General features: G+C 42.1%; 54 protein-coding genes, 1 tRNA gene, 1 other RNA gene and 2 riboswitches (1 of these 58 cut by a window edge). Of the genes, 17 read left to right on the top strand and 39 right to left on the bottom strand.

Annotated elements, in window-relative coordinates; all coding sequences use genetic code 11:
• The 6 genes in view from B2248_RS13710 to B2248_RS13685 are tightly spaced (at most 17 nt apart) and all read right to left on the bottom strand, a layout consistent with a single transcriptional unit that may run on beyond the window.
• Positions 1–179, bottom strand: the 5' portion of a protein-coding gene (locus B2248_RS13710; protein ID WP_273179949.1) for a hypothetical protein. Its footprint begins 1,207 nt before the window's first position; 179 of the gene's 1,386 nt are visible here — the first part of the coding sequence; it begins with the start codon at positions 177–179; its stop codon lies off the left edge, out of view.
• A gap of 16 nt (positions 180–195) precedes the next feature.
• Positions 196–1,104 (bottom strand): NAD-dependent epimerase/dehydratase family protein, encoded by a 909-nt coding sequence (locus B2248_RS13705; RefSeq protein ID WP_273179947.1) that lies wholly within the window; start codon positions 1,102–1,104, stop codon positions 196–198.
• Positions 1,101–2,282, bottom strand: a complete 1,182-nt coding sequence (locus B2248_RS13700) for a glycosyltransferase family 4 protein (protein WP_273179945.1) — start codon at positions 2,280–2,282, stop codon at positions 1,101–1,103. Before B2248_RS13700 ends, B2248_RS13705 begins: the two co-directional genes overlap by 4 nt.
• Before the next feature lie 17 nt (positions 2,283–2,299).
• On the bottom strand, positions 2,300–3,235 hold the full coding sequence (locus B2248_RS13695) for a glycosyltransferase (protein ID WP_273179942.1): 936 nt from the start codon (positions 3,233–3,235) through the stop codon (positions 2,300–2,302).
• Positions 3,236–3,241: 6 nt separating this feature from the next.
• Positions 3,242–4,177 carry a glycosyltransferase gene (locus B2248_RS13690; protein WP_273179939.1) on the bottom strand — a complete coding sequence of 312 codons (936 nt, stop codon included), beginning with the start codon at positions 4,175–4,177 and terminating at the stop codon, positions 3,242–3,244.
• 8 nt (positions 4,178–4,185) lie between these two features.
• Positions 4,186–4,974: a sulfotransferase family 2 domain-containing protein gene (locus tag B2248_RS13685; protein ID WP_273179936.1), complete on the bottom strand. Its 789-nt coding sequence runs from the start codon at positions 4,972–4,974 to the stop codon at positions 4,186–4,188.
• A gap of 111 nt (positions 4,975–5,085) precedes the next feature.
• Between B2248_RS13685 and B2248_RS13680 the strand changes: the two genes are divergently transcribed.
• Positions 5,086–6,417, top strand: coding sequence for an oligosaccharide flippase family protein (locus tag B2248_RS13680; RefSeq protein WP_273179933.1), 1,332 nt, complete (start codon positions 5,086–5,088; stop codon positions 6,415–6,417).
• A 73-nt stretch (positions 6,418–6,490) separates the two neighbouring features.
• Here B2248_RS13680 and B2248_RS13675 read toward each other — a convergent pair whose 3' ends face one another.
• The 24 genes from B2248_RS13675 to B2248_RS13560 all read right to left on the bottom strand — a co-directional run bounded on the left by B2248_RS13675 (position 6,491) and on the right by B2248_RS13560 (position 32,993).
• Positions 6,491–7,738 carry a glycosyltransferase family 4 protein gene (locus B2248_RS13675; protein WP_273179931.1) on the bottom strand — a complete coding sequence of 416 codons (1,248 nt, stop codon included), beginning with the start codon at positions 7,736–7,738 and terminating at the stop codon, positions 6,491–6,493.
• Positions 7,739–7,746: 8 nt separating this feature from the next.
• Positions 7,747–10,122, bottom strand: coding sequence for a hypothetical protein (locus B2248_RS13670; protein ID WP_286723261.1), 2,376 nt, complete (start codon positions 10,120–10,122; stop codon positions 7,747–7,749).
• Positions 10,123–10,285: 163 nt separating this feature from the next.
• Positions 10,286–11,176, bottom strand: a complete 891-nt coding sequence (locus B2248_RS13665) for an ExeA family protein (protein WP_007146586.1) — start codon at positions 11,174–11,176, stop codon at positions 10,286–10,288.
• A gap of 3 nt (positions 11,177–11,179) precedes the next feature.
• Positions 11,180–12,022: a CpsD/CapB family tyrosine-protein kinase gene (locus tag B2248_RS13660; RefSeq protein WP_273179927.1), complete on the bottom strand. Its 843-nt coding sequence runs from the start codon at positions 12,020–12,022 to the stop codon at positions 11,180–11,182.
• Between the two features lie 33 nt (positions 12,023–12,055).
• The gene (locus B2248_RS13655) at positions 12,056–13,816 is read right to left on the bottom strand and encodes a Wzz/FepE/Etk N-terminal domain-containing protein (protein ID WP_273179925.1); all 1,761 of its coding nucleotides are present in this window, start codon (positions 13,814–13,816) and stop codon (positions 12,056–12,058) included.
• 24 nt (positions 13,817–13,840) lie between these two features.
• Positions 13,841–15,028 (bottom strand): hypothetical protein, encoded by a 1,188-nt coding sequence (locus B2248_RS13650; protein WP_273179924.1) that lies wholly within the window; start codon positions 15,026–15,028, stop codon positions 13,841–13,843.
• Positions 15,029–15,052: 24 nt separating this feature from the next.
• Entirely contained in the window at positions 15,053–15,604 is a 552-nt protein-coding gene (locus B2248_RS13645) for a polysaccharide biosynthesis/export family protein (RefSeq protein WP_273179922.1), read from the bottom strand.
• Between the two features lie 129 nt (positions 15,605–15,733).
• On the bottom strand, positions 15,734–16,252 hold the full coding sequence (locus B2248_RS13640; protein WP_273179919.1) for a hypothetical protein: 519 nt from the start codon (positions 16,250–16,252) through the stop codon (positions 15,734–15,736).
• 35 nt (positions 16,253–16,287) lie between these two features.
• A riboswitch (cyclic di-GMP riboswitch) is annotated at positions 16,288–16,364 on the bottom strand.
• Positions 16,365–16,552: 188 nt separating this feature from the next.
• On the bottom strand, positions 16,553–17,041 hold the full coding sequence (locus B2248_RS13635) for a hypothetical protein (protein ID WP_273179916.1): 489 nt from the start codon (positions 17,039–17,041) through the stop codon (positions 16,553–16,555).
• 37 nt (positions 17,042–17,078) lie between these two features.
• Positions 17,079–17,164, bottom strand: a riboswitch (cyclic di-GMP riboswitch).
• A gap of 227 nt (positions 17,165–17,391) precedes the next feature.
• Positions 17,392–18,801, bottom strand: a complete 1,410-nt coding sequence (locus tag B2248_RS13630; RefSeq protein ID WP_007146593.1) for an undecaprenyl-phosphate glucose phosphotransferase — start codon at positions 18,799–18,801, stop codon at positions 17,392–17,394.
• Between the two features lie 73 nt (positions 18,802–18,874).
• Entirely contained in the window at positions 18,875–19,849 is a 975-nt protein-coding gene (locus tag B2248_RS13625) for a DHH family phosphoesterase (RefSeq protein ID WP_273179912.1), read from the bottom strand.
• A gap of 5 nt (positions 19,850–19,854) precedes the next feature.
• Complete coding sequence (cysC, locus tag B2248_RS13620) at positions 19,855–20,445, bottom strand: adenylyl-sulfate kinase (protein ID WP_273179909.1); 591 nt, start codon at positions 20,443–20,445, stop codon at positions 19,855–19,857.
• A gap of 161 nt (positions 20,446–20,606) precedes the next feature.
• A tRNA-Leu gene (locus tag B2248_RS13615) sits at positions 20,607–20,691 on the bottom strand.
• A 23-nt stretch (positions 20,692–20,714) separates the two neighbouring features.
• Entirely contained in the window at positions 20,715–21,044 is a 330-nt protein-coding gene (gene secG, locus B2248_RS13610) for a preprotein translocase subunit SecG (protein WP_273179907.1), read from the bottom strand.
• Positions 21,045–21,050: 6 nt separating this feature from the next.
• Complete coding sequence (gene tpiA / locus B2248_RS13605; RefSeq protein ID WP_273179903.1) at positions 21,051–21,836, bottom strand: triose-phosphate isomerase; 786 nt, start codon at positions 21,834–21,836, stop codon at positions 21,051–21,053.
• Positions 21,837–21,963: 127 nt separating this feature from the next.
• Positions 21,964–23,310 carry a phosphoglucosamine mutase gene (gene glmM, locus B2248_RS13600; protein ID WP_273179900.1) on the bottom strand — a complete coding sequence of 449 codons (1,347 nt, stop codon included), beginning with the start codon at positions 23,308–23,310 and terminating at the stop codon, positions 21,964–21,966.
• Positions 23,303–24,091 carry a dihydropteroate synthase gene (gene folP / locus B2248_RS13595; protein WP_273180220.1) on the bottom strand — a complete coding sequence of 263 codons (789 nt, stop codon included), beginning with the start codon at positions 24,089–24,091 and terminating at the stop codon, positions 23,303–23,305. The genes glmM and folP overlap by 8 nt, the downstream gene beginning before the upstream one ends.
• A 69-nt stretch (positions 24,092–24,160) precedes the next feature.
• Positions 24,161–26,062 (bottom strand): ATP-dependent zinc metalloprotease FtsH, encoded by a 1,902-nt coding sequence (gene ftsH, locus B2248_RS13590; protein ID WP_040576611.1) that lies wholly within the window; start codon positions 26,060–26,062, stop codon positions 24,161–24,163.
• A 38-nt stretch (positions 26,063–26,100) separates the two neighbouring features.
• Positions 26,101–26,718, bottom strand: a complete 618-nt coding sequence (rlmE, locus tag B2248_RS13585) for a 23S rRNA (uridine(2552)-2'-O)-methyltransferase RlmE (RefSeq protein ID WP_007146601.1) — start codon at positions 26,716–26,718, stop codon at positions 26,101–26,103.
• A 1-nt stretch (position 26,719) separates the two neighbouring features.
• Positions 26,720–27,184, bottom strand: coding sequence for a DUF4149 domain-containing protein (locus tag B2248_RS13580; RefSeq protein WP_007146602.1), 465 nt, complete (start codon positions 27,182–27,184; stop codon positions 26,720–26,722).
• 1 nt (position 27,185) lies between these two features.
• Positions 27,186–27,662 (bottom strand): transcription elongation factor GreA, encoded by a 477-nt coding sequence (gene greA, locus B2248_RS13575; protein ID WP_273179898.1) that lies wholly within the window; start codon positions 27,660–27,662, stop codon positions 27,186–27,188.
• Positions 27,662–30,880 (bottom strand): carbamoyl-phosphate synthase large subunit, encoded by a 3,219-nt coding sequence (gene carB, locus B2248_RS13570; protein WP_273179897.1) that lies wholly within the window; start codon positions 30,878–30,880, stop codon positions 27,662–27,664. The genes greA and carB overlap by 1 nt, the downstream gene beginning before the upstream one ends.
• A gap of 6 nt (positions 30,881–30,886) precedes the next feature.
• Positions 30,887–32,017: a glutamine-hydrolyzing carbamoyl-phosphate synthase small subunit gene (carA, locus tag B2248_RS13565; protein ID WP_273179896.1), complete on the bottom strand. Its 1,131-nt coding sequence runs from the start codon at positions 32,015–32,017 to the stop codon at positions 30,887–30,889.
• A gap of 163 nt (positions 32,018–32,180) precedes the next feature.
• A complete protein-coding gene (locus B2248_RS13560) occupies positions 32,181–32,993 on the bottom strand; it encodes a carbon-nitrogen hydrolase family protein (protein WP_273179893.1) in 813 nt (270 codons plus the stop codon).
• A 159-nt stretch (positions 32,994–33,152) separates the two neighbouring features.
• Here B2248_RS13560 and hemB point away from each other — a divergent pair, with 159 nt between their 5' ends.
• Entirely contained in the window at positions 33,153–34,166 is a 1,014-nt protein-coding gene (gene hemB / locus B2248_RS13555) for a porphobilinogen synthase (protein ID WP_273179891.1), read from the top strand.
• 27 nt (positions 34,167–34,193) lie between these two features.
• Entirely contained in the window at positions 34,194–35,021 is an 828-nt protein-coding gene (aroE, locus tag B2248_RS13550; protein ID WP_273179889.1) for a shikimate dehydrogenase, read from the top strand.
• A 66-nt stretch (positions 35,022–35,087) separates the two neighbouring features.
• Here the strand turns inward: aroE and B2248_RS13545 are convergent, their stop codons facing one another.
• From B2248_RS13545 to B2248_RS13530, 4 genes are all read right to left on the bottom strand, one after another.
• Positions 35,088–36,827, bottom strand: coding sequence for an OFA family MFS transporter (locus B2248_RS13545; protein ID WP_273179886.1), 1,740 nt, complete (start codon positions 36,825–36,827; stop codon positions 35,088–35,090).
• A 209-nt stretch (positions 36,828–37,036) separates the two neighbouring features.
• A non-coding RNA gene (ssrS, locus tag B2248_RS13540) (6S RNA) lies at positions 37,037–37,219 on the bottom strand.
• Between the two features lie 41 nt (positions 37,220–37,260).
• Positions 37,261–37,566, bottom strand: coding sequence for a cell division protein ZapA (locus B2248_RS13535; RefSeq protein WP_273179884.1), 306 nt, complete (start codon positions 37,564–37,566; stop codon positions 37,261–37,263).
• Positions 37,563–37,772, bottom strand: coding sequence for a TIGR02449 family protein (locus B2248_RS13530; RefSeq protein ID WP_007146613.1), 210 nt, complete (start codon positions 37,770–37,772; stop codon positions 37,563–37,565). Before B2248_RS13530 ends, B2248_RS13535 begins: the two co-directional genes overlap by 4 nt.
• A 152-nt stretch (positions 37,773–37,924) precedes the next feature.
• Here B2248_RS13530 and B2248_RS13525 point away from each other — a divergent pair, with 152 nt between their 5' ends.
• The 5 genes from B2248_RS13525 (at position 37,925) to B2248_RS13505 (ending at position 42,863) form a co-directional block, all read left to right on the top strand.
• Entirely contained in the window at positions 37,925–38,473 is a 549-nt protein-coding gene (locus tag B2248_RS13525) for a UPF0149 family protein (RefSeq protein ID WP_273179880.1), read from the top strand.
• Positions 38,473–39,783: a Xaa-Pro aminopeptidase gene (pepP, locus tag B2248_RS13520; RefSeq protein WP_273179877.1), complete on the top strand. Its 1,311-nt coding sequence runs from the start codon at positions 38,473–38,475 to the stop codon at positions 39,781–39,783. The genes B2248_RS13525 and pepP overlap by 1 nt, the downstream gene beginning before the upstream one ends.
• 4 nt (positions 39,784–39,787) lie before the next feature.
• Positions 39,788–40,993: a 2-octaprenyl-6-methoxyphenyl hydroxylase gene (gene ubiH / locus B2248_RS13515; RefSeq protein WP_273179875.1), complete on the top strand. Its 1,206-nt coding sequence runs from the start codon at positions 39,788–39,790 to the stop codon at positions 40,991–40,993.
• Positions 40,990–42,204, top strand: a complete 1,215-nt coding sequence (locus B2248_RS13510; protein ID WP_273179873.1) for a UbiH/UbiF/VisC/COQ6 family ubiquinone biosynthesis hydroxylase — start codon at positions 40,990–40,992, stop codon at positions 42,202–42,204. Before ubiH ends, B2248_RS13510 begins: the two co-directional genes overlap by 4 nt.
• A gap of 65 nt (positions 42,205–42,269) precedes the next feature.
• On the top strand, positions 42,270–42,863 hold the full coding sequence (locus B2248_RS13505; RefSeq protein WP_007146618.1) for a DUF502 domain-containing protein: 594 nt from the start codon (positions 42,270–42,272) through the stop codon (positions 42,861–42,863).
• Here B2248_RS13505 and B2248_RS13500 read toward each other — a convergent pair.
• Genes B2248_RS13500 through rhlB form a run of 3 tightly spaced genes read right to left on the bottom strand, consistent with a single transcriptional unit; the run spans position 42,856 to position 45,167 of the window.
• Positions 42,856–43,548 (bottom strand): hypothetical protein, encoded by a 693-nt coding sequence (locus B2248_RS13500; RefSeq protein WP_273179869.1) that lies wholly within the window; start codon positions 43,546–43,548, stop codon positions 42,856–42,858. The genes B2248_RS13505 and B2248_RS13500 overlap by 8 nt on opposite strands.
• The gene (locus tag B2248_RS13495) at positions 43,535–43,879 is read right to left on the bottom strand and encodes a hypothetical protein (protein ID WP_273179867.1); all 345 of its coding nucleotides are present in this window, start codon (positions 43,877–43,879) and stop codon (positions 43,535–43,537) included. Before B2248_RS13495 ends, B2248_RS13500 begins: the two co-directional genes overlap by 14 nt.
• Positions 43,863–45,167 (bottom strand): ATP-dependent RNA helicase RhlB, encoded by a 1,305-nt coding sequence (rhlB, locus tag B2248_RS13490; protein ID WP_273179865.1) that lies wholly within the window; start codon positions 45,165–45,167, stop codon positions 43,863–43,865. The genes B2248_RS13495 and rhlB overlap by 17 nt, the downstream gene beginning before the upstream one ends.
• A gap of 98 nt (positions 45,168–45,265) precedes the next feature.
• Here rhlB and trxA point away from each other — a divergent pair, with 98 nt between their 5' ends.
• The 9 genes from trxA to B2248_RS13445 all read left to right on the top strand — a co-directional run bounded on the left by trxA (position 45,266) and on the right by B2248_RS13445 (position 53,308).
• On the top strand, positions 45,266–45,592 hold the full coding sequence (trxA, locus tag B2248_RS13485) for a thioredoxin TrxA (protein WP_007146622.1): 327 nt from the start codon (positions 45,266–45,268) through the stop codon (positions 45,590–45,592).
• Positions 45,593–45,770: 178 nt separating this feature from the next.
• The gene (gene uvrD / locus B2248_RS13480; protein WP_273180218.1) at positions 45,771–47,939 is read left to right on the top strand and encodes a DNA helicase II; all 2,169 of its coding nucleotides are present in this window, start codon (positions 45,771–45,773) and stop codon (positions 47,937–47,939) included.
• Between the two features lie 15 nt (positions 47,940–47,954).
• Complete coding sequence (locus B2248_RS13475; protein WP_273179862.1) at positions 47,955–49,064, top strand: TRAP transporter substrate-binding protein; 1,110 nt, start codon at positions 47,955–47,957, stop codon at positions 49,062–49,064.
• Positions 49,061–49,312 carry a hypothetical protein gene (locus B2248_RS13470; RefSeq protein WP_007146625.1) on the top strand — a complete coding sequence of 84 codons (252 nt, stop codon included), beginning with the start codon at positions 49,061–49,063 and terminating at the stop codon, positions 49,310–49,312. The genes B2248_RS13475 and B2248_RS13470 overlap by 4 nt, the downstream gene beginning before the upstream one ends.
• Positions 49,313–49,822, top strand: a complete 510-nt coding sequence (locus B2248_RS13465; protein ID WP_273179856.1) for a DUF411 domain-containing protein — start codon at positions 49,313–49,315, stop codon at positions 49,820–49,822.
• A gap of 2 nt (positions 49,823–49,824) precedes the next feature.
• Complete coding sequence (locus B2248_RS13460) at positions 49,825–50,694, top strand: DMT family transporter (protein WP_273179852.1); 870 nt, start codon at positions 49,825–49,827, stop codon at positions 50,692–50,694.
• 54 nt (positions 50,695–50,748) lie between these two features.
• Positions 50,749–51,618 carry an SMP-30/gluconolactonase/LRE family protein gene (locus B2248_RS13455; RefSeq protein WP_273179850.1) on the top strand — a complete coding sequence of 290 codons (870 nt, stop codon included), beginning with the start codon at positions 50,749–50,751 and terminating at the stop codon, positions 51,616–51,618.
• On the top strand, positions 51,619–52,830 hold the full coding sequence (locus tag B2248_RS13450; protein WP_273179847.1) for a DEAD/DEAH box helicase: 1,212 nt from the start codon (positions 51,619–51,621) through the stop codon (positions 52,828–52,830).
• Entirely contained in the window at positions 52,817–53,308 is a 492-nt protein-coding gene (locus tag B2248_RS13445) for a paraquat-inducible protein A (RefSeq protein ID WP_273179845.1), read from the top strand. Before B2248_RS13450 ends, B2248_RS13445 begins: the two co-directional genes overlap by 14 nt.
• Here the strand turns inward: B2248_RS13445 and ppc are convergent.
• Positions 53,305–56,148, bottom strand: a complete 2,844-nt coding sequence (gene ppc / locus B2248_RS13440; protein WP_273179843.1) for a phosphoenolpyruvate carboxylase — start codon at positions 56,146–56,148, stop codon at positions 53,305–53,307. The genes B2248_RS13445 and ppc overlap by 4 nt on opposite strands.
• 4 nt (positions 56,149–56,152) lie before the next feature.
• Positions 56,153–57,616 carry a glycogen synthase GlgA gene (gene glgA, locus B2248_RS13435; RefSeq protein ID WP_273179840.1) on the bottom strand — a complete coding sequence of 488 codons (1,464 nt, stop codon included), beginning with the start codon at positions 57,614–57,616 and terminating at the stop codon, positions 56,153–56,155.
• Positions 57,617–57,671: the final 55 nt, after the last annotated feature.

Here is a 57,671-nt window from a genome sequence, read left to right as displayed (position 1 = left end):
ATTGTGAATTTGTCAAATGCAGGAATGCCAGGAAGATTTATTGAAAAGCCAACAGGTAAGAACATATATCCACCCATCAACCCGAGCAGAGAACCGTTAGCAATACCATATCGCCTGATTGATAGATATATAAGGAAAGGCCATACAAAGATAGCCATATAGGCAATGATATTCGGCATTATAGAGTTTCTAACCTTAGCTCATTGATTCTATTGAACGAACGGTATTTTGAATGCCAGTTGTGATATCTATTATAGGTTTCCATCCACAGGATCGATAAATTTTATCTGTATCTAGTATCATTTCTGGAATATCAAAACTTCTTTTTGCTTTAAATTCAATGTCAATATTTTGTCCAGTAATATCTTGCACAGCTTCGATTATTTGAAGCAATGAGTGGCCTTTACCGGAGCCAACGTTGTATATGCCAGACAAATTTTTATTAAGAATCATCAATGTAGCGGCAACAACATCTGAAATGTAAATGTAATCTCTAACAACTGAGCCATCTCCCCAAAGAGTTAACGTTGTCTTTTTAAGGGCACTATGAATACATGTACCAATAAATCCCTGAATTCCATTATGCATTTGACCAATACCATATGGATTCGAAGGCCTCAAAATAGTACATTGAAAACCATATAGTTCCTGATACATAAGTAAATACTTCTCAATTGCCAGTTTTACAATTCCATAACTGCAAACTGGGTTACTGGTGTGACTTTCTGGGATAGGAATTACTTCTGGATGACCATATACCGTTCCCCCGGAAGAAAAGTAAATGATACGCTTAACATCAGATTGTCTCATGGCGTCAAGCAATCTTAGAGTATTGATAAGGTTTCCATTAACATCGCTTATTGGGTCTTTATTAGAAGTACTTGGCACGGAAGTACTGATCATATGAATAACTATATCAACCCCGATTAATGCTTCATTGAGAGCCATAGAGTCTGAAAAGTCAGAAGAATAAAACTCAACCGAACCATGGAAATTATTTTTGTGTGATCTATCGAAGATCCGAACATCATGGCCACCTTGAGTGAGGGCATGAACGATGTGACTACCGATAAACCCCGAACCGCCTAGTACTAAAATAATCAAGTTAGACTCACAGATATATCCAGAATTTGCTCTGCACGGCGAGCAGCCACATTTTCCCACAAAAAGTAATCAGCTTTCTCCCGTGCGCCTATAGCAAGCCTATACCTTAATTTATTATCATCGTAAAGCGCTCGGAGATATTCAACCCACGAGTCTTTGTGATGAGGATCGACAATAAACCCTTCTACGTTATTAGTTACAACTCCATCTCCAGCCATGGGAGACACTAGACAAGGTAAGCCGGCTCCGATTGCAAGATAGGTGACGAGAGGACTACCCTCCTCTAAACTTGGCATCACAAATAAATCAGCAGTAACATAGTGCTCATAAAGATCGCTTGTATAAGGGATGAACTCAATCTTTGGATCATTTAGGTATGGCTCAATGATTTTTTCCATATGCGGAGCAATACGACCTATAATTTTTAGCTTTCCATTTATGTTCGCGGAACGCCAATAATCAAGTAGTAAATGAACACCTTTTCTTGCAATAATACTCCCAACAAATAATGCTGTGAAATCAGAGTGCGCTTTATTTTTTATTCGCTCAAGTGGTACTAATGCATTTGAGCCTAGTCCATATGAAGATTCAAGTATCCTCTCTTCAGGAACTTCAGCTTCAATCAGTGAAGCAGTGACCTGTGGACTAGGGCTAAAAACAAAATCAGCTAAATTCAATACTTTGGATTCATATGCAATATCATCATCCGTGAAATTATAGACTTTGGTACCAAGCCTTTTAGATTCAGCCTCCAGTATGCGTTTGGAAATAAGTTGATGACAATTGATATTCTCGATGATAATAAGTTTATTCTGTGCTTTTAACTCTTTAACTGTAGCTAGGTTACTGCCAGGCCAGAGGTGAATCATTTCATACTTTTTTGATAGTTTTATAAATTTACTTTCAGTTGAGTTTATGATATATGAATAAGGTTGTAGCTTGGTTCTTAAAGAATAAATTAGTTTTGAGGGTATTCCTTGATATGCATGAGTACTCGAAGATGACATGTCATTCCTAATACTAATGATGTCCGACCTAAGTCCATCTTGGTTCATTCCTAGGGCTAACGAATGTGCTGCATAGCCAATTCCTCTATTCCTAATATGTAATGGAAGATAACTTAAAATATGTTGGTTTTTTGTTTTCATTATTTCATATTTATTGACATCATGAATCATGAATCATGAATCATGAATCATGAATAAGGTTTTAGAACGATCAGAACAAGATTTTTCCATGTTTGAAGGCGCATGGGAGCTATAGAAAACAGTCTTAATGCTGATTTGATAGCCATTCTTTTGTTACGTTTATCATGCCAATACCAAGATTCTCCTGTAAGGAGGTTGTATATGTGATTACTTGAGTTTTCGAACTTTTTATCGTCATAACTGAGGTGAATTGCTTCACCAGATTCGACAATATCCTTTTGTCCTGCAAGGCGCTGAAGGTGACACTCCTTTGCAAGCTCTTCAAAAAATTTCTTATGTGATACAGATTGAGTGTGTGTGATAGATAGTTTATGCAAACGATAGTGATAAAAATTCTGTGACATGAAATATATACTACCTTTTTCAGATAATCGCAATTGAAGATCGATATCTTCAGCAGTAATAAAAAAAAGCCGACAACCGTTAATTTCTTTGAGTACTGAGGTTCTACAAAGAAAGGTTCCAAAATGTGTTATCACATTTGCACACGAAAACTCATCGTTAATAGTTCTCGAAGGCGTTTCTTTATGATATTGAATTATATGACGCCCCTTCAAATCTATTGATGTAAAAGAACCGCAAACAGCAATACACTCTGTTTTTTTATTCAAGCAAGCGACTTGTATTTCTAATCTATCTGAAGGAAAAATATCGTCAGAATCACAACGACATAAGTATTCACCATTCGCGTTATTCAAACCAAGGTTAAATGCGGCCGAAATGCCTTTTGATTCACCATCAATGACTTTAATTCTCTTGTCATCATACCTATTGATGATGTTCCGAGTGTCGTCATCAGACCCATCATCAATAATAATTAATTCAAAATGCTGGTATGTTTGATTAAGAACTGAGTCAATACTAAATCGAATAAACTCAGCAGTATTCTTAGCAGGCATGATAACAGATACAAGTGCATTCATTAATTATTACATCTTTAGATTGTAAAGGCTCCGGAATAATAACTTCCAAGCTTCAATTTTCCATGGTAACAATTTCAAAGCTCTTCTAGAATATTTCAAAGCCGCTGTCCTATTATTATTCTTGAATGCCCACCAACCATATCTTGTGGCAAAGATATATTGAGACTTTTTCGTATTATCAGGACGCCAATGAGTTTTAAGGGAAAAAGAGTTACTGACGCCTCGTCGGTTAGAAGCTTCAGCAATGACCTGTGATGCTCTGTGAAGCTGTTTTTGACTATTCTGAGCACTCACAGATTCACAGTTCGTTCTATATTTAACTAAGGGAAGAGGAATATTTGCTAACTGACCAAATTCACCCAACCTGATCCACAAATCCAAATCTTCTACTAGGTAAAATTTTTGTTGATATCCTCCAGTATTCAAAAAAACGCTTTTACGAAACATCGCTGTTGGATGACATATTACAGTGTGCCCTTGCATCAGAAGTTTTTGAATTTCAGAATCTTCAGTAGGTGCATCCAAAATCGTCAAAGAATCTCCGTCCTCATCAATAACTTCATAAAAAGAACCACAACAGACAACTTGGGGATTGGCATCCATAAACGCTACTTGATTTCCAAGCCTTTCTAAGAAGGATATATCGTCAGCATCCATCCTAGCAATGAGCTCCCCTCTCGCTAGATGAACACCTTCATTTAGACTTGCAACAAGACCTTTATTTTCACGTGAAATTGTAACAATTCTTGAGTCACTTGCATGATATTTATTTATTATCTCTTGTGTATTATCATTCGAACCGTCATTTATGATAATGAACTCAAAGTTTTTATATTCTTGATTAAGTATGCTTTGTATTGCTTTATCAATATATTCTTCGCCGTCATATACAGCCATTACAACAGAAACCAACGGAGCCGCAACATAATCTGATTGTGTCATGAAAACCTTTACCCTGTCGTTAACTGGCCTAAATTTCGCTTACAAACCTGTTTTTTCAACGAAGAATTATCAAAATTATATCCTAGCAACTGTATATCTCTCTCGTAGACCTCAGCAACAATATTAATTGTCTCTGCATCATAATAGCTTTTATAGTCATCATGATTTGATTGATTTTTCTTATCAATTTCTACAGCGATGTTTAAATTATGAGAGATTTCTGTAAAGTCATCATCTAGGGTCTCTAAAAAAGCAATAAAATCAGGCTTGACAGCATTGTGCACGTCAAAAATGAACTCTGTCTGTGGAATGAAATGATAATATTTCATCACATTTTCTGGGGTAACCCACTCTTTAACAAACGTCTTAAAGTCCGTGTATTGGCTAATATTCTCTTTTGACCATAGCTTGTCGGTATCATTCATTCCCCCTTTTGATAAGAAATGATATGAAGAAACCAATCTATCCCATGGATTACGTACCACAGTAAATTTATAATAATTTAGGAATTCTCTCGGCGAAAAAATGCGGGTGTAATCTTCTATTTTGAGATGTCCGCCAGCAAGATTGCCGTATAACTTTGTGGTGATGGAAACTCCAGCACACTTAGGTATGTGGATAAAAATACTTTTTGTGTCATCAAATGGTTTATAAGAGTATGTGTCCGTTGTTTCTATTTGTCTCTGCGCTTGAAAGAATTCGTATCTGGAGCGTTTTTTAGATCTGTATTTGAACCACCTTAGCCATAAAAAAAAGCTAACGGGCAGTGAATTAACTAAGCGATTTTTTATATTCATCATCCACAATTTTTTATTTTTAGAAAATCCACTCTACAACGAGAGTAATTAACGAACAACAAATTTCTTTGAACTGCTAGTATAAACGAAAAGACAACAACTACTAAAATTATGAACTCAACGTCAAAACCATCACTCAAATCGTCAGTTGTAAACAGCTCGCTGTGGACGCTCGGTGGCTACGCTACAGCTCAAGTATTGAGGCTTGTAAGTAACGTCATTATGGCTAAACTTTTGTTTCCTGAGGCATTCGGACTAATGACTCTTGTGATGGTATTTATGCAAGGAATCAGCATGTTCTCTGACATAGGTATCACACCTAGCATTATTCAGAACAAGCGTGGAGATGACCCAAACTTCCTTAATACTGCATGGACAATGCAGGTGATTAGAGGGTTAGTATTATGGTTAATAACTCTTCTTGGTGCGTATCCGTACTCTATCGTTTACGATGAGCCTCTACTCCTTTGGATGTTACCGGTTGCAGGACTTGCAGCTATTATTTCAGGCTTCAACTCAACCTCCTTGGCCACAGCAAATAGGGATTTAAAATTAAAAAAAGTAACTCTTACAGAGCTAATTTCACAGATTACGTCATTGACCGTCATGATATGTTGGGTTTACATATATCCTACGGTCTGGGCCCTTGTTTTCGGAAACTTAGTTAACTCTCTTGTTAAATTGACATTGAGTCAATATTGGATTGCTGATACTAAAAACAAGTTTCATTGGGAGAGAAAAGCGGCTTCGAGCCTAATCAGATTCGGTAGATGGATATTTCTAACTACTGCTTTGACTTTTTTTGCGGCTCAAATAGATAGAATCATACTTGGATATCTAATAGGCACTGCAAGTTTAGGAATATATTCTATTGCTGCGATGTTTAAAGAGACAGCCTTCAAAGCAACACAAATGCTAGGAAGCAAAGTGTTATTTCCTTCATATTCAAAGCTTGTCCGAGCAAATGACCCGCAAAGATTTCTTAAAGCATTAAAAAAATCGAGACTTTTAATGATATCTGCAACTTGGGTAGCCACCGTGCTATTACTAATATTTGGTAGCAGAATTATAGAAACTCTATATGATGATAGATATAAGGATGCAGTATGGATGATACAATTACTCCCATTAGGCACTCTCGTTGGGATATTATCTTCTACTTACCATAATGCGTACCTTGCCAAGGGAAAATCATCTTACATTTCCATTTTATTGTTTTACCAAATAGTTGTACAAACCACCTTAATCACCATTGGTTACTATATATATGGGATACAAGGTGTAATTATTGCCTTATCAAGTATTGGTTGGTTTTTATACCCAGCTAATCTGATTGCGTCAATTAAGCTTAAGTTGTGGCAGCCAGTTATTGACATACCTGTAATAATCCTAGCAACAATTTTTACCGTATTGTATGTACAAAATACAAGCATTCTAAGTTGAGTCGCTAATCAATCTTGGCGAATTAATTTGATAGACATCAACCCCAATATTGATGGCATTAGGTGAGCTAAATTTATTTTAATGACTCGTAAATCTTCAGTGCGGCCTGGGCCCTAGCACTCCAAGAGTGTTTTGATAATGCCCTTTCTCTTGCAGATTTAGAGAGCACTCTAATTCTTGTCTTGTCTTCGGATAAAGATTCCATACTTTTTATATAGTTATTTAAAAAAGTATCTTTATCAGATAGTGGTATTTTAATACCTATCGTTTCATCTACTAACTCGCTCGGCCCACCATAATCAGGCACAATACAAGGCAGCCCCGAAGCGAGCGCTTCTATAATTACATTACCTCCAACTTCTCTTATTGTTGGAAACGCGAAGATGTCAGCATTATTCATATACTCTGCCACCTCTGACTGACTTTTCCAACCAACCATATGTATCGTATTCTGAAGATGATTATTTGCAATGAGTCCCGCTAGATATTCTCTCTCAGGGCCATCTCCAACTATTATCAGTTCACTATTGCTTCGCAATAATTGACTGCGAATGAAGGCGTTGATCAGCACATGAGCCCCTTTGTATGGAACTAGTCTGCCAACAAATAAGAATGTCGTTTTTTCATGATTATTAGATACATCATGCTTATTAGGTACATACAAGGATGTATCTACACCTAATTCATTGTACCTTTTGATTTTATAACGCTCTTCCTTCGGGATATCAGTATCCGCATGCCTGAATGCTGAGAGTATAACCCGGGATGACTGAAAGCTCTTTTTGTAATAAGGAAAATATTTATAGATGTTTCTAACATGAGAGATAATTTCACGCTCTTTTTTTATTTCTTCAGTGTACTGCTTTGGCCATGGAAGAGCACCATTGAGTGGCCCCAAAATAAATGGTGTATTTATTCTTGTAGGAATATAGCTTGGTAATGTCGGAGAGACAGGTGATATCCTGTGTATTACATCAAATTCTCCACTTTCTATCCTAGGTTTTAATTTTTCGTAAGTTTTTTTTTCGAATAGAATATATGGGGGGTATTTCAATGCCATATTCGTCATCAATCCACCAACCCCAATTTTTATCAGTAGTTTGCTCAGTTTATGTAGTGGTTTTGCTAGAACTTCAGTATCAATATAAACAATCTCTTCAAATGCTTTGTTAGTTAGTGATTCAATATTTTCTTTATTCCTAATATGAGTAACTAAGACGACAGATGTTAGTTTTGCAATGTCATTAGCAAGAGCAAAAGAAAAGCCCGGTAATGATGGCCAATCTGGATTACATTGCTCTGCCAAGATCAAGACTTTCATTTTTTTAGTTATTCCTTTGAAACAAGAGGTTCTTTAACACTTAATGCACTATTCTTGTAGTAGTTGATAATTTCATCAACATCAAAATAGCTTTCCGGATTATTCTGAAGTTTTTCTAAAACTGATTGAATATATTGCTGATAGCTTCCAAAGCCCTTAGTTGCAACATAGATGTCAAGGAAGTTTGTATTATCAAGTTTTGCTATGTAAGTGTTGTTGTCTCCTGAAATATTTTCTGCAGAATCGAGCACCGATTTGTCTTGAGCAATTCCAAGGTTTATAAAACTGTTATTTCTGACATCTATATCGCGTATGTGTCCTTTCACTTGCAAGCCATATACATTGCTGAGACTTGCAGCAGTATCAGATACAACATTTCCACACACTGTACCTGATTGCCAATCATTAACTTCTATGTTGAATGCAAGTCCTCTGTTTGTTGGCTCGGTCCTGCCTATGTTAGTCAGAACATTATTAATTAACTGAATGTTATCCCAGCGGTAACCGTTATTAAAATCTCTATTTCCACCGATAGAAAAACCAACTTCTCCCTCTGTAATTACATTTTTGTCCAGTAATATGTTGTACGAGTTTACTGTATCAATACTTTTAGCAGCATCAGAATTTGAAGCAAACTTCATACCAATACTGGATGATCGTGAAGATAAGTTTTTCTGTATTATTAAATTAGTGCTGTTATGAATATATACATTGTGATTAAAGAAAGTCGCATAACCATAGTCTTTTGTGTTTAGAGCGACACTAGAGGGCCTCTGCTGATACCAACCATTGTGATCAAAGATATTCTCTTCAATTAAACCAAAGTTCACTTGACTCAAAAACAGACCTTGAGCATGCTTTGTAGTGCTAAATGAATTAATAATTTCGTTTCTTCTAATCACAACATTCTGAAATACTCCCGTGGACATTGCACCAAATCCGATATTAGAACCGAAGTAATTAAAGCGATTATTTTCAATGTGAATTCCTTGCACCAGAGCACCAGCTGTTGTAGAGATTGCAACAGATGAATCCAGAGCCCCCCCCCAACCGACAAACCGATTAGATTTAGGATCACGTCCGCTAGCATAGAAATCAAGTCCGAAGATGGTAATGAAACTTCTATTCTTGATACCTCGCATTGCATCAAAAGTGAACGAGTCAATTACAGGTCTTTTTAAGTGAGTATCCCCATAAGCACCGAAAACTAGATGTGCTGATTGTGACTTACCAGATCTTAACCAGATAGTGTTTTGAAGCTTAAAGACATCTCCTTTTTTCAATAAAATCCAATCAGGTTTATCATTACGTATTTGTTTGTAGGCTTCTTCAAATGTTTTGTATGGCTGAATATTTTTGGGATTAAACGGATCATCTAATTCTGCGCTGAGATAGGTTTTTGCAGTACTATCATTACCTTCTGTGGAACTGACATAAACAATCCTAGTCTCTGTATCAGGCGTTATAACTGACCAACCATTGCTATCCTGTGGATATGTTTGTATGGCTGATCTCCATGGAGCATTTGCTTCACAGTCAACTAAACCAAGATTCTGCCCAATATCATTTACGGTATCGACAATGTTACCTGTAGCTGAATCATCAGACGTCGATTGCTGACCCTCAGAATTATTAGTGAGGTTGTCAGCGACCACTAACCTTGTATTACTGGTTTTACTTCTGGAACTGGTGTTAGTAGTTACATCAGTTAACAGGCTTTGATTTGATGTTTGTGCAGTCTCGTTCGAAGTACTAGAACTTCTTCCACCACTTGTGCTCCCTCTAGAACTAGTTGAACCACTACTTGAAGATCTGGCTGAAGATGCGGAAGAGTCTCTTGATGTTGTATTTGTTGATGAAATACCAGGTAATCTTATCGGAGCCGTTTCTTCAGTTCTGGCTAGAGTCACATCATCATTATTATTAGTGACAAAATCAGTTGTTCCAGGTGTTTGGACAAGCTGGTTATCGTTTACAGATGAAGGAACCCAAGTTAAAGAATCACCTCGACATTGTCTTTCTGACATCCCACTCGCTTTCATGACTTCTTTGTTAAAGTCAGATAGCTTATTCTCTTCCCACGCCTCGTAATTTGTCCATTGTCGACCTGCTTTGATTAATATAAGGTCACCCTTACTTGAGTTAGCTAAAGACTTCGCTTTTTCTATACTTTGGAAGGCCGCTACGCCGTCAGCTTCATAAGGATTTCGAACATTATCGAGCGAATAAGTCTTAGCAAGCTGGTCACTTCCGTTATTGGGATTAACAAAAATGATCTTTGATGATTTACTGAAATTATTATTTGTAACAATACAATCAGCAAAGACATGAGTCATTGTTAGGAACATGCCGATTACTAAGAATAGTTTATATTTCATTGACATAACATGTACCTCTTTATAGTGTGAATCATTTGCCACTTTAACTCTATATATAACTTAATACTAGCTTCATATATGACGGGCTTCTCATTTATAAAACATTAATTATGCCGATGAATGTCTTATTTACTTAGGCAGATGAATGTCTTATTTACTTAGTTAGAAATTAAACTAAATGAATGTTGTATAACTCCAGAAGCCAGCTTCTAACGCGCTTAACATCAGGGTTTTGGCTTTCTTTCATTTTAATAATCGTAGATGATCGTTTGTCTTTGATCATGTCAATCACCGTATTGACGTTCACCTCTTTAGAGTCGTCAGCAAATGCATAGACCAAAGCGAAATCACATAAGTTATTAATACGTCTTGGAACACCTTCGCTATAACAAAAAATAGCAGCACAGGCTTCATTGGTAAAAATCTTGTGGTCAGCGCCTGCAACTTCCATCCGATGTTCAATATATTTTTGTGTTTCAGGATAACTTAAAGCTCTCAAATGATACTCAACACCTATTCTCTGTGCGAACTGTTCAAGTTCAGGTAAGTTTAATTTATCACTGAGCTCAGGCTGGCCCGTTAATACCAGTTGCATAAAAATATCAGCATCGATATTAACATTTGAAAGTAGTCTTAGTTCTTCTAACGCTTTAACCGATAAGTTTTGTGCTTCATCAACGATCAGAACGATCTTTTTACCTTTAGCGTGTTGTTCAATAACAAAGTCGACATAGTCACGATAACGCCCGGCATTATCAGTAGCAGATGAAGGGATCTCCAAAGCATCAAGCACCCATTCCATTAATTGTCCGAAAGACTCACTGGTATTATTGATCAGCCCAATGAGATATTCGTCATCCAATTTGTTTAACAAGGAGCGAACTAAGGTTGTTTTCCCTGCACCAATTTCACCGGTGACCACAGTAAAGCCAGCCTGACTCATCAAGCCATATTCCAACATGGTCAGGGCTTTTTTATGTACAGGGCTAAGATATAAAAACTTAGGATCGGGTACCAGGTTAAATGGCTTGAAGTTCAGACCAAAATGTTCTGTATACATGAATCAATAATTCTGATGGGTTGGATGTGTTTCTGCCTTATTAAGAACAGTACCGACAAGGTGCGTGCCCTCTAAAAGCTGCAGTGACTTTTTAATGTTCTCTTCATTGTTTTTACCGTCTTCCAGTACTAACAATGTACAGTCAAAATAGTTTGAGGACATTAATACATCATCCGTTTGTAATAGAGGGGGTACATCAAAAATAATCAAACGTGAATTGTATTGCGACTTAATATCTTTCACTAACGAGGCCATTTTCGGACTGGATAATAGCTCAGCAGAGTCTTCAGCTCTTCCTTTTCCCGGTAAGATAACAAGCCTTTCCACGCCCGGGTTTACTAAAACATGGTGAAGATACAAATCTTCTTCTAGATATTCTTTTAAACCCGCTTCCACATTTAAGCCAAAATAGCTGGCAATGGATGGATTTCTTAAATCCATATCTACCAGCAAGACTGTCTGGTTTAACTCCATGGCAATCGCAACAGCAAGGTTGGCTGAAACTAGCGATTTCCCCTCTCCAGCAGTGGGTGAAGTTATCGCAATCGTCTGCCAATCATTCTGACGCATTTTCTGAAGAACCTGAGTACGCAGCATCCTGAAGACTGCGGATTGTGGGTTATTGTAATGTCCCGCTATGACTCTATTATTTTCTAAAACACTTTGAGGCGTTTTAACGACTTTTGTTTGCGTATATTCAATATTCTGTAGAGGTGGCGCTAGCGGGTCTTCGGGAAAAGATGTCTCTTCCTGTGTCTCGGTTTGAATAACTGTGTTGTCTGGTTCGACCTCGATCCCCGCATGCTTCTGCTTGGCTTTATCTAAGGCTTTTTGAATTCTATCCATTCTTATTTCCTACTCAGAAGTATAACGTCACGATTACAGCAAGCTGACTTTACGCATCAACCGATACCAGAGCACTTCGAGATTAATGACATAAAAATGTATTGCAATAATTGAAATTATCCCAAGGATAATAGCCACTATAATCCAGCGGTTTCTTAATGTTTTTCTACGAGCGAGCTCTCTAGTTGTTGTAATCATAGGAATTACAACAAGTGGCGATTTACCTACTATGCGGGCCACCTGTGTATAGCCTCTGACACCACCAAAAAACATCTCAATCAAAAAGGCTAGACCCAGCCCTGCCCCCACTGATGCGCCTAATCCTAGTATTAGTAATTTGGGTCTGTTGGGCTTTTCTGCCTTTGATGGAACCGCAGGAGGCTCGATCAAGGTAAAGCTTTCACCTTTATTTTCAGACTCAAGGTTTTGAGCCAGCTCAGCCTGTAATTGCTTAGAGCGTAACTCACGATATTTTGCGACCGTGTTCTCATGATCACGTGTCAGCTCATCATAAGCACGTTGTACCTGATATGTTTCTGAAACACGACGCTCAAATTCAGCCAGTTTAGTTTTAATTTCTTCTTGCCTGGTACGTAGTCTCGACACCTCATTCTCAGTGGAATCAATTTTTGATTTAAGCTGGACATAGGATGGGTTCAAACGATCATTAGATGGTTTCGTTTCAGTCGGCTGACTATCTGCTTTTTTAAGGCGATCCTCAAGACTGGCAATTTTATTTTTTTGTGCTTTTATATCAGGATGACTATCAGCATATTTTTCACTAAGGGTATTCAACTCCGTTTTAGCCTGTTCTAATTCAGCCTGAATCACTTGAGCATCATTGCCCGTCACACCTAATTCTTTTTCTAACGCATCAATTTGTCGCTTTACTCTTACTACATCAGGATGAGTAGGCTCATACTTTGATAATAAGGTGCTATATTCAATTCTTAATTGTTCTAATCTTACTTCAGAACTACTTGGTTCATTCGAAGTGCTTGCTGTGACACCTAAAGGCAAATACATTGGGACACTTGAAAGTTGCAAACTCAGTGTCGTTATTTGATCTTTTAATAGTAATATTTCGTTTTGATTGGAAGTTTGTTCATCTCCTAATCTTTGGATCATTGAAAGATTGTACTGTAATAACTCTGGTAAACTGCCACTATAGCGGTCTTTAAATTCTGCAATTTGTTTTTCCAGTTCACGCACCTTTGCCTGAAACTTATCTCCTTCTTCTTTCAGGAAGTCTTTCGTTTCTGCGGCACGATCAGTTCGAGCTTTGACGTTTTCATTCAAAAACTCAGTAACCAGTTCATTTGCGACCTGTTGTGCTTTTTGAGGCGATTTATCCATGAACGACACGGTAAAAGCGATACTGGCTCTTTTAGCACGACCACTTACAGGGTCGGTAACATTCGCCTGGACTAAATCCACACTGACATTGGACTTAAACAACTCAACGATAGAAGAAGTAGCTGCCGTTTTTTGACGTTCAGCCACGTAAAGATTATATTTTTTGACCATATCCATTACTCTGGAAGTCGTCATCAATCGTTGTTTGATGACTTCGATACGCTGGTCAGCATAACTTGTGACGGTTGAACGAACTAAATCATTTGGAATTTCTTGTGATTCAATCAGGATAGTTCCCTGAGATTTATAGGTGGCCGGGAGTGAAAATACCACTATAAATGTCGCTATGGCTAACAACATAGCAGGAATAATAACCCAAACCTTCCTGCGCCAGAGAAGATTAAGATAATCCCCTAAGCCTTTTACTTCTTCTTCCATTTATTATTGCTCTTTGCTGTAGATTTAGCGAGAAAAACGAATTCCGTCCCAATTGTAGTCAAAATTTATAAAAAACGCGTTACTGTCGACATTTTTTCCATCTTTTTCATCAACATTCCGATATTTATATGAAAAGTTTATTCCCCAATCTTCTGCTAATTTCCAATTTAAACTGGGAGAGAAAAATATATACTTAACTTCTCTGTCATTAAGATCATCTGCGCTGGTATAAAGTTTATAACTGGTAGATAAACTACCTGTTAATTTCTCAGTGAACTTCCTTCGATAACTAAAAGTATATGAATCTTGTTGATTTACATCACCTGAACTCGAAGGTAGTAAAGAGCGACTTGCTGAGACAGTATAACTATTCAGCTCGTCCTCTCGTGTTGTACTTATAGAATAGTTCAAGCCAGTACTCTGGTCAGAAGTTTTTAAACCACTTATAGGATTATTTTCGCTATCCAAATATCGAGCACCAACTAGACCATTGACAGACCAAAGTTCAGACAATTGGTATTCACTTGTCAGTCCTAGCGAGTAGGAATCGTATTCATTATCGAGCCTGTCAGATTCTGCTTGATAATTAACATAACTTAATGACACCCCAGCATTAAGTCGTTCTGTATACTGATGTTGCAATGCTAAGTTTAAACTAAGAGTTTCATTATCAGTGAGATTCGAACTGGTACCTAAAATTGAATCTGCTCTAGTAGATGAACCTGATTGGTTTCGTTTTTGATAAGAAGCACTGGTGCTAATCGTATCTAACTCTGTCAATCTGTAGCTATATGATGGCGATATACTTTTGGTAACTGTGGTTGATGTATTACTAAAATCAGCCGTATCTTCTTCAGCAATATCACGTGACTCACGTTCGGCATAATCTAACGTCAGACCATAAGTACTTCTTTCAGTTGCGTAAGACGTATTAAAACCAAAAAAAGGATTCTCTTTATCTAATTCTTTTAGCTCTTTGTATCTGCTAATTCTATATCCTAAACGCACTTCTGATGTTGAGTTTTCTAATGATCGCGTTAAAGTTAAAGTAGGATCAATATTTAAACTGAAATCGTCTAACTTATCTTCACGAAGTAGCTCGTTATCATCATATTTAAACTTTGGGTCAGCCTTTGCATTAAATACCCATTCTGCTGCTGATGCTGTATTTATCAGCAGGCAAGGCAATAATAGCGGAATATATTTTCTCATGGACATGTGTCTCGGCTATTTTGCTTAAGGTACGATAATAACGTCGCCACTTTCCAATGTAATGTTGGTATTTAATGCTTTGCCTTTTTTTATCTCTGCATACTTGACGGGTAAGACTTGTTGCTTAGCCCCATCTCTGCGAAGCACGATAATGTTGTTTTCTTCTGCATAAGGCGATAAGCCACCGGCTAAACTTAGCGCTTGCATGGCATCTAACGGTTGATTCATTACAAATGAGCCAGGGTTGAGTACTTTCCCTAAAATATGAACTCTATTACCTTCAACATTTGTGACAGAGACCGTAACAACCGGATCTGCCAGGTATTCGCTGAGTTTTTTAGTTAATTCTTCTTCAACCTCCGCCACCGTTTTGTCTTTAGCTACAACTTCTCCAGCTAAAGGAAAGGTAATAACGCCATCAGGCAGGACCGTTACTTGTTTTTGCAAAGACTCTTCATTCCATACTGAAATGTCTAAAACGTCACCTGAGTTTAATAAATAGCGTTCTGCAGCAAATACAGATGAAGAAAATAGAGAAACAATTGTAACCAAAAGTACAAGGAAGCGCTTAAGCATGAGGGAAAATCCTTATCTATAAATAACATTCAAAATTGATATTAACACTCTATTTTTCAAAAAAAAAGGGAGCTTTTGCTCCCTTTCAATTTGTGACAGTTAAGTTACTGTTAACTTAAATCTTAATTCTTATGCAGCAACTGCTGATTTTCTTCTAAGCCCCAAGAAACCTAATAAGGCAGGAGCAAACAAGAATAATGCTGCTGGTACTGGTACAGCAGATACTGATACGTCATATTTCAAAATGTTAGATGCAGCATCAATGATATCAATACCGTAGTAAACACCAGCTGTTAAAAATGCTGTAAAGCTGAAATCACCTGTAATAGCGAAAGTTTGTGCACCAGGTAAATAATAACCACTAGGGCCAGAAATTTGACCAAACTTTATGGTCGCACCGGATAATGCAGTGAATGGGTTAAATGACCATTCCACTTTAATTCCAGTGTCGGTATCAGAGATAAGATCAAACTCTGAATACCAGTTACCAACTTCACCCACAGTACCACCAGCAAGAACAGTACTGTTGTTATTGACATCAACTGACTGTGTTGCGCCACTTGATCCGATACCAGTAAGAGTCAATGTTGCAGCATTAACACCAACAGAGAACATGAGAGCTACTAAAAATAGCATCGCTTTTTTCATAATAAACTTCCTTATGCATAAGTTGAAAAAACAAGCAATGCAACCCAGCCATCTTTAAAAAAGATCTGTGGCTTTCCGACCCCGCCTCACGACGAGTTTGGCTTTTGTTAAATTACCATATCCATAAGATATGATAATCACCTATCTGACTTTTTCAGATGAGTGAATCATATGGAGCATTGTCCACCCATGTCTATTGTACCTTGGTACAATTTTGCTATTGGAGTTTAAGATCAATGCTCTAAAGGATATAAAAAAGGGAGCCAAAGCTCCCTTTTTTATTTTCTGTGTAGCTTTAAATTAGGCTGCAACAGCTGTTTTTCTACGCATACCCAAAAAGCCTAATAAAGCAGGGGCAAACAAGAATAGAGCAGCAGGTACAGGTACTGCAGATACAGATACGTCATATTTAACTACACCTGATGTAGCATCGATAATGCTCAGGATATAGCTAGTACCTGCAGTCAACATAGCTGTGAAGCTGAAGTCTTCAGTAATTGCATATGACACAGTGTCACCCAATGTACCAAAAACTAATGTTGCACCAGTAATTGCAGGATTAAATGACCATGCGATTACAACAGGTGTATCAGTATCAGTTGTGAGTGAAAATGCTGAACTCCAGGTACTTTTCTTAGAGACAGTACCACCAGCTAAAACAACTGAACTACCAGATAAATCAACACTTTGACTTGCGTTAGTTGAACCAGCTTCAGTCAGAGATAACGTCGCGGCGTTAACGCTTACTGAAAACAATAAAGCTACGATAAATAGCATCGCTTTTTTCATAATAATTTCCTTATGCATAAGAATTCGAAAAAACAAGCAATGCAACCCAGCCATCTTTAAATGTAGATTTAAAGATCTGTGGCTTTCCGACCCCGCCTCACAGCGAGTTTGGCTTTAATTACACAACATCAAACACGCCGACATTGTGTAAGACCAGTATGATCTTGCTACAAAGCCATCACCGTTGATGTCTATTGTTCTGATTGCTATTAAGATATTTACGATAACTAGTATTATCTGGTGTATATGCTTTACACCGATACCTTAACAGTAAGGATATGATACTGTGTCTCAGGGTAAGTAACAAGTATATTTAGTAAGTAACATTACTAATTAGAACTAAAAAACAATTAATAGGCATTTTTACCGACAAACCCTTTAAACAGGGTTAAAAAAATAATCTCAAGATCAAGTAATAACGACCAGTTCTGGATATATTTCAAATCATAATGCACCCGTCCCTGCATTTTATCCAGCGTATCTGTCTCTCCTCTAAAACCATTTATCTGTGCTAGCCCGGTAATGCCTGGTTTAACTTTATGTCTCAGCATATATCCCTGAATCTGCGCACGATATTGCTCATTATGTGCTACAGCATGTGGCCTTGGACCAACGATAGACATCGACCCACCGAGAGAATTAAAAAATTGTGGAAGTTCGTCAAGAGACGTTCGACGCAGGAAACCACCAAAAGGCGTAATTCGGCTATCATTTTTTTGAGCTTGTGTGACTTTTTCACCATCTTCCGTGACTGTCATTGTACGGAATTTCCATACTTTAATTTTTTCACCATCCACACCATAACGGGTCTGTTTGAAAAATACAGGACCTTTAGATGTAAACTTCACCCCAGCGGCAATAATCAACATGGGTATAGCAATAATCATCAGAATAATTGAACTGAGGATAATATCCTCTAATCGTTTCAATATGCTATCGATACCAGCAAAGGGCGTTTCATACACTGAAATAGCCGTAATGCCCTGATAATCAACCCAACGTGAATTAAGAAGATTGAACGTGAACAAGTCTGGTACTAAGTATACTGAGGCGGTGCTGTCTGCCAATAGCTCGGTTATATGCCGTATTCTATGCTCTGCTGACATAGCAAGAGTGATATACACCGTATCCACTTTGCCTGCTTTGCAGTCCTCAATCAGCTGATTGAAATCGCCCACGTTTTTGTTAGTGACGACTAAGTTAGGTTCCGTTTCGACACGTTTTTGTGATCGGTCATCGTAATAACCTACCAGCCTGAATCCTGACCAGTCCATTTCATTAAATGCACGTTCCAGACGTTTTCCTAAAGTTGTTTCACCAACGATAGCAACGTTTCTGGTGTTGACTCCACGAGCCCGGAGGATTGCCAATGATGTTCTCACAATGGCATGCCAGGAAATTAATTCAATTGGCGTCAATAAAAACCATAAAAAAACAAAGCTATCGAGATAACTACCAGAGTGAATGAAAAAGATATCAATCATCACCAGAATGAAAACACTGGTAAACCATGAAAACATAACTGCCGAAACTTCTTCTCGCAATGCTGTGCCTCGCCATGAACGATAGGCATCTTGAGATTCGGCAAAAAAATTAAACAATAAAATAGCGAATAAGAGACTCCATATATAAAGGACATCCCATCCCGCCTTAAAAATATCAAATAAGGCTAAAAAGGTAAGCAGGATAATGCCACTATCAATCAGGCGTGATATCGCATTAATTTTTGCATCGTATTGTCTAATCCTGCCTTGAGCCATTTGTTCCTTTTTGCCTTATTAGTATTTATTGGTATTGAGTGACATCTATAGTTTAAGTATAAATGATGCAGGATTAATTCGCTTCGCTCTTGTAATAGCTTTCAAGAACAGAGATTAATCTAGGCAACTCATCTTCTTTCATGAAGTTAATACCTGCAGCTGCTTTTCTACCTCCACCAGTATCAAATTGGCCTGCAATATAATCAGCTCCTTCTTGACGTATTTTGGGTGCTCTTATGCTCACCACGTAAGCAGATGATTCAGGTATTTCAGTGAGAATTAAATGTGCCCGTGAAGGATACTGATTGCTTAAATAATTACTATATGTACCACTAATGCGCCTTGCCCATTTATCATCAGGTAATGCGATGACTCCCACTGTCTCATTTTCATAGCTGAGCTTTTGTTGTTTGGCCCGTGCCAAATCAGAGTTGTAGCCTAAGTCCAGAGTCTCAATTATTTCAGTATTATCATCAATAAAGTCTAGCGGGGAGCGGTAGTTAACACAACATCTATACAACTCATCAGGCGCGAAAAATAAATCATCAATACTGGCACCATAACCATTGTAATTAATATGCTGCCCCAGGGTTTTGAGCTTGATTATGTTACTTTCATCAAGGTGGATTTTTTTAGCATAATCTTCAGCAACACTGGCAAGATTGTCACCAAAAGCCGCTGTTATTGCCCATAATTCATAGGCATTATTTAGATACTCATTGATTATCAACGCAGTGCATTTATTGGGATGCATATCAATCAGTGCTTGTAATCGAGGATGACTGATTTGATCTCCTGGGTTGTGATGATCGGCATAAAACACATCGACATCATTCAATAGCAGATTTAGCAGTGCGTCATGATTTTTCTGCATTGAGATATCTAATACTGTGACTTGAGAGGCTTTTTCTGCATCGACCCTACTCAGTAATTTTATATCTCGTTTAACACCAGTAATTAGTTCAGAGCGAATGGGATTAGCTAATCGCAATTGAACTAACGCACAAATACCATCAGCATCACCGTTAAAAACATCAAAGTTTGTCATTAGCTTTAAATAATCTCATTTTGTTTTAAGTACGAAATGACCCTATCAACACATTCATTTACATTGAGTTCAGCAGTATTCAGTGTTACTTCCGGATGATGTGGCACTTCATAATCGGAATCAATGCCGGTAAAATTTTTTATTTGTCCACTTCTGGCTTTTTTATAGAGACCTTTGGGATCACGCTCTTCGCAAGTACTGAGAGGTGTAGAGATATAAACTTCAACAAATTCTTTTTCTTTAACAAGATCACGAACCATTTGTCTATCACTGCGAAACGGTGAGATAAAAGCACTCATGACAATCAGACCGGCATCAGCAAATAGCTTTGCCATTTCCCCGATTCGTCTAATATTCTCAATGCGATCGGCATCAGAAAAGCCCAGATCTTTATTTAGCCCATGCCTGACATTATCGCCATCAAGTAAATAAGTGTGATGTCCCAGCTCAAATAGCTTTTGTTCTACAGCATCTGCAACCGTGGACTTACCTGCTCCACTTAGACCTGTAAACCACAAAATACAGGGCTTTTGTTTTTTTTGTTTTGATCGATCTAACTTTTCTACCTTGTGTTTATGCCAGACGATATTTTCCATAATGAAAAAATTTCCTTATCTAAGTAAGTAATATATTGAGGTAGATATTACCGACTTCACCAATTATTCCTAGTCCTCATGTTGTAAAGTTTACTATTTCGTCGTTTTTACTAAATTCTATAGGCAAAAAAAAAGCCTGACATTAGTCAGGCTTTTTAATTTGGTACCGACGGCCGGAGTCGAACCGGCACACCCGAAGGCACTACCCCCTCAAGATAGCGTGTCTACCAATTCCACCACGTCGGCAAGGGTAATCAAGGTTGCGTATTCTACGGTAATTCAGGTAAATCTGCAGGTGTTTTATCGACTTCTTGCTCTGTTGTCGGCACAGACTCAGTCACACTTTTTGCTTTTCCTGGTGTCTCCACAGAAAAATAGGCTAGAGTAAGACTTGTGATAAAGAAGATAGTCGCTAAGATCGCACTGGCGCGGCTTAAAAATGAAGCTGAGCCCTGACTGCCGAACAGACTACCTGAGGCACCGCCGCCACCGCCACCAAATGCAGCGCCTGCATCAGCGCCTTTGCCGTGCTGAATCAGAACAAATCCAATCAGCAAAAGACAGGCAATAATATGAACTGTGAGAATAATCGCGTGCATGTGTTGTTAACCTAATTTTAAAACTGCGGCCTGACATATTTTAACAAATTCATCGGCGTCGAGAGAGCCCCCGCCGACAAGTCCACCATCAATATCAGGTTGTAGAAACAATGGCGCAGCATTATTACCTTTTATGCTGCCTCCGTAAAGTATTCTTATATTTTTTGCTATCTCTTTATCGTGTTTTGCTACACGTTGGCGCATAAAACTATGTACGTCTTGCGCCCATTCTGGCGTGGCTGAGCGGCCTGTGCCGATAGCCCATACCGGTTCATATGCTAAAACCGTATGAGCGAGTCCTTCAACGCCCTGATGCGCAATAACAGTATCGAGTAATCGCAACACCACTTCTTCGGTACGACCAACAGCATGTTCATCAGGGCTTTCCCCAATGCAGATAATTGGTGTAATACCCGCCCTTACTGCCATTTCATATTTTTCAGCGATAATACGATCAAGCAGACACTGATCCAAGTCTAACTCAGCATATAAACAGCGTCTTTCAGAGTGGCCTATTAATACATATTTGCAGCCAAAATCTACCAGCATGCTCGCCGAAATTTCACCCGTGTAAGCCCCTTTCTCAAACTGAGACAGGTTCTGCGTCCCCCAAGCTAAACCTGTACCTGTAAGGGCGGATTGTACTTGTTGCAGGTAAACAGACGGCGGAAATAACGCGACTTCGATATCCGAGAAGGTATCGGCTTTAGAGAGTATGCCTTCAAGTAATGCTTTATTACTCTCACTAGAGCCGTTCATTTTCCAGTTACCAGCGACTAGTGGTTTACGCACTTAACACTCTCTTTCAATATAAAATGAAACATCAGACTACATACCCACTATGGATAAAGCAATGTATGAAATACTTCTGGTAAAGCAATTATCAGAATAAGCTAAGGCTCTTATCAAAACATCTCATTTAATTTTTCAGCTCTTGCTCTATTACAGAGGCAAGTTCCTCAGCCAGTTGTTTGGTTAATGTGGCATCAATGCCTTCGACCATGACACGGATAACCGGTTCAGTTCCTGAGGCTCTGAGTAATACTCTTCCCTCATCTCCCAGTCTTTTCTCTACCGATGAAATGGCTTGGTTAATCTCAGCATTTTTATTCAGGTCAATCATTTTATTGACTCTGACATTAATCAAATGTTGAGGATATTTTGTTACGACAGATCGTAACTCATGCAGACTATTGTTAGTTTGCTGAATTTCTGCAACGACTTGAAGCGCTGCAACAATGCCATCACCTGTTGATGTCTTGTCCAGACAAATGATGTGACCAGATGCTTCCCCACCCAGTAAACCACCGACCTGTTGCAGTTTTTCCATGACATAACGATCACCGACTTTTGCCCGATGAAGTGACATATCGAATTTCGCCAGCGCATGCTCTAAGCCAAGGTTTGACATCTGTGTACCAACAACATCAGGCATACTTGCTCCCATCCGTTGTCTTGCTCTGGCGATGATAAATAATAGTTCATCACCATCGACGATTTCCCCGCGATGATCGACCATAATGATACGATCACCATCACCATCTAAGGCAAGCCCCAGATCGGCTTTATTTTCAAGCACAGCTTGTTGTAGAAGTCGCGGTTCGGTCGAGCCACAGTTTAGATTGATGTTAAAACCATCAGGTTCTGCGCCCATAACAATGACCTGTGCGCCCAACTCTTTGAAGACATCCGGGGCGACGTGGTAGGTAGCGCCGTGCGCGCAATCGACAACGATTTTCAGCCCACTTAAATCAATGCCAGTTGGTATTGTACTTTTACAAAACTCAATATAACGCCCTGCCGCATCACCAATACGATGTGCTTTACCCAATCGGGTTGAATCAACCGTTTTTAATGGTTGTTCCAGCATCGCCTCGATTTCCAGCTCTATTTCATCAGGTAATTTTGTCCCCTGCGCCGAAAAAAACTTAATTCCGTTATCATGATAAGGATTATGCGAAGCACTGATAACTATGCCTGCTTGAGCATGAAAAGTACGAGTTAGATAAGCGACTGCTGGAGTGGGCATGGGCCCTAATAAATAAATATCAACGCCTGCGGCAGATAAACCAGCCTGTAAGGCAGACTCAAACATATAGCCCGAAATACGGGTATCTTTACCAATGATGACTCTGCTGTTACGTTCTTTCGCCAGGACTCTACCAACGGCCCAACCGAGTTTTAATACAAAGTCCGGCGTGACAGCACCATCACCTACACGACCACGGATGCCGTCTGTTCCAAAATAACGTCTTTGTTTAGTCAAAATCTTCTACCTGCATAACTGCCTGACTTAATTTTACGGCTTGATGAGTTTCTTTAACATCATGAGTTCTAATAAGCTTTGCACCCAACCATGTCGCGATTGAAGCAAGAGATAAACTCCCAGCTAATCGTTCATCCACACTGACTTTTAACATATCACCAATAATAGACTTACGAGATACGCCAACTAAAACGGGATATGGTAAATCCGTCAGAGTGGATAAATGCTTCATTAGCCTCAGGTTGTGGCGAGCACGTTTACCGAAGCCAAAACCGGGATCAAGCATGATCTGTTCAGCTTTAATGCCTGCTTTTAGACAGGTATCTACACGTTCTAATAAGAAGGCTTTCACTTCAGCAACCACATCACTGTAGTGAGGTTCATGTTGCATGGTTTGAGGTGTGCCTTGCATGTGCATCAAACAGACGGGCACATTTAGTTCAACAGCGGTTGCCAATGCGCCTTCAGTTCGCAAAGCATTCACATCGTTGATGAGCCCAGCACCGGCCCTCACCGCTGCTCTCATGACTCCAGGCTTCATAGTATCGATAGAAATAGGAATATCGAATTCCGCACTAATCATTTCTATGACGGGTGCGACTCGTTCGATTTCTTCTTGTTCCGCCACGATATCTGAGCCAGGTCGTGTAGATTCACCGCCGATATCCAGAATATCCGCGCCTTCGGCGATAAGCTTTTCAGCTTGTTTGAGGGCTGCATCACGATTAAGAAATTTGCCACCATCTGAAAATGAATCAGGAGTGACATTTACGATGCCCATAATACGAGGAACGGACAAGTCCAAGGACTTGCCCGCGCAATCAAAAATCACGTAATTACTTCCTGGTTTTTAATGCAGCTGATCAGCTGGTTTGCCAGAAGGTGTTTCTGAAGAATCAGATTCTGTATCACCAGATGGTGGTGTAGACGAACGATCAGTCCAGTCTTTTGGCTCACCCGGTTCACGCCCTTCCATAATGGCATCAATCTGATCACTATCAATGGTTTCATATTTCATTAATAGTTTAGCCATCGTGTGCAATTTATCCATATTATCAATCAGCAATTGTTTTGCACGATCATAGTTACGGTTGATAACACGTCTTACGTCTTCATCGATCTGTTTCGCTGTCAGATCAGACACCGCTTTATGCTGAGTCACACTACGGCCCAAGAAAACTTCGCCTTCATCTTCACCATAAGACAATGGGCCCATGTTGTCAGAAAGCCCCCATTTAGTGACCATATTATGAGCGAGCTCAGTGGCACGTTGGATGTCATTGGACGCACCGGTAGTCACAGCTTCCTGACCAAAGATAAGCTCTTCAGCTAAACGACCACCATATAAGCTTGAAATTTGGCTTTCTAATGTCTGTTTGCTGTAACTGTATTTATCTTCTGTCGGTAAGAACATCGTCACACCCAATGCTCTACCCCTTGGAATAATACTGACTTTATAGACGGGATCATGCCCCGGTACTAAACGACCAATGATAGCGTGGCCAGCCTCATGATAAGCCGTTAACTCTTTCTCTTTTTCATTCATCACCATGGAGCGTCGTTCTGCACCCATCATGATTTTATCTTTTGCCAATTCGAGTTGTTCCATGCCAACCAGACGTTTATTACCGCGAGCAGCGAATAATGCCGCTTCGTTAACCAGGTTAGCTAAGTCAGCACCAGAAAAGCCTGGTGTACCACGAGCAATCACTCTTGCATCGACATCATCAGCGGCTGGTACTTTACGCAAATGCACATTCAGGATCTGTTCACGACCACGAATATCTGGGAGAGGTACCACGACCTGACGATCAAAACGGCCAGGACGTAATAATGCTGGATCAAGTACGTCAGGACGGTTAGTTGCCGCGATAACGATGACACCTTCATTACCTTCAAAACCATCCATTTCTACTAATAATTGGTTAAGTGTTTGTTCTCGTTCATCATTACCACCACCCATACCGGCACCACGGTGACGACCTACAGCATCAATTTCGTCAATAAAAATGATACATGGCGCATGCTTTTTGGCTTGTTCAAACATATCACGAACACGCGAAGCACCCACACCAACAAACATTTCAACGAAGTCAGAACCAGAAATAGAGAAAAACGGTACTTTAGCTTCACCTGCAATTGCTTTCGCCAGTAAGGTTTTACCTGTACCTGGTGAGCCGGCCATCAAAATACCACGGGGGATACGACCACCCAGTTTCTGGAACTTGCTTGGGTCACGCAGGAAATCAACCAGTTCAGCCACTTCTTCTTTGGCTTCTTCTACACCAGCGACATCTTTAAAGGTGACTTTAACTTGATCTTCGTTAAGCATGCGCGCTTTGCTTTTACCAAATGACATGGGGTTCTTACCGCCGCCACCTTGCATTTGTCGCATAAAGAAAATCCAGACACCAATCAATAGAAGCATTGGGAACCATGAAATAAAGATCTGCATCAGTAAGCTGGTTTTTTCTGCTGGTTCCGCTTTGATGGTGACGCCATTATCTAATAAATCACCAATCAAACCGGGATCGTAATCAGGACTGTATGTCGTGAATTTACTACCGTCTGTCAGTTCACCTGAAATAGTTCTGCCCTGAATATCGACTCTGGCTACAGCCCCATTTTTCACGTTGCTGATAAAGCTAGAATAATCCATGCTGCCTGAATCATTACTTTGTGGACCAAAATTATTAAAAACAGACATCAGCACAACGGCGATGACTACCCACAAAACAATATTTTTCATCATGTCATTCAATGTAAGGTACCTCTGGTTACCATTAAATGTTATTTGAGACCACGCCCCAACAAATAAACTTCACGACTTCTTGCTCGTGAAGCCCCCGGCTTACGGGTAACAACTTTTGTGAAGTTGTCTCTCATTTCTTTCAAAAAAGCTTCGAATCCTTCGCCTTGAAACACTTTGACAAGAAAGCAACCGCTTTTACTTAAATTATTCAATGCAAAATCTAAAGCCAACTCGACCAAGTACATACTTGAAGGCTGATCTATCGACCCTACACCTGTCATATTGGGGGCCATATCCGATAATACAAGGTCTATTTGCCGACCATCCAATACTTTATTCAATTCATCTAGTACATCGTCCTCACGGAAGTCACCTTGAATAAAATGTACTCCCGTCAGAGGTGTCATTTCTAATATATCTAGTGCAATAACTTTACCACTATCGCCGACCTTGGCTAAGGCATAGTCAGACCAACCGCCAGGTGCAGAGCCAAGGTCAACAACACTCATACCAGGACGAATGAGTTTATCTTTATCATCAATTTCTTTTAATTTGAAAGTCGCACGTGAACGATGGCCTTCTTTCTGAGCCTGTTTGACATACTGATCATCAAAATGTTCTTTTAACCAGCTTTGACTTGATTTACTTCTAGCCATATCAGGATATTTGCTCTGCTTCTGAACGCTTATCTGAAGTTAATACTAACATCAAACCAAGTAAGCTCATTAACATATACATACTCTCACTTAGTTTATGCAGCGTATCAAACCGTTCAGTTAAAATTGGATCTGTACGCCAGTCTAATAATTTTATCGATGCCATATCAGGCTGGATAAAAAGTAGAAAGACAACACTCATGATTAGCATGGCTAAAATAAGCCAGCTTCGCCAATAGCGATGAAATGTGGTGACACCAAAAACAAATAACCGACTTATCAACAAAATACAGGCACTTATAAGACTTAGAATATTGACGGCATAAAACAATTTGCCGGCGTAATCACCGGCAATTGTTAGTTCTAAATTCGCAAAGGCCATTGGCACGGCTAAATATCCTATCGACCACAGTGAACCGATCCAAAGGGTCAAAAGTAATCGTTCACCTGAATAGCCAGACAGCATTCTACGCCTCGTAGCCTATATCAATAATTTCATATTCGATATTACCGCCTGGCGCTTGCACTGTTGCTACATCATCAATTTCTTTACCAATCAGTGCACGTGCAATAGGCGAAGATACAGAAATACGATTTAATTTAATATCAGATTCATAGTCACCTACGATCTGATATTTCACTTCCTGATCAGTATCAATATTTAATAAGGTTACTGTCACCCCAAATACCACGCGGCCTTCTTTAGGCAAAGTAGCCGGGTCGATTATCTGAGCATTAGACAATACCGACTCCAATTCCTGAATACGACCTTCGATAAAACTTTGCTGCTCTTTTGCTGCGTGGTACTCCGCATTTTCTTTTAAATCACCATGTGCGCGGGCTTCTGAAATAGAAGCAACCACTTCAGGCCTTGCCACCATCTTCAGGTGTTTTAATTCTTCTTTAAGTGCTTCAGCACCACGTGAAGTAATAGGTACAGCCATTAATTTAACTCTCCATGCAAAGATTGCAGCCTGTTTACTGAGCCAATATCTTCGCTATTTAATGCTTGAACAGTGGCTCTAGCAGCTGCCAATGTTGTCGTATAGTTGACTTGATGCTGCAGTGCTGCACGACGAATTTCTCTTGAATCGGCAACAGATTGGCGACCTTCGGTCGTATTCACAATCAAGTCAATTTCATCATTTTTAATCATATCGACGATATGAGGTTGACCTTCCGCGACTTTGTTCACAGGCTCACAATTCACACCCGCTTCTTCTAATACACGCTGTGTACCTCGTGTAGCGAGCAATGCGAAACCAAGTGAGGACAAGTCTTTCGCAATTTGTATAACAGCTACCTTATCAGCCTCACGCACACTGATAAAGGCTTTGCCTCCAGTAGGCAGTACAACTGAAGCTGCTAACTGTGATTTTGCAAAAGCTTCACCAAATGTTCTGCCAACTCCCATGACTTCACCCGTCGATTTCATTTCAGGGCCAAGGATAGGGTCGACACCTTGGAACTTAATGAATGGGAATACCGCTTCTTTAACAGAGTAATAAGAAGGAATGACCTCTTTCGTTACGCCTTGGTCAACCAGTGTGCGTCCAGCCATGGCTCTGGCAGCAATTTTCGCTAAAGGTACACCAATTGATTTTGATACATAAGGCACTGTACGTGACGCACGTGGGTTGACTTCAAGAATATAGATTTGATCACCCTTGATGGCAAACTGCGTATTCATTAAACCTTTTACACCGAGCTCTAACGCCATTTGACGTACTTGCTCACGCAACTGGTCCTGTGTTGCCTGACTCAGGCTATATGGCGGTAAGGCACAAGCAGAGTCACCAGAGTGGACACCAGCTTGTTCAATGTGTTCCATAATGCCGCCAATCAGCACATCTTTACCATCGCAGATAGCATCGACATCGACTTCAATGGCATCATCAAGGAAACGATCTAATAAAACGGGTGATTCATTCGATACTTTCACCGCATTGAGCATATAACGTTGTAATTCTTCTTCGTTATAAACGATTTCCATCGCGCGTCCACCCAATACATACGAGGGACGTACCACTAAGGGATAACCAATTTCCGATGCTAATGCGACAGCCGTATCAACAGAATGGGCCAGTCTATTAGGTGGTTGCAACAAGTTCAGTTTTTCAACCATTTGCTGGAAACGTTCACGATCTTCTGCGTGATCAATCGCATCTGGTGATGTTCCGATAATAGGAACACCCGCAGCTTCAAGCGCACGTGCCAGTTTCAATGGTGTTTGACCACCAAACTGTACGATCACCCCTTTCGGTTTTTCCAGCTCAACGATTTCTAATACATCTTCCAGCGTCAAAGACTCGAAATACAGACGATCTGAAGTGTCATAATCCGTTGAAACCGTTTCTGGGTTACAGTTGACCATGATGGTTTCATAACCGTCTTCACGTAATGCTAATGCCGCATGGACACAGCAATAATCAAACTCAATACCCTGACCAATACGGTTAGGACCACCACCCAGAATCATAATCTTGTCACGATCACTTGGGTTGGCTTCACACTCCATGTCGTAAGTTGAATACATATACGCCGTGCCAGTTGCAAACTCAGCACCACAGGTATCAACGCGTTTATAGACCGGGCGTACTTGCATCGCCTGACGATACTCACGGATCTGTTTTTCTGTTTTTTGTAACAGTTTAGCCAATCGTGAATCAGAGAAACCTTTGCGTTTTAAGGCATACATTTCCTGCTGATCGATATCGTTAAGCGAGCGTTCTTTAAGTTGATTTTCTAATGTCACCAACTCTTCAATTTGAATCAAGAACCATGGGTCTATATGAGTCAGCTTTTGAATTTCATCAAAACTGAAACCATAACGGAAGGCATCTGCTACGTACCATAAACGATCTGAGCCCGGTAAGCTCAGCTCACGGCGTAATGTTTCTGCTATGTTTTCCTCTGTCAGATCAATAACTTCTGTCAAACCATCACGATCAATTTCAAGGCCACGTAAAGCCTTTTGTAATGATTCCTGGAAGTTACGTCCAATAGCCATCACCTCACCGACAGACTTCATCTGCGTACTTAGACGGTTATCAGCCTGTGGGAATTTTTCAAACGTAAAACGCGGTACTTTTGTCACCACGTAATCGATTGTAGGCTCAAACGAAGCCGGTGTCGCGTTACCGGTAATTTCGTTTTGCAATTCGTCCAGTGTATAACCTACTGCCAGTTTTGCTGCGACTTTCGCGATAGGGAAACCTGTTGCTTTAGAGGCCAGGGCTGAAGAACGCGAGACACGTGGATTCATCTCAATGATAATCAGACGGCCTGTTTCTGGATTAACAGCAAACTGTACGTTTGAACCACCGGTATCCACACCAATTTCACGCAATACTGCCAGAGAGGCATTACGCATGATTTGATATTCTTTATCTGTCAGGGTTTGAGCTGGGGCAACGGTGATTGAATCACCTGTGTGTACGCCCATAGGATCCAAGTTTTCAATGGAACAGATAATGATGGCGTTATCTTTACGGTCACGCACCACTTCCATTTCATACTCTTTCCAGCCTATGATTGACTCTTCAATCAGTAATTCAGAAGTTGGGCTGAGGTATAAACCTCGCTGACAGATTTCAATAAAATCCTGCTTGTTATAAGCGATACCACCGCCACTACCGCCCATCGTAAAAGAAGGACGGATAATCACTGGGAAACCAAATTTTTCTTGAACCTGTAAGGCTTCGTCCAGCGTGTGTGCAATATCAGATTGCGGCATATCCAGACCGATTTTACGCATGGCCTCACGGAATAAGTCACGGTCTTCAGCTTTGTTAATCGCTTCACTATCAGCACCGATCATCTCGACACCGAATTGTTCTAAGATCCCGTGTTTTTCCAGATCCAGTGCACAGTTAAGCGCTGTCTGTCCGCCCATGGTAGGCAAAATGGCATCTGGACGTTCTGCTTCAATCACTTTGCTTACAGCTTGCCAGGTAACAGGCTCAATGTAAGTGGCATCAGCCATATTAGGGTCAGTCATGATCGTGGCTGGATTCGAGTTCACCAGAATGACACGATAACCTTCTTCTCGCAGCGCTTTACACGCTTGTGCACCAGAATAATCGAATTCACAGGCTTGACCGATAACAATCGGTCCTGCACCCAGAATCAGAATACTTTGAATATCAGTACGTTTAGCCATCGTGTGTTATTTACCCGTTGCTTGTTCAAGTAGATCGATGAAGTGATCAAAAAGAGGAGCTGCATCTTGCGGACCAGGACTTGCTTCAGGATGTCCCTGGAAACTAAATGCTGGCTTGCTTACGTGGTGGATACCTTGCAAGGTGTCATCGAATAATGATCTGTGCGTTGCTGTTAATGTGTCTGGCAGTGTTTCTTCATCTACGGCAAAGCCATGATTCTGACTGGTGATCATAACCAATCCCGCCAGCAGTTCTTGCACAGGATGGTTAGCACCATGATGACCAAACTTCATTTTGACTGTTTTGGCGCCACAGGCGAGACCTAACAATTGGTGACCAAGGCAAATACCAAAGGTCGGGATATCTTTTTCCAGCAACGTTTGAATCGCACTTATCGCATAATCACAGGGTTCTGGATCACCAGGTCCATTTGATAGGAATACCCCATCCGGATTAAGGGCTAAGACTTCTTCAACAGGAGTTTGTGCCGGCACAACAGTGAGTTTGCAACCACGCTCAACCAACATTCTCAGAATGTTTTTCTTGGCACCATAGTCATAAGCCACCACATGATATTTAGCTTCAGCCGCTTGAGACTGGCCATCAATATGCCAGCAAGCCTCATCCCAGACATAAGATGCTTTTGTGCTGACTTCTTTGGCAAGATCCAGCCCTTTTAAACCCTGAAAGCCTTTTGCAGCAGCGATAGCCGCTTCAACATCGATGTTATCACCTGCGACGATGCAGCCTTTCATTGCCCCTTTTTCACGAATCAAACGTGTTAATGAGCGTGTATCAATACCTGCCAAGCCGACGATATTATGTTTGACCAGGTAAGCATCCAATGCTTGTTCACTTCTCCAGCTACTTACAACAGGAGAAAGTTCTCGAATAATAAGTCCACTTGCGTAAACGTTGTCAGATTCTTCATCCTCGTCATTAACACCGGTATTTCCGATATGAGGATAGGTTAATGTGACTATTTGTCGACAATAAGAAGGATCAGTCAGGATTTCCTGATAGCCAGTCATTGACGTGTTAAAAACAACTTCACCGACTGACTGGCCAATGGCTCCAATCGATTCGCCGTGATAAACCGTGCCGTCTTCAAGAGCAAGTAACGCACTCGTTCGCAAGGGAAACCTCCACCAGATAAAAATAATGGGGCAAACATGACGTTCTCCCCAGACAAAATCTTTGTAATTTTATCGCAAAACAGCCGGTCGAGTCCACGCTAAAAACGATTATCCTCTGGCGCTGGTGCTAACTATTTCAATTTCCTGAAGTGTATCTGCGATTCTATATATAAAGTTCCGGTCTGCGATGTGTGTGTAGCGGCATATTTGACCGAACCTGACGCAGATACTGAATATCAATTCGACTCAGGGTGAGGCCGACTCTTTCAGGCGCACAGCACAGGATACTTCCCCAGGGATCAATAATGACGCTGCTACCGTATGAAATCCGATCGCCGTAATGTTTCCCCCACTGATTTGGCGCGACAATGTAGACCTGATTTTCGATAGCCCTTGCAATTAACAGCGGTAACCAATGATGTTTACCTGTATGGAGAAAAAATGCCGCCGGGACAAAAATAATTTCAGCTCCTTTGTCTGACAGTGATCGAAACAAGTCCGGAAAACGTAAGTCATAACAAATACTAAATCCCAGCCGACCCAGTTCATGGTCAATCACCACTGTTTTACTACCCGGCTTTATGCCGGCTGATTCCATATACCCCAGTGGAACAGCGTCACACATATGAATTTTCTGATAGCGAGCTTTTTCACTGCCATCACGGTCAATGAAGATAGACGTATTGAACAACCTTCCACTGTTTTCATCAGTGATTTCATAGACACTGCCCAGCAATAGAGCGCAATTACTCTGCTTGGCAAGCTGACTAAAGCGCGGCAGGATATCCGTTTCCAGTTTTTTGGCCACATCATGCTTCGCTGAATGGTCATTACCGACATAGAGAAAGGTTTCAGGAAAGGCTAAAAGATTAAGCTTTCGCTCAGCGGCTTCTGCAATCATACGCTCAGAAAAAGCCAGATTATCTTCATAGCTTTCGGACGAATTCATCTGCACGATGCCTACATCAATTACCATCACATCACCTTATCTTTTATGCGGTTAATCCCCTGTAGCGAAAATATAACAAAAATACGCTCTACACAAACTCATGCCAGGCACATCAGAAAATCACTGGTGACATTATCATTGCTTGGGTATATTGGAGTGTTTAATGTGTAATCAATGAGGTCAGCCATGACACAATCAATACTCAATAGTGGTTTCCCTAACCAACGCCCAAGAAGAATGCGTAAAGATAATTTTTCTCGACGTTTAATGCGGGAAAATGTGCTGACTGTAGATGATTTAATCTACCCTTGTTTTGTTCTGGAAGGCTCAAATCAGCGTGAAGAAGTGAAATCGATGCCTGGCGTGGACAGGCTTAGTATTGATCTTCTTCTGAAAGAAGCCGAAACGGTTCATACGCTTGGTGTGCCAGTGATGGCCTTATTCCCTGTCACACCCATTGAGAAAAAAACAGAAGATGCACGTGAAGCCTATAATCCTGACGGTCTTGTCCAACAAGCCGTTCGTGCATTACGAAAAGAATTCCCTGAGCTGGGCATTATGACGGATGTCGCGTTAGACCCTTTCACAACACATGGCCAGGATGGTTTACTCGATGAGGATGGTTATATCGTGAATGATCAGACTGTTGATGTGCTGATTAAACAAGCTCTATCTCATGCCGAAGCCGGTGCTCAAATTGTCGCACCTTCCGATATGATGGATGGCAGAATTGGCGCCATTCGCGATGCACTGGAATTCAACAGTCACATTCATACGCGCATCATGGCTTACTCAGCCAAATATGCTTCCAGCTTTTATGGGCCATTTCGTGATGCCGTTGGCAGCTCAGGTAATTTAGGCAGCGGTAACAAATTCACCTACCAGATGGATCCGGCTAATAGTGATGAAGCCTTGCATGAAGTCGCATTGGATATTCAGGAAGGGGCTGATATGGTGATGGTCAAACCAGGTATGCCCTATCTTGACGTTTTATACCGTGTCAAAGAGACATTTAAAAAGCCGACCTATGTTTATCAGGTCAGTGGTGAATACGCCATGTTAAAAGCGGCAATTCAAAACGGTTGGTTATCAGATGCGGTGATTGAGGAAAGTCTGCTTGCCTTCAAGCGCGCTGGTGCTGATGGAATTCTGACCTATTTTGCCAAAGATGTTGCTCAGCGCCTGAAAGCTGGGATCTGATTCTCAAGAAATTTATTAGCTATATCTATGACAGATAAATATGCCGTTATCGGCCACCCAATTAAACATAGTAAATCACCTTTTATTCATGCGGAGTTTGCCAAACAATGTCAGCAGGATATTGAATACACCGCAATAGAAGTGCCACTGGACTCGCTGGCTTCAAGTCTTCAGCAACTACGTGACGTTCTGAAATTAAAAGGCATTAATATCACCGTTCCATTTAAGGAACAGGCATGGGAGCTGGCAGACAATTTATCGGACCGTGCTCAACGTGCCGGTGCGATAAACACCCTGATGTTTGAAAACAACGGTTCGATGTTTGGAGACAATACTGATGGCATTGGTTTATGCCGTGATCTTGAAAACCATGATGTTAGCTTAAAAGATAAACGGGTTTTATTAATTGGTGCAGGCGGCGCGGCGCGTGGTGTGATTGCACCGTTAATGACCTACCAGCCTACTGAGCTTTTTATTGCTAATAGAACCGCCAGCAAAGCGAAAAAACTGGCAGAGCTATTTGCTGATTTAGGCCAGATTCAGGGAGGTGGCTTTAGTGAGGTAAATAATCACTTCGACGTGATTATCAATGCCACAGCAGCAAGCTTACAGGGGGAAGTACCTGATTTACCTGCCAGCATTTTTACTGAGCAAAGCTGTTGTTACGACATGATGTATGCCAATACCGACACCGCTTTCATTGCATGGGCTAAAAAACATAATGTCAGCAAGACAGTAGATGGCTTAGGCATGCTTGTCGAACAAGCTGCCGAAGCTTTTTATCTCTGGCGAAAAATCAGACCTGACACTGGTTCAGTCATGCAAAAACTTCGGGACGATATGCAAGCAAGCTGAGCGTACCCTACTCTAAAAAATAAAGCCTGCAAAAGCAGGCTTTATTTATTCTGAAAGCATTCAAAACTATTTATGCTCTTGCGCTAATTCCGGATGCGTATTGTGAACATGATGTTTGTCTCTTACCGGACGGATAGATAAATTTGCAATAAAGGCAATGATCAATAGCCCCGCCATGGCGAACATGGTTGAGTTATACAAGCTAGGGGTTGGATCCAAAGTCCCTGCAGGTGCAATTTCCATCAACTGCGAAATAGACACCGTTTTTGCCGCAATCAATTGATCAAGATTATCGATACTCGCCCCGAATTTCTGCAAAAAGGCTGCCGGATCCACTTTGGCAGCTAATTCATGTAGCACTTTATTCAGCGAGTTTTCGCGTAAATGCGTAATGACATAAGGCCCCAAAATACCTGCCGTGCTCCAGGCGGTTAATAACCGACCATGAATACCGCCGACATGCATAGTACCGAAAATATCAGCCAGATAAGCAGGAATAGTGGCAAAACCACCACCATACATTGTGAAAATAATCATGGTTACCGCATAAAACATGACTAATGCGGTCACACTCGGACTCACACTTGCTTGCGTTGCAATATAGGGAATAGATAAATACAGCAATGCGCCCAGAACGAAAAAGCAATGATAGGTATTCTTACGACCAATATAGTCAGATGCTGTTGACCATAAAAAACGGCCTGACATATTAAAGACACTGATCATCAACACATAGGTGGCAGCAAAACTGGCATCGACGATACCTGGCAAGCTGGGGCTAAAGATATCGGTAATCATGGTTTTTGCGACACCAATCACCCCTATCCCTGCTGTCACGTTAAAACATAAGACGATCCATAGTTGATAAAACTGAGGGGTTTTTAACGCTTGATCAATATGGACGTGATTGTCTGTGATCAGCCGATTTTTTGTTGATTCATTTTTAGCCGGAGGAGTCCAGTTTTCTGGTTTCCAGTCTTTTGCTGGTACACGGAAACTGAATGCTGCGATTGTCATCACGATGAAGTAAACAATACCGAGAGTAATAAATACGCTGGTTGCCCCTGTATCACCTGTACCAACGACATACACCCCTTCAGGTCCAGGTACAGGAGTTTTTAACATATCGGCAGCAGAAGCAATGACCACTTCAACTTGCTGGCCAGCCACGTCAGCATAACGTCTGCCTGCCTCTGTTATTAGGTTAACATCCGTCACTTTGCCCAAATATTCCGGCATCTGATAATACAAACTCAGTAGGTAAGTTATCAGAGGTGCGCCAATCATCGCGCCACCACCAAACCCCATAATGGCAATCCCCGTTGCCATTCCTCGGCGGTCAGGGAACCAGCGAATCAGCGTGCTCACCGGAGTGACATAAGCCAGACCCAATCCACAGCCACCAATAGCACCGTAGCCTAAATAAATAAGCCAAAGTTCATGTGTGGCAATACCGATACTACCAACAAGAAAACCACCGCCCCACAAACAGGCAGCAAGAAATCCGGTGGCTCTTGGTCCGACTTCTTCCAGCCATTTACCGCCAATAGCAGCAGCTAATCCCAAAAAAACAATGGCCGTTGAGAAAATCCAGACTACTGATGAAAAGCTCCAGTCATCGGCGGCACTCGCTACTACACCAAATTGTTTGGTTAACGCAGGATTAAAAATACTCCACGCATACACTGAACCAATACATAAATGGATAGCAACAGATGCTGGTGCGATTAACCAGCGATTAAATCCGGGTTTGGCGATGATATGTTTCTTGGATAGCCGAGCGGCTAGGTTATCGAACAATGACATCAGTAATATTCCTCTCTAGATATAGTTATTATGTTTTTCAGCAACATATCACAACTATTCATCAAGACGGAACCGCCATAGAAAAAAAGCCGAAAAAACCGACTCAGAGAATATTTACAGTGGTGTATAAACAGACAAGGAAAAACATCCCCACCGATAATGACCGGCTTCTTTTTTATGATTAGGATCAGGTGAGGATGAAGGGGAAATTGAGCCCCACAGTGTCGGTGCGACGGGGGTTCTTGAACCATGAGATTCAAGAGGGAAACTTCATGAAGATGGCAAACTTCCCGTCAAGCGGGCTTGTTTTTCAACTTCTAATTTTCAGTTTCCTTAAGCATTTGCTTATCGGCTCAAGACACACATGTCGCTATCGAGCACCGCAGGGACATAACTAATGATACGCAAAATAAGTTGGCTTAGCTCAAGTTTTTCAGAGCTCTAACTGTCTATCTTCTTCCAGAAAAGCGCTAACACGCTCTTTCAATTGTAGAATTTTATTGTTTACTTTTTCCATGTCATGACCTTCGTCATGTTTAAAAATAAGTAACTCATGCGCTAAATTTAATGCTGCCATCACGGCAATACGATCCACACCTACGACTTTTCCGGTTTGGCGGATTTTTTCCATATTGTCATGGACCATTTTAGCGGACGCAATCAGCGCTTCTTTTTCTTCCTCCGGGCAAGCAATTTGATATTCCTTGCCCAGAATGGTGACGGTTACCGGTGAACTCATAATTCGCTATCCAATTCTCTCAAACGACTAACCATTTTCTCAATCCGGCTTCGAGCAACATCGGTTTTTTCGATCAGTTGCGTACGTTCTGAAAGCCATGCTGTCTGCTGTGAGCGTAACAACATGTTCTCTTCCCGCAATCGACGACTGGTACGAAGTAGCTCATCCACTTGTTGTTCCAATTGTTGTATCGCGTTCTTATCCATTAATATGAGTTCTTTCGCTGTGCGAGAATAAAGCCTAACTATAGACGTGCGCTGCCGACTCGGTCAACAACTGTCATAATAGGAACAATTTGTGTTCCAATGCATCACATTGAACAAGATATCTTTTTAGTCATTATTCAGGTTTTAACTTTATGTCACAACTCTATTTCCCATCATTATCTCCCGATAATCAGACAGGTGATGGCCCGGCAAGCCTGGCAGAACTCCAGGGCGCATTATGCGGTTTACTGTGTATGGATGCATTAGCTGATCGAAAAAACTGGTATGTGCAGCTGTTTGAAGACTTTTCGCCAGCCGAAGAAGAAAAACAAGATTTAACACATTTATTTGACGATACCATTCAATCATTAAACAGCCTCGACTTCGATTTTCAGATTGAACTTCCGGATGATAATGCTCCGATAGTTTCGCGTTTATCTGCGATGGCTGATTGGTGTCAGGGACTGGTCTATGGCCTCGGTACATCAGGTATGACCAATGAGACTGAGTTATCTGATGATTGTCAGGAATACGTCACCGATGTGATCAAAATCAGCCAGGTAAACTTTGAAAACGTGGAAGATACAGAAGAAGAGCGTGCTAACTTTGAAGAGTTAGTTGAATACATCCGCATGGGACTCTTTTTGTTATATGGAGAGTTACAACCTGCCGATCCTACAGACGAAGCTACCGAACACTAATGCAAAAGAAAGAATTCGCCAGACGCCGTCAACACCTGATGGATATTATGGGGCCTGACACGATAGCCGTGCTACCGAATGCTCCCGTCGCCAACCGTAACCGTGACGTTGACTACCCTTACCGTAGTGACAGTAATTTTCATTACCTTACCGGTTTTGATGAACCTGAATCAGTGCTTGTGCTGATTCCAGGCCGAGAACATGGTGAATATATACTGTTTTGCCGTGAACGTGATTTGGACAAGGAAATCTGGGATGGTTACCGTGCTGGTCAGGATGGCGCCATAAATAACTTTGGTGCGGACGATTCCTACCCTATCAGCGATCTCGATGATATTTTACCGGGCCTACTGGAAGACAAAGAAAAAGTCTATTACACCATGGGAAACCAACCCAGCTTTGACCAGCATATGGTGTCTTGGTTAAACCACTTACGACAGGCCTCTCGCTCAGGAAAACATTCACCGACTGAAATTATTGAGTTAGAGCATTGCCTCAATGAGCTTCGCTTATTCAAAAGCAGTCAGGAAATCAAAGCGATGAAACAGGCGGCAAAAGCCTCTGTTCAAGCGCATATTCGTGCAATGCAATTTACTAAACCAGGCAAATGGGAATATGAAGTCGAAGCCGAGATTATTCATGAATTTATGAAACATGGCTGCCGTTCTCCGGCTTACCCTTCTATCGTCGGTGGTGGTGAAAATGGCTGCATCCTTCACTACATCGAAAATAACGCCAAACTGAAAAATAACGACTTGTTATTAATAGACGCTGGTGCAGAGTATGAATGTTACGCAGGTGACATCACCCGGACCTTCCCTGTTAATGGCAAATTCAGCCCCGCTCAGGCGGCCTTATACCAGGTGGTATTAGATGCGCAAAAAGCCGCTATCGCCGCCGTCAAACCTGGCAATCATTGGAATCAGCCTCACGAAGTGGCGGTAGAAGTGCTGACACAGGGCTTGGTTGATCTCGGTATCCTGAAAGGCGATGTCGCTCAGCTTATTGAAGACGCCGCCTATCGCGAATTTTATATGCATCGTACCGGTCATTGGTTAGGTATGGACGTTCATGATGTCGGTGATTATAAAGTGGGTGGCGAATGGCGACTGCTTGAACCGGGCATGGTATTGACCGTTGAACCCGGTCTGTACATTCGTGATCAGGCTCATGTTGATAAAAAATGGCACTTCACCGGCATTCGTATAGAAGATGATGTGTTGGTAACAAAGGACGGCTGCGAAGTACTAACTGAGGCGGCACCCAAAGAAATTGATGAAATTGAAGCATTAATGGCAGAGGCAATATAAAAACGTGAATCACGGCGTATTTGATGTGCTCATTGTAGGGGGTGGCATGGCAGGAGCCAGCCTTGCTATCGCGTTAAAAAATAGCCAGTTAAAAATTGGACTTATTGAAGCCAAATCATTAGAGACTGATTCACAACCTAGTTACGATGATCGTGGTATTGCGCTCAGTTATGGCTCACAGCGCATATTTGACACCATGGGTATCTGGTCTCACATTGCTCAGCATGCCAGCCCGATTCATCATATTCATGTGTCTGAACGTGGCCGGTTCGGCGTTACCCGTTTATCCGCTGAACAAGAGCAGGTGCCTGCTTTAGGGCAAGTTATCACTGCCAGACATTTAGGTCACAGTCTTAACCGCCAATTACTGCAACTTAGTAATCTGACATTATTCTGCCCTGCCTCGGTGACAAGTGTCTTAACTGAAATGAACAAAGTTAAGGTCACCTTGGTTGATGGAGCAGTATTAGAGACAAAATTAATTGTCGCCGCTGATGGCCGCGATTCCACTATCCGCCATTGCCTGAAATTAGGGGCGTGGGAACAAGATTACAATCAGGTTGCTGTCACGGCCAATATATCTACGGATAAACCTCATCAGAGATGGGCATACGAACGTTTCACAGCCTCTGGTCCTATGGCATTGTTACCGATGACTGACAAACGAAGTAGTCTGGTATGGACTGTTAAGGCAGGTGAGCAAGAGGCGCTGCTGGCCATGTCAGAACAAGCATTTCTGAAACAATTACAGAGCGAATTTGGCTATCGTGCCGGTCGCTTTACTCGTGTCGGCCAGAGAAATAGTCATCCCTTAATTCTGATGCAAGCGGATATGCCTGTTCAGCCAAGGATCGTATTTATTGGTAATGCCGCTCACAGTCTGCATCCTATTGCCGGACAAGGCTTTAATTTGGGACTGCGTGATGTTGCCGTATTAGCAGAACATCTGTTTAACGCAAAAGACTGCGGTGATGCAGAACTACTCAAAAACTATCAGGAACAACGCCAACAAGACCAGAATCAAGTGGTCAAATCCACTGATCAGTTGGTCAAATTATTCAGTAACAATATCCCTGTTTTGGGTCATCTGCGAGGCGCAGGCCTGACATTAGTTGACGCCATGCCCGTGATGAAACACTGGCTTGCCACAAAAAGTATGGGCTTGGCGCAGGCACAGCCAAAATTAGCCAGAGGTGTTCCACTAACATGAAACAAGAATATGACATTGCGATTGTCGGTGGTGGTATGGTTGGCTCTTGTCTGGCCTTAGCATTATCGCGCCACAGTGACTTTAGTATTGCCCTGATTGAAGCGCAGACATTTGAAGCTTTAGCTGAAGATGCCCCTTTTGATATCCGGGTTAGCGCCTTAACCAAGGGCAGTGAGAATATTTTAAAAACGCTCAATATCTGGCCAATCTTACCACCATCCCGATTATCGGCATTTTCTGATATGAAAGTCTGGGAAACGGCAGGCAGTGAACTGCATTTTAATAGTGCGGATATGGGAGCAGCTAACCTCGGCCACATTATCGAAAACCGACAATTGCAGCAAACCACTTTCTCTCTATGTCAGCAACAGCCCAATATTGATGTGATTACACCGGCAAAACCGATCGCTATTGAACATCAGCACCTTCATCTCGACAATGATCGTACACTGAAAACGAAACTGATCATCGCTGCTGATGGCGCACATTCCACCATAAAAGCGTTCGCTGACATTGAAACGAAAGGCTGGACGTATCAACAAAAAGGCTTGGTATGCAACGTCACTACAACAGCCTCACATCAACAGACGGCATGGCAACGCTTTTTACCGGAAGGCCCTCTTGCTTTCCTGCCTCTTGCAGATAGTCACCAGTGTTCTATCGTCTGGACTTTGAGCTCTGACAATGCCGATCGTTTATTGGCACTGCCTGATGATGAGTTTATCAATGAGCTCAATATCGCTTTTGAAGAACGTCTTGGTAAAGTCACAAAAATCAGTGATCGCAATGCTTTCCCTTTACAGTTACGCCATGCTGACACCTATATCAAACCAGGTTTAGTTCTTGTAGGTGATGCTGCTCATACAATTCATCCACTGGCTGGGCAAGGCGTTAATATTGGTCTACTAGATGCGGCAACCTTGGCTGAAGTCATTATTGCTGCAGCCCAGCAAGGCCGAGACATCGGCCAGTTACATACATTACAAAAATATCAGCGACAACGACATGCGGATAATCTGCTGATGCAAATGAGTATGGATATGTTTAAGCGTGTATTCACTAACTCTCTGACCCCAGTAAAATGGTTACGTCAATTGGCTTTACGCCAGGTCAATAAAAGCCGTTTACTAAAAAACCTGTTTATGCAGCAAGCGGCAAGTCGATCCTTTGCCACTCCCAAATTAGCTCAACACCTTCATGATCATCACTAGTTGAAAAATCAGGCTGACAGACCTGTCTGTTTTTTGATGACTTACCCTACTCCACGGAGCCATGTATGTTTCGATTTCTTACCCGTCAGTTTCTGACCGGCCTTATCACAATACTGCCTATCACCATAACGCTCTATCTGATTTACTGGGTTATTTCCTCAACTGAACAGGCATTGAGTCACGTCATCAAGTTTATCCTGCCTGATTATATGTATTGGCCTGGCATGGGATTTCTCGCTGCCATTGCCTTGATTTTTTCACTCGGCATCATGATGCGGCTCTATGTTTTCAAACGCTTATTCAAATTTGCTGAAAGCTTGCTTTATCACTTACCTGTTATCAAATCGATATATGGCAGCATGCATGACTTTTTCCATTACTTCACCCCCGGTCGAGAAACAGAGTTTCAACAAGTTGTCGCCGTCAAACTCGATAATGGTATGGAAATGATTGGTTTTATTACACTGGATAATGCCGAACATTTACCGACACAAGATGATGAAGAACGCGTGCTGGTCTATTTTCCGATGAGTTACAACATCGGTGGTTACCCAGTCATTATGCCAAGACGATTGTTGAAACCTGTTGATATGACAATGGAACAGGCGATGCGTTTTGTATTAACCGCTGGTGTCGCGGGTCATACAAAACCTAAATAGGCAGGAAAGCTAATGTGGCCGCCCTGACGACAAAAGTCTTGATAATACGGCCATTTTTCTGGGCTATGATTTGAGCAAGATTATCTTGTGTCGCTATCATTTTTCCAAATATACGCTGATAGCTTAAATTACGTACTTCCCCTGAAAGGCTGTCACTGAGCATGAGTAAATTACCCTCAGAGTCACGTTTTTTTGCCAGTAACCAGGCAGCGATTTCGATGTTACGCGCACTGTTGTATAGTTTTTGCTGATCGATAGAAGTCAGATAAAAAAACTCGCTATGATTATCGTAAGACGCCATCAGCATTTTTCTTAAGCCGATAATATAGGCCAGCACACGATCTCCCTGAAAGCGTTCATCCAACGCAAGCCGGATAATATCGGTGGGTTTTCTGATGATGGCCCATTCGGGATAGATAAAGTCGACCTGTCTGGAGAATGTTCTCTCTACACTCTCTTTTATGGTTCTGACATCCCTGTCATGGCGCAGATTTGGATTACGTTTATAAAGCTTAAACATCAACCTTTTGAGCTGAGCCATAACAGCTTGCTGGTGAACTTCTATCACCTCATCTATATCGCTCTTAGCCAGTCGAGAAACACCAGGCTCAGACTGTCCGTTATTTCCGCTTGTCGCGCACCCCATTAAAAAGCAGACAAGCCATAAAATACTAAACCATCTCATCCACTATTTGCCCTCCTGATGGCTTGGTGTTATCTAAATTCTCAATATACAAATACTGCTGCACTGTTTTTGGTAACACTGTCGATTTTTGTTCAGACTGAGACGATTCACTTTCAGTGCTAATAAAATAACGAATAAACTGTGCTTGTTGGCTATCTTGTGCTGATACCACAGGGGTAACAATATTGGAGGTATCGGCTTGTTCTTTATCAATCAGCGTTAAACTGGTTTCAACAGCAGAATCAAAAGTAACAGGTAAACGTGAGCTGTTGCGTGATTCAGTGGGAACCAGCGGATAGAAATTAGCTTGTCTGTTATTGTTTATCTGCATGTGAATTTACGCCATTTTTCGGCTTGTTACGCCTGCGTCTGGGTTTTTCTGGTTTATTCACGTCATGTCTTTTTCGCTGCTGTATCGCTTCTTTTTCTCTTTTTACCCGCGGTTTTGGTGTTTCTAACTGTTCATCAGACGTCGAAGCCAAGGGTAATTTATGCTTAATATAAGCCTCAATATCCGGTAATGAAAACACATATTCTTCGCAAGCTAAACTAATGGCGACACCACTGGCGCCGGCACGGGCTGTACGGCCTGTTCTGTGCACATAATCTTCCACATCTTGAGGTAAGTCATAATTAAACACGTGACTGACTGCAGGAATATGCAGGCCTCGCGCAGCGACATCGGTGGCGACAAGAAAAGGAAACTCACCATCCTGAAAATGCTGTAACAGACGCTCGCGTTTTTTTTGCGGTACATCGCCAGAAAGTAATGAAGCTTTGTACCCATTTCCTTCTAAATAGCCCCAAACTACTTCAGCAGCTTGTTTGGTATTCACAAAAATAATGCCTCGCTCTGGGTTTAACCGAGCAATCAACGCAAGTAATAATGGAATCTTTTCATCATTCGCCGGGTAATACACCCATTCTTCAATACGATCGCCCATCATTTTTTCAGGCTCAACCTGAACCTTTTCCGGGTTATTCATATGTTCATAGGCGAGTTCACTGACTTTGTAACTCAAGGTGGCGGAAAACAACATGCCTAAACGTTGTTCGGGTTTGGGAATGCGGCGCAGGAAATAACGCACATCTTTAATAAAGCCAAGATCAAACATCCGATCCGCTTCATCCAGCACCACCACATCAATAAATTTTAAACTGAAAACATGCTGTTTCTGATAATCCAGCAAGCGTCCGGGTGTACCAATCAAAATATCCAGACCACCAGTAATCATATCTCGCTGACGTTGGTAATCTTTACCACCATGAGCGATGCCTATGCGTAAATTTGATTCCACATTCAGTTTTTCCGCATCCTTGGCTATCTGAATGGCTAATTCGCGGGTTGGCGCCAGGATTAGTGCTCTGGGTTGTTTTCCATCCCAGTTTTCCGCGGGGGCTTTTTCAAGCAAACACTGGAAAGTTGCCAGTAAAAAAGCAATAGTTTTTCCTGTACCTGTCTGTGCCTGACCAGCGACATCGCGCCCGGATAATAATAGTGGCAGCGCAGATGCTTGGATCGGCGTGCAAAATTCGAATCCGGCCTGTGCCAGCCCGGCTTTTAGTGAAGCGTGGAGTGGCAAGGATGAGAAGGCCTGCTCGGTTAGATGTGCACTCATAGAATACTTGCATTACCTTTTATGATAGGAAAAAATGTTAGGCTATATCGTATGGGAGTATAGACCCACGATACTTTATATACCACTGGAGATAAAACATGAGCGAAAACGTCACCCACGTGACCGATGGCGACTTTGATAGCCAAGTACTACAGTCTGACCTGCCTGTGTTGGTCGATTACTGGGCTGAATGGTGTGGTCCATGCAAAATGATCGCCCCTGTATTGGATGAAATCGCGACCGAGTACGCTGGTAAATTGAAAGTTTGCAAACTGAATATTGACGAAAACCAGGACACTCCACCACGTTACGGTATCCGTGGTATCCCAACATTGATGCTATTTAAAGATGGTGAAGTGGAAGCAACAAAAGTGGGTGCTTTAACAAAATCACAATTGGCTGCGTTTTTAGACAGCAATATTTAAAAAATGAACTCCCCGTCGGATACCCTCTGCGGGGAGTTTGCTTTTTAAGCTTGTGAGTTATGCTGGCTATTCATCAGCCCCCCGCCTGGCTGGTAATGCATGACCACCCTCGACCAGTACATTCAGTCACATCTGATAATGCGCTGGTTTCTTTATGCCTGAACTATATGATCACAAAATGGATGTCTCAGAACTTTTAAATGACCTAAATAAACCACAACGTGAAGCCGTTGCTGCTCCGTTGGGCCACGCCAGAATATTAGCGGGTGCCGGCAGTGGTAAAACGCGTGTATTAGTTCATCGTATCGCCTGGCTAATTCAGGCTGAAGGTTTCTCGGCGGGCAATATTCTTGCTGTTACCTTTACCAACAAAGCTGCTGCTGAAATGCGTGGTCGAATTGAAGACATTCTGGGCTATCCACCCGGCGGAATGTGGGTAGGCACATTCCATGGTCTGGCGCATCGTTTACTCCGATCTCACTGGAAAGAGGCAGAATTGCCACAGAACTTTCAGATTCTTGATAGTGATGACCAACTGCGGATGTTAAAACGCATCATCCGGGCCATGGAACTTGATGAAGCCCAGTGGCCACCCAAACAGGCTCAGTGGTACATCAATGCTCAGAAGGACGAAGGTCTCAGAGCTAAAGACATTCAAGCCGGCCATGATCCTTATTCAAAAAATATGCTGGCGATTTATAGTGCCTACGAACAGGCCTGTCAGCGCGCTGGTGTGATTGATTTTGGTGAAATATTACTCAGAAGCCATGAACTGTGGTTAAAACGTCCAGATATTCTGGCGCAATATCAGCAGCGGTTTAAACAAATTTTAGTCGACGAATTTCAGGATACCAATACCCTGCAATATGCCTGGTTACGTATGTTAGCTGGCAGTAGCGGACACCTTTTCATCGTCGGTGATGATGACCAATCGATATACGGTTGGCGTGGTGCTCGCATTGAAAATATCCAACAGTTTGATAAAGATTACCAAGGTGCGAGCACCATCCGTCTGGAACAAAACTATCGTTCCACCGGGAATATTCTCAAAGCGGCTAATGCGGTTATCGCCAATAATAGTGAGCGTTTAGGCAAAGAACTCTGGACTGAAGATGATGATGGTGATCTCATCCAGATTTACAACGCTTACAACGAGCGCGATGAAGCCTCTTATCTTGTCGAACAGATCCGCAAATGGGTTGAAAATGGCGGTAAACGCAGTGATGCTGCCGTGCTGTATCGCTCCAACGCCCAATCACGTGTCATTGAGGAAGCCTTATTACAAGCGGCCATGCCTTATCGGGTTTATGGTGGCTTACGCTTCTTCGAGCGGGCAGAGATTAAGGATGTGCTTTCTTATTTACGGCTTGTCTCAAATCGTCTCGACGATGCTGCCTTTGAGCGTATTGTTAACACCCCGACCAGAGGCATAGGTGCAGCCACGCTGACACAATTACGTCAATATGCCCGTGAGCGCGGTATTTCCATGTGGCATAGCGCTATTGAAATGCTGAATGCTAAAACTTTCGCTGCCCGTGCTGGCAATGCATTGGCGGGTTTTCTGACACTGATAGATTCGCTAACGCCTGAGCAAGAAGGTGTGATGTCTTTAAACGAAATCACCCAACTAGTTATCGATGAAAGTGGTTTAAAAGCCCATTATGCGAAAGATAAAACTGAAAAAGGTCAGGGCCGGTTAGACAATCTAGAGGAATTAATCTCCGCCACCAAACAGTTTCACAAGCCTGAAGAAGCTGAAGATATGTCAGATCTGGATGCGTTCCTTGCCCATGCCGCACTGGAAGCAGGTGAGAATCAGGCCGATCGCTGGGAAGACTGTGTGCAGTTAATGACGCTTCATTCCGCTAAAGGTCTGGAGTTTCCTATCGTCTTTATGGTGGGAATGGAAGAAGGCCTTTTCCCCGGACAGAAATCGAGTGATGATCCGGTTCGACTCGCTGAAGAAAGGCGTCTTTGCTACGTCGGTATGACACGCGCCAGAAAGACGTTATATCTGCTTTTCACAGAATCGCGTTTTCTTTACGGTCAGGAAATGATGCAACGGCCTTCCCGTTTTTTGAGCGAATTACCCAGCAGCTGTACAGAAGAAGTTCGTGCTCGCAATAATCACATTAGCCCGAGCATCAATGGTGTTCGTGGTCGGGAAAGTCAGACATTAAATGAAACCGGCATCAAAACTGGACAACAAGTACATCATCAAAAATTTGGCCCCGGTGTTGTGGTAGATACTGAAGGTTCAGGTAAAAATGCACGGGTACAAGTCAACTTTAAGCATGCAGGAAGTAAGTGGTTGGTACTTGCTTATGCTAAATTAGACATACTTTAATCAGGGATATTATCTATGTTGGCATCATGTTTATCACGTTCATTCATTGTGGGTTTTCTCGCCCTGATGTTGACCTCATGTGGACAAAGTGATCAATCTCAGTCCGTCACTGATAATACAACGAACAATAAAACCTACCGCTGGAAAATGGTCACAACATGGCCACCAGGCTTCCCTGTTTTACAAGAAGGGGCTGAACGTTTTGCTGCCAATATCAAAGCGATGTCCAATGGTCGTCTAGAAATCAAAGTTTATGCAGGTGGTGAACTGATTCCTGCTTTACAGGTATTTGAAGCCGTGTCACAAGGTACGGTTGAAATGGGTCATGGCAGTGCCTATTACTGGGCCGGTAAAGTACCTGAAGCCCAGTTCTTTTCTACCGTACCTTTTGGTATGACTGCTTTAGGTATGAATTCATGGCTATACGATGGCGGCGGTCTCGAATTATGGCGTGAAATCTATAAACCGTTTCATGTCATCCCCTTCCCACTTGGTAATACGGGTGTTCAGATGGGTGGCTGGTTTAATAAAGAAATCAACTCAGTTGATGATCTGCAAGGTCTAAAAATGCGTATTCCTGGCTTAGGCGGCAAAGTATTGGCTAAAGCTGGCGGTAACCCTGTTTTATTGGCCGGTAGTGAAGTTTATAGTGCGCTTGAACGCAATACCATTGATGCCACTGAATGGATTGGTCCATACCATGATGAGCGTTTAGGCCTTTACCGTGCTGCACAGCATTATTATTATCCGGGCTGGCATGAACCGGGCACCGTACTCGAATTAACCGTCAATGAACGTGCTTGGAATAGCTTACCGGCAGATCTACAGGCAATCGTCACTAATGCCGCACAAGCAGAAAACCTGACTATGTTGTCAGAAATGGAACACAAAAATGCCGAGGCATTACAGATTTTAAAAGCCCGCGATGACATCACCATTGCACCATTTCCTGATGATGTTTTACAACGCTTAAAAACGTTGTCTGAAGAGACATTAGCCGAAGAAGCGGCGAAAAATCCTAAGTTTAAACGTGTGTATGAGGCATATCAGGCATTTCGTAAGAAAGATGCTGCCTGGTCTGAAATCTCTGAGCGTAGCTATCTTAATATTGAACCGGCACAATGATTTTTTTGATCTTTACCGCTGAGGGCTTAGCAGAAGCCGCTGCAGAGATAAAAGCAGAGAAAACCACACTCTGGCTGAATCCTGGTCTACAAGAAAATGATAAATTGTCTGGGTTTATCGCTGCAGGTTGTGATTGTTATTTTCTACCCGAACAGGTTGATGCAGGCAATGAGAAAGCGGTATTAAATGCCTTAAGTCACGTAGAAAAAAATAGTCGTGACAATGAAATCTATGTTGAATATTTATAAATGAAAAATGTCCTTTTTATCGTCTTTTGTTTGATCAGTTTGCCTGTATTTGCCGACTCAGAGTGGGCTGCCTCAGATGTCCAAGTGGATAAACCGATTGATATCAAGGTTTACCGTAACCCTGATTGCCAATGCTGCCACAAATGGATGACTTATCTGGAAGATCACGGTTTTCATGTTATTGATCAACCAACACACAATCTTGATGCCATAAAAGAGAAGCTCGGTGTGCCCAGTGCGATGCACTCCTGCCACACTGCCGTAGTAGACGGTTATGCTATTGAAGGCCATGTACCAGCAGAAGACATTATGCGCTTATTAACCCAAAAGCCGGATATCACCGGACTCGCCGTCCCACAAATGCCTGTCGGTACACCCGGAATGGAAATGGGACTGCGTAAAGATAACTTTGCTGTTATCGAATTTAATCAAGCACAGCAATATTCTATTTTTACAACATACCAAGTTGATGAGAATCACCAATATCAGGCCAGCACAACCGAGGAATAACGATGGAAGTGCTCGTTGTGCTGAGCAGGTTACTGTTCTCGGCATTTTCTAATGTTTTTCAAAAGCAGCTGACTCACCGTGGTTTTGACTCACTGTTTATTGTGTTTAGTGCTTACATTGTTCTGGCTGTAATTTGTCTGCCATTACTGTTCTTATTTGATCCGTTTTCGCTGTCGCCCACGTTCTGGATCAATATTTTTTTTGCTGCTTTACTCGACATGGCCGGTACGGTGTATCTGGTGATGTCATTGTCAAAAACTGATTTATCTGTATTCGGCCCATTGAATGCCTATAAAGTCGTTGTTTCAATGATTTTGGCAATGATCTTTATTGGTGAAATACCAAACCTGCAAGGTTTCTTTGGTGTCGCTGTTATCGTTGCCGGTAGTTATTTTTTATTTCCAGCTAAAACAACTCAGCAGAGCCGCATCAAGACCTTATTGAAAGATAAAGGTGTTCAATACCGTTTTTTATCTATTCTGCTTTTTTCTATCGGCACCCTGCCTCTTAAAACAGCTGTGGTTAATGGCGGCGCCTTAGCGACAACCGTTTTCTGGTGTCTATTCGGACTACCACTGGCTGCCATGACCCAATGGTTTTTCATCAGAGGCAAGCTGCAAGAAAACATGACAAAAGCACAGGGAAATATTCAGTCGTTTATTTATCTGGGTTGTCTGATCTTTCTGATGCAATACATGACAATGCTGGTATTTTCACACCTATTCGTCGCTTATTCTCTGGCATTATTTCAGTTAAGTATGGTGTTACAGGTTTTCTTGGGCTACCGTATTTTTAATGAACAATATATATGGCGGCGTCTGTCAGCCTGCCTGGTGATGGTTGCTGGCAGTTTACTGGTGTTAAACGCTTGAGCGAGATCAGGCGTCGCCTGTTATCATGCACTCAGATTGCTAATGGAGAATACAATGAAACGGTTAACTGTCATGCTGACCGGCCTGTTCATGTCAATGCACGTTTTTGCCAACACCATACTGACACCAGTATGGACGAGTCCGGCAGAACTCAAGAACCCTGAGTCCGTTATCTACGATCCGATAACAAAATTGTTATACGTCTCGAACGTCAATGGTAGCCCGCTTGATGTTGATGGCAATGGCTTTATCAGCCAATTATCTGTAGATGGCAAGATACAAAAACTGCATTGGCTGGATGAACTCAATGCACCCAAAGGCCTGGCACTGAATGGCAATAATCTCTATGTTTCTGACATTAATGAGTTAGTCGTCATTGATATTGCTGAGCAACGGATTATTAAACGTTATCCTGCCGAAGGGGCAAAATTTCTTAATGATGTTGCGGTGGATAAACAAGGTAATGTCTATGTAAGCGATATGATGACAGATCGCATCTATCGTTTAGCTGATGACAAATTTGATATCTGGATGGAAGACCCAGCGCTGGAAGCTCCCAACGGTTTACTGGTAGAACACAATAATTTAATCGTCGCCAGTTGGGGCCATATGACCAATGGCTTTGAAACCGAAACACCAGGTCATTTAAAAATCATTGATCTCATTACTCACCAAATGAAAAGCCTGGGAGATCAATCTCCTGCAGGTAATCTTGATGGCATTGAAGCTGATGGCCAGGGTAACTATCTGGTCACTGACTGGCTCAATGGTCGTTTATTAAAAATTACACCTCAGGGTCACAGTGAAACCTTGATTGAGTTTAATCAGGGTAGTGCTGATCACACCGTGATGCCAGAGAAAGACCTCGTTATTGTTCCGATGATGATGGATAACGTCATCACCGCATTCCGGATAAATCGTTAAATGTCATTTGAAGATCTCTTACTAGAAGACAGCCTGTTAAGTGCAATTTCTGCTCAAGGCTATACTGAACCCACACCAATACAAACAGAAACTATACCGCTTATTCTGGCAGGTCAGGATGTACTGGCCTGTGCAGCGACAGGTACAGGAAAAACAGCGGCCTTTGTGCTGCCTTTATTGCAAAAACTGTGGGATAGAAAGCAGCGTTCGCATGAACCTGTTGCCTTAATTCTGGCGCCGACACGTGAGCTGGCATTTCAGATCCAGCACGTGATAAAAACATTTAGTAAACAAGATCCTATTGATATTGCGATGATTACCGGCGGTCAGGCGCCCACAGCACAACAAAAGTTTTTGGATGAAGGTTGTGATGTCATTATCGCCACACCTGGTCGTCTATTGAATTTAGTTGAACAAGATCAGGCCGATTTATCACTGATTGAATTTGTGGTGATTGATGAAGCTGATCGTATGCTGGATATGGGACAAGGTCCGGATGTAGCGACACTGTTAGCCTCCATTACAACCGCTTTTCAAACTTGTTTATTTTCCGCCACTCTCGCCGGCGCCGGTGTTGAGATTTTTGCTAATACCTTATTGCCTGATGCCACACGAGTGGATGTGAATGCCTCAAATCAGTACGCAGAACAAGTACAACAACGTGTTTATCTGGCTGATAATCGTGAGCATAAACAGGCTTTATTAACAGCCGTTATCAACTCAGATGACTGTAAAAGTGCTTTAGTGTTTTGTAATAAAAAAGAACGCGCTGATGAAGTAGCTGACTATCTGCAGTCACAAAACATTTCTGCCCAAGTTGTGCATGGTGAGTTTTCACAAGCAGATCGGCGCGAACGTACCCGCAAATTTCGCCAGGGTAAAACCAAAGTATTAGTGGCGACTGACGTTGCCTCTCGCGGCCTGGATTTACCGCAGGTAAGCCATGTCATTAATTATGACGTGCCATTCCGCGGCGACATCTATATTCACCGAGTGGGCAGAACCGGTCGGGCCGGGCAGTCAGGGATTGCTGTCAATCTAGTGGAAGCGCACGATCAAAAAAACCTGGAACGTATCCAGCATCATATCGGCCAAACTCTGCCGGTTGTCAAAATGAAAGGTCTGGCTCCAAAGGGTAAAGCCAACAAACAAAAAAGCAAAAAATCAGCAAGCAATCGCTATATCGCTAAAAAAGATCGTGCTCCGGAATAAATCAGCTAAGTCAGTCAATCTGTTACGCTGCTTATTAGTCATAAGCAGCGTGTTGTTGTTGGCAGGGCTGTTTATGCCCATGCTGACGATTACGCAATTTCTGGTCATCAGTGATGATTTCTCGGTAATTTCTGGTATCACTGAACTCTGGAAAGCACAAAAGTACGTATTATTTTTTATTATCGGCATTTTTAGCATTGTGATGCCATTAGCCAAAATCGGACTGCTGTTTCGTTTATTACAGGCAGACTCGCATCCGACAGCGGTAAAAATGAAATTATTAAATCTCATGCATGACTATGGTCGCTGGGCGATGCTCGACGTTATGGTGGTTGCCATGCTAATTGTCACCGTCAAACTAGGCGCTATTGCCAGTATTCAAATTCACCCGGGCTTGTACGTGTTTGGCGCAGCCGTATTACTGATTATGCTGACCACGCAACTGACAGTGAATGCATTACGCAGTCAGACAGACTAACCCGTATTTCGCATCCCTGCCGAAATTGCACTAATGGTTCGTAACAACGGATCAAGCCATTTATCGCGTTCTTCTTCTGAAAGGGCATTTTCACGATAACGCTGCAATAACAGAATCTGGATATAGTTAATCGGGTCCAGATACGGCTCGCGTCTGCGCAGAGAGGAGCGCAGTGCCGGGGTTTCCGACATGAGTTTATCTTCATTCACCACCAGCAACACCTGTTTCACCGTACGATGATATTCGGCTGAAATCACCTCAAACACCTGCTGCCCCTGAAATGCATCTTCACACAACGCCGCATAACGGCGAGCGATATTCATATCCGCCTTCGACAGAGACATTTGAGTATTACTCAACAGTGCACTAAAGAAACGCCACTCCTTCACCATTCTGCGTAATGTTTCAATTTTTTCAGGGTCATTCTGATGCCATTGTTCCAGCGCAGTGCCGATGCCATACCATGCCGGTAAAGTATGTCGTGACTGTGCCCAGGAGAAGACCCAACCGATAGCGCGAACTGAGGCTTTGGAACGATCTCCCTGTTTACGGTGCGACGGCCTGGAACCAATATTCATCATGCCGATTTCTGTGACCGGACATACCTCATAAAAGTAATCCAGAAAACCCGCTGTATTTTCTGTTAATTTACGGTAACTCTGCTCACCCACGGTGGTGAGTTGATGCATGACGTCCATAAATGCCGGCTCATCATGACCAGTCTCAGCCACCAGACTACGCGAAGCCTTCATTAATCCAGACACACCCATACCTAATTCATAGGCGGCTGTTTCGATATTGCCATACTTAAACGACAACACTTCGCCTTGCTCAGTGAACTTGATCTGGCCCTGCACCGTACCAACAGGCTGAGAAAGAATCGCATCATGGGTTGGGCCACCACCGCGACCAATGGTGCCGCCACGGCCATGGAACATACGACATTTCACACCATGTTGTTCTGCCAGATGACTTATCCGCTGCTGCGCCTGATATAAATTCCATACTGAAGCCAGAATACCGCCATCTTTACAGGAATCAGAATAGCCGAGCATGACTTCCTGTAAATTGCCCGAAGCCGTTAATAAACGACGATAATGTTCATTTTCCAGCAAGGCCGACATCACCGGTTCAATGTGTGATAAATCTTCAATGGTTTCAAACAGAGGTGAAACCCGAAGCAGACAAAACGTCTCCCCATTCTCCTGATAACCACATAAGCCCGCAAAGCGGCCCAGCGTTAACACTTCGAGAATATGGCTCGCCTGATGTGTCATCGATATCACATAGCTGCCAAATGCATTCGCGCTGACTTCTTTTTGTAATCGATTCATCAGTTGAAACACTGACAATATCTCTTTATTTTGTCCTTCTAATTCGGGTAATGGTGGTAATTCATGTCTTGCCAGCAGATCGGTGAGCAAAGACTGGCGTTGTTTTTCATCCAACTGTTGATAATCTTCACATAAGCCCGTTTGACGAAGAACCTGAGCCACTGCCTCAGTGTGTAATGTCGATTCCTGACGTACATCCAGGTGATATAAATAAAAACCAAACGTTTCTACCAGTCGAATCAAATCGGTCAGTTCACTGCCAGCCAGATCGGCATCACCATGTGAGACTAATGAATGATGAATGATGCGGAGATCCTGCAATAATTCCTCTTCATTCTGATACGCCAGTCCCAGTGCCGTGGGCTCAAGATCCGGACGAAAATATTGCTGTAATAAACGTAAATTATCTTCCAGCCGATGCCGCATCATATAAAGTTTTCGACGATAAGGTTCATTCAGGAACCGATCTGGTTTAGCTCTGAAGGCACCAGCATAACGCTGCTCGGATTCATCAATATTCGCCGCTAATTCGTCACTGATTTGGCACAAAGGCTGTGAATGCGTGAGTTGGTAACTCAGTTTAGTGACATCTTCCAGGTAACGCCGGATCACCGTACGTTTCTGTAACTGAATTGCCATATCTGTTGTTTCTGCGGTCACGAAAGGATTACCGTCACGGTCACCACCAATCCATGAACCAAACTGAATATAACCCGGCACTTTAAATGTCGCACCCGCCGCGATTTCCTCTTTATAGACCCGGCGAATCGCATTTTCCATATTGCGATAACTTCTAGGCACCGCATCAAACAGACTCACGTTGAAATAATAAAGACCATTCTTAATTTCATCACGCACGGTAGGTTTGACTGCACGCACCTCATCCGTTGACCACAGTAGTTGCACCTGCTTTTTTATCTCTGCCCGTGTGCGCTCTTCTTCAAAAGCGGTTAACGGATCATTGGTCAGCTTTTCATCAAGTAAGAAAATACGACGCAGGATTTCCATCAAGGTACGACGTTTTGACTCGGTCGGATGCGCCGTAAATACAGGCATATACACCATGGTATCCATCATGTGCTGTAATTGCTCGAGGGTGACGCCTTCCTGTTTAAACTGGGTCAGGGTATCCAGATAGGACCCATGCCATAAATCACGACCGTTACGAAGCTGGATCAGTCGGTTATGGTAGTTAAACGCTTCTTCCGCCGTATTTAGCAGACTGAAATACAAATTAAACGCTCGAATCACTTCACGGAGTGTCGTCGCATCCAGGGTATTCAGAAAACTTAATAACTCTGTACGTAATAAAGCGTTATCGTCCTTGCGAAGATTGATAAAGCCCTTACGTAATCGCTCTACCGTCTCATAGACCTCACGGCCGGCACGCTCATCAATAACTTCACCAAGGATATGGCCAAGAAAGCGGACGTGTTGGCGCAGCTCTTTGTCGTCAAGCATAGATAATTGCTCGACCGTACTTAGTACAGGTTCATAATCTGTCATAGTTTCAACGTTCGTTTACATGGTGATAGAGATCGATATAGATATTGGCGCTGTTTTCCCAACTGAAATCCCCCTCCATTGCGGTGATCATCAGTTTTCGCCATATCCGCGGATGCTGAAACAGTGCGATAGCGCGTTCCAGTGTTTCATATAAAGCTTCTGCTGAAGCCTCGTCAAAACAAAATCCATTAGCGGTGCCGGATTTACGGTTGTCGTCGTTAGCATCAACGACGGTATCAGCCAGGCCGCCGGTATTACGCACAATTGGCAGGGTACCATAACGCAGACTATACATCTGATTCAGGCCACAAGGCTCGAAACGGGACGGCATCAGAAATACATCAACGCCAGCCTCAATCTGATGCGAAAGCTTTTCGTCATAGCCAATTGTTAATGCCACTTTATCAGGAAAACGGGCACGAAGTACACGTAATGCTTGCTCAAAATCTGATTCACCACTGCCCAGACAAATCAGCTGAACATCCTGTCCTTGTTCCAGTAAGCGTGTCACGGCTTCTATCGACAGATCAATGCCCTTTTGTGACACCAAACGGCTTATCAAGCCAATGAATAATGTCTGTTCAGATTGAGGTAAATAAAACTTTTGCTGCAATGCCTGCTTATTTTTCTTTTTACGGTTCGGTGTTTTTACTGAATAGTGATAGTTCAAATAGGGATCAATGGCCGGATTCCACTCTTCATAATCAATCCCGTTTAAGATACCGCTTAAACGCCCCTGCTCAGCCCGATAAGATAATAAACCTTCTAAACCGTAACCAAATTCAGCATGACAAATCTCTTTGGCATAAGTTGGACTCACCGTTGTAATCTGATCACTAAAAATCAGGCCTGCTTTCATAAATGACATCAGCCCATAAAACTCTAGCCCCTCAATAGACCAGAGCGTTTCAGGTAAGTCGAGCGCATCAAACACCGGGCGTTCAAATAATCCCTGATAGGCCATATTATGGATAGTGAAAATGGTGTCAGGTTTATTTTCTCTCGGCGATAACAGAGCCGGCGCCAAACCCGTTTGCCAATCATTACAATGCAAAATATCCGGTTTCCAGTCCAGACCAGCTTCATCCATGGCCAAGGCTACAATGGCGCGACAAAACAGACTAAACCGAGCCGCATTATCCTCCCAGTCGTAACCATCAGGGTGGCTGTAAGGACCACCATTTCTGTCAAAGTGATATGGTGAATTTAATAACCATACGATAACTTCGGTACCAGGTAATCGCGCCTCGATAATCTCTACCGGCATGTGATAACCATCCAGTTTCAATGTCGCGACTATTTGAATCTTTTCAATTTTTTGCAGGCATTGGCGATAGGCAGGCATAAAAATTCTGACATCTTGTCCATGTTGTGCCAGAGCAGTCGGTAGGCTGGCAGAAACATCAGCCAAACCGCCAGTTTTCATTAAAGGATGAACTTCACTACTGGCAAAAAGAATTTTTCGCACGCTTATCTCCCAAAAATTGTACAATTCTCCAAATTATATACGGTCAACGGCTGAG

Source organism: Methylophaga sp. UBA2012 (assembly GCF_002335235.1).
GTDB classification, from domain to species: domain Bacteria; phylum Pseudomonadota; class Gammaproteobacteria; order Nitrosococcales; family Methylophagaceae; genus Methylophaga; species Methylophaga thalassica.
Note: the sequence above shows the minus strand (reverse complement) of the source record. Positions and strands in the feature narration are given on the sequence as shown.

Excerpts from the sequence above, each read along its gene's own strand:
- B2248_RS13525 (WP_273179880.1), top strand. The coding sequence starts at position 37,925 with ATGTCACAACTCTATTTCCCATCATTATCTCCCGATAATCAGACAGGT.
- carB (WP_273179897.1), bottom strand. The coding sequence starts at position 30,880 with ATGGCTAAACGTACTGATATTCAAAGTATTCTGATTCTGGGTGCAGGA.
- B2248_RS13460 (WP_273179852.1), top strand. The coding sequence starts at position 49,825 with ATGGAAGTGCTCGTTGTGCTGAGCAGGTTACTGTTCTCGGCATTTTCT.
- hemB (WP_273179891.1), top strand. The coding sequence starts at position 33,153 with ATGACACAATCAATACTCAATAGTGGTTTCCCTAACCAACGCCCAAGA.
- rhlB (WP_273179865.1), bottom strand. The coding sequence starts at position 45,167 with ATGAGTGCACATCTAACCGAGCAGGCCTTCTCATCCTTGCCACTCCAC.
- folP (WP_273180220.1), bottom strand. The coding sequence starts at position 24,091 with ATGGGCATCGTAAATGTCACTCCTGATTCATTTTCAGATGGTGGCAAA.
- B2248_RS13665 (WP_007146586.1), bottom strand. The coding sequence starts at position 11,176 with ATGTATACAGAACATTTTGGTCTGAACTTCAAGCCATTTAACCTGGTA.
- cysC (WP_273179909.1), bottom strand. The coding sequence starts at position 20,445 with ATGGAAAATATCGTCTGGCATAAACACAAGGTAGAAAAGTTAGATCGA.
- B2248_RS13500 (WP_273179869.1), bottom strand. The coding sequence starts at position 43,548 with ATGAGATGGTTTAGTATTTTATGGCTTGTCTGCTTTTTAATGGGGTGC.
- B2248_RS13560 (WP_273179893.1), bottom strand. The coding sequence starts at position 32,993 with ATGGTAATTGATGTAGGCATCGTGCAGATGAATTCGTCCGAAAGCTAT.
- B2248_RS13640 (WP_273179919.1), bottom strand. The coding sequence starts at position 16,252 with ATGAAAAAAGCGATGCTATTTTTAGTAGCTCTCATGTTCTCTGTTGGT.
- secG (WP_273179907.1), bottom strand. The coding sequence starts at position 21,044 with ATGCACGCGATTATTCTCACAGTTCATATTATTGCCTGTCTTTTGCTG.
- aroE (WP_273179889.1), top strand. The coding sequence starts at position 34,194 with ATGACAGATAAATATGCCGTTATCGGCCACCCAATTAAACATAGTAAA.
- B2248_RS13670 (WP_286723261.1), bottom strand. The coding sequence starts at position 10,122 with ATGTCAATGAAATATAAACTATTCTTAGTAATCGGCATGTTCCTAACA.
- greA (WP_273179898.1), bottom strand. The coding sequence starts at position 27,662 with ATGGCTGTACCTATTACTTCACGTGGTGCTGAAGCACTTAAAGAAGAA.
- B2248_RS13580 (WP_007146602.1), bottom strand. The coding sequence starts at position 27,184 with ATGCTGTCTGGCTATTCAGGTGAACGATTACTTTTGACCCTTTGGATC.
- rlmE (WP_007146601.1), bottom strand. The coding sequence starts at position 26,718 with ATGGCTAGAAGTAAATCAAGTCAAAGCTGGTTAAAAGAACATTTTGAT.
- B2248_RS13695 (WP_273179942.1), bottom strand. The coding sequence starts at position 3,235 with ATGAATGCACTTGTATCTGTTATCATGCCTGCTAAGAATACTGCTGAG.
- uvrD (WP_273180218.1), top strand. The coding sequence starts at position 45,771 with ATGGATGTCTCAGAACTTTTAAATGACCTAAATAAACCACAACGTGAA.
- ftsH (WP_040576611.1), bottom strand. The coding sequence starts at position 26,062 with ATGATGAAAAATATTGTTTTGTGGGTAGTCATCGCCGTTGTGCTGATG.
- B2248_RS13635 (WP_273179916.1), bottom strand. The coding sequence starts at position 17,041 with ATGAAAAAAGCGATGCTATTTATCGTAGCTTTATTGTTTTCAGTAAGC.
- B2248_RS13510 (WP_273179873.1), top strand. The coding sequence starts at position 40,990 with ATGAAACAAGAATATGACATTGCGATTGTCGGTGGTGGTATGGTTGGC.
- B2248_RS13535 (WP_273179884.1), bottom strand. The coding sequence starts at position 37,566 with ATGAGTTCACCGGTAACCGTCACCATTCTGGGCAAGGAATATCAAATT.
- B2248_RS13545 (WP_273179886.1), bottom strand. The coding sequence starts at position 36,827 with ATGTCATTGTTCGATAACCTAGCCGCTCGGCTATCCAAGAAACATATC.
- pepP (WP_273179877.1), top strand. The coding sequence starts at position 38,473 with ATGCAAAAGAAAGAATTCGCCAGACGCCGTCAACACCTGATGGATATT.
- B2248_RS13475 (WP_273179862.1), top strand. The coding sequence starts at position 47,955 with ATGTTGGCATCATGTTTATCACGTTCATTCATTGTGGGTTTTCTCGCC.
- trxA (WP_007146622.1), top strand. The coding sequence starts at position 45,266 with ATGAGCGAAAACGTCACCCACGTGACCGATGGCGACTTTGATAGCCAA.
- B2248_RS13685 (WP_273179936.1), bottom strand. The coding sequence starts at position 4,974 with ATGAATATAAAAAATCGCTTAGTTAATTCACTGCCCGTTAGCTTTTTT.
- B2248_RS13495 (WP_273179867.1), bottom strand. The coding sequence starts at position 43,879 with ATGCAGATAAACAATAACAGACAAGCTAATTTCTATCCGCTGGTTCCC.
- B2248_RS13690 (WP_273179939.1), bottom strand. The coding sequence starts at position 4,177 with ATGACACAATCAGATTATGTTGCGGCTCCGTTGGTTTCTGTTGTAATG.
- B2248_RS13455 (WP_273179850.1), top strand. The coding sequence starts at position 50,749 with ATGAAACGGTTAACTGTCATGCTGACCGGCCTGTTCATGTCAATGCAC.
- B2248_RS13645 (WP_273179922.1), bottom strand. The coding sequence starts at position 15,604 with ATGCTTAAGCGCTTCCTTGTACTTTTGGTTACAATTGTTTCTCTATTT.
- B2248_RS13655 (WP_273179925.1), bottom strand. The coding sequence starts at position 13,816 with ATGGAAGAAGAAGTAAAAGGCTTAGGGGATTATCTTAATCTTCTCTGG.
- B2248_RS13630 (WP_007146593.1), bottom strand. The coding sequence starts at position 18,801 with ATGGCTCAAGGCAGGATTAGACAATACGATGCAAAAATTAATGCGATA.
- ppc (WP_273179843.1), bottom strand. The coding sequence starts at position 56,148 with ATGACAGATTATGAACCTGTACTAAGTACGGTCGAGCAATTATCTATG.
- B2248_RS13465 (WP_273179856.1), top strand. The coding sequence starts at position 49,313 with ATGAAAAATGTCCTTTTTATCGTCTTTTGTTTGATCAGTTTGCCTGTA.
- B2248_RS13625 (WP_273179912.1), bottom strand. The coding sequence starts at position 19,849 with ATGACAAACTTTGATGTTTTTAACGGTGATGCTGATGGTATTTGTGCG.
- B2248_RS13660 (WP_273179927.1), bottom strand. The coding sequence starts at position 12,022 with ATGGATAGAATTCAAAAAGCCTTAGATAAAGCCAAGCAGAAGCATGCG.
- B2248_RS13650 (WP_273179924.1), bottom strand. The coding sequence starts at position 15,028 with ATGAGAAAATATATTCCGCTATTATTGCCTTGCCTGCTGATAAATACA.
- B2248_RS13680 (WP_273179933.1), top strand. The coding sequence starts at position 5,086 with ATGAACTCAACGTCAAAACCATCACTCAAATCGTCAGTTGTAAACAGC.
- B2248_RS13470 (WP_007146625.1), top strand. The coding sequence starts at position 49,061 with ATGATTTTTTTGATCTTTACCGCTGAGGGCTTAGCAGAAGCCGCTGCA.
- B2248_RS13505 (WP_007146618.1), top strand. The coding sequence starts at position 42,270 with ATGTTTCGATTTCTTACCCGTCAGTTTCTGACCGGCCTTATCACAATA.
- B2248_RS13530 (WP_007146613.1), bottom strand. The coding sequence starts at position 37,772 with ATGGATAAGAACGCGATACAACAATTGGAACAACAAGTGGATGAGCTA.
- B2248_RS13675 (WP_273179931.1), bottom strand. The coding sequence starts at position 7,738 with ATGAAAGTCTTGATCTTGGCAGAGCAATGTAATCCAGATTGGCCATCA.
- B2248_RS13450 (WP_273179847.1), top strand. The coding sequence starts at position 51,619 with ATGTCATTTGAAGATCTCTTACTAGAAGACAGCCTGTTAAGTGCAATT.
- B2248_RS13700 (WP_273179945.1), bottom strand. The coding sequence starts at position 2,282 with ATGATTCATGATGTCAATAAATATGAAATAATGAAAACAAAAAACCAA.